We start from the raw sequence: 57,671 nt of genomic DNA, 5'->3' as shown, positions 1-57,671 counted from the left end.
GCCTACGGCATGTCCATGGACCAGTTCCGGTCAGGTTCGCGCGGCCTACATCTGGGAACTGGGTGTGCGTCCGGCGCCGCCACCATCTGATCGCGGTGTCTCATGAGACACCGCCAAGTCTGGAGAACGACGGCACAGGCTGCTCGCGCATCCTGGACCGCGTTACGCGGCCCGTGAGGGGGGGGCTCAGCCCCCAGGGCAGCGCAGTTCCCAGCGACGAGACGTGCAGGGCGTCGCGGCCACGTGCCGCAGCGGCCGCTCTGAGGCGGCCGTGTCCCCCTCGTAGCTCGACCGGATACCGGGCGGGAGGATGAAGATCATGTCGAGGTCGGACACTCCCCTGCCCTGCTGCTCGTCCTGGGCGCGTTGGCGAGGCGTCGCGCACGGCCTGCTGCAGCTCGTCCCGCCGCTCTCGGCCCTCCGCGTTGGAGACGGTGCCGGACATCACGTCGGTGATGAGGGAGATGTACGACTCCCGGATGTCCCACAGCCGGGAGTCGATGCCGCGGTGGGCCTCGGACTCCTCCTCGAACTTGAAGGTCTTCGTCCCAAGGCTCATCCAGCTGACCAGGAGCGCGATAGAAGAGGTCGCGAGGCTCGTCAGCACTGCGCTGCCGAGAAGGCCGACCACCGCGGCCAGGAAGGTGCCCGAGCTGATCGCGGTGAGAACAATGAGGACGCCCTGCTGCCACCGGTGCTCAGTGAAGCAAATGTCCGCCTGCTTCTCATGGGTCTTGTGACTGTAGACCACGCGCCCGAAGGCCTCTCGCATCTGCGCCAGCAGGTACAGGTCGCGGTCGGGCACCGTGTCGCTCTCGGGTGTCAATTCGTTCCTACTCGGTCGAGGACTCCTGGACATGCGCCTGAAAGTCAGTTGCACATCTTCCGAGTATCGCCATGACCACTGGCACTCCGACCGACTTGAGCTAGCTCCCGTTCAGACCTCGCTCGATCCGGCACGCCCTGCGGCCCTCTCCTGCTTCGTACAGGTAGCGGAGAGCGCGGTGGACACAATGCCGCGGAGCCACTCGCACTGCAGTCGCAGCACGAACCGAGCCGACACCACCAGACCAAGATCCGGACCATGTCCGGACCAGCCCCTCACCTAAGGCTGCGCCAACTACCGTTTCGCCTTCCAGACCGCCAAAGAGAACTCCTAGAGGTTGTCCCGTATGGGGCTGGGGTTATCCCGTGAGGGCCATGTTGTGGAGTCGGGCGATGCCGAGGATGGCTCGGTGAACTCCGTTGCCCTTGAGTCGGCAGTCCCGAAGGATCTTCCAGTTCTAGCAGGCGGCCGGTGCCTTGGTAGCCGCCGTCAGCGATCACGGAACACCTGGGCAGGCGACATCGACGTCGGACTCGGTGAACGCCCGGCAGTCATTGCGGCTGCCAGGCAACGGGTCACCGATGGCCACCACCAGGCGGCTGTTCGCGTCGATGACGACCTGCAGGTTCGTCGAGTACCGGTAGTTCTTGCTCGAGGATGCGACGGTGCGGTCCCGGGTGGGGACCAGCGTCCCGTCGACGATGTAGACAGTATCCTCGCGTTTACGTCGGGCCGGCGAGATCGCCAACAGCGGTCCCAGATGATCCAGGGCCCGGTCCGCGGCCGACTTCGAGATCCCGAACAGCGGCAAACGACGCCGACATGGTGACAGCGGCGCAGCGATATGAGTGGTCCGCCCCCCTCCTGAAAGGGAGGCGTTCCGGATGGCCGAGTTGCCCATCAAGGCCCTTGAGCCCGCGTCGTGCACGAGTGCGGGGCCGCGCTACACATTGGCAAGTTGCGGCCCGAGAGCACCCGCTGGACTCGTCTGCATCAAGCCCAGAACAACACGGTTGTTGGTCGGTACCGTAGGCGCCATGTCTGATCAGATGCACGTAGAGCCGGTTGTTACGGCCTGGCGCCGGGTCGAGACGTGGTTGCGAGAGAATGCGCCGACCTCGGCGGAATCGATGCTCCCGCCGGCCGCACATAAGGACGTCACAAAGGCTGAAGAACCGCTCCGACACTACGCCGGCTACGGATTCCCTCAGGAGCTGACCGCGCTGTGGCGGGTCTGCGGTGGCGTGGAGAACCTAGAGATCGAGGAGGATCAAGATGAAGGCGAGGTCGCGTCTGGTGACTTTCTGCCGGACGGCGTCCTTCTCGGCCCGGCGCTGAGCACACAGCCCCGAATCAGTTTTCCGGAGTCCGACCCGTGGGGTGCCGAGCAGTGGGTGGCCTGGTTGAGTACGGATGAGGAGGTCATCCCTGGCCTTTACATCTCTGATGACCCCGCGATGCGCGGAGTGGGCCGCTGGTCGACGCTGGACGGGAATTACGAACTCGGCGAACCACAGTTCCCATCGATCGCTTCGTACTTCGAGAAAGTACTTGAGACGCTACAACAGGGGCCCGCCACCCTGATGGGGCCGACCAACGTTCCAGGCATCATCTACGGATGTCTGCACTCGGATTCTCCAGAGTAACCATCGCTGCTGGCCCCGGAGAACTGGGTGCGGCTTCACTGAGATCCTGCTCTCAGGACCGGTGCCTCGGGGGCCGCACTGTACGGCGGGCAGCTTCACGACGAGGGGGCCTCCCACCGCGCGGACGCCACCCAGCTTGCTGAGCGCTACACCACTGCCGCAGAGCAGCTGGGTCACGACCAGGCTGCGGTTCGCCTCGCCCGGGGTCTACGCCATGGCACGCCTGGCCGACGACTGGCCCGAACAACGCCAGGTCTGCATCGACGTCCTCTGCGCCTACCTGCGCATGCCCTACGAACCCGCCCCCAACGCGGCAGGGTTTAGGACCGGCGAGCGGGAAGTCCACCTCACCATCATCAGAACCATCCGCGACCATCTCCTCCAGCCCGTTCCGCCCACCACCTGGTGTGGATACGACCTCGATTTCACCGGAGCTACCTTCGACGGCGGCGACTTCACTGCAGCGGTGTTCTCCGGTGGCACGGTTACCTTCGACTTCGCGAAGTTCTCCGGCAGTGTGTGCAGCTTCCTTGGGGCTACCTTTTCCGATGGCAACGTCACTTTCCGCAACGCGACGTTCTCCGGCGGCGGCATATCCTTCAAGGCTGCGGCCTTCTCCGGCGGCACAGTTTCGTCCACCCTCGGTTCGGGGCCAGGAATGCGCATGCCGTGCTCCCTCTGTGCGCGATGCGGCAGATGCCTACGACGCGGCTCCCTTGGCGTCCACCACGCCGCCGATGACCAGCAGGACGACGGGGAAGACGATCAGCAGGAACGCCATGGTCCAGCCCATCTTCGCCGTTGTCTTGATCGCGACCTTCCTGCAGAGCAGGGCCACGGGCACCAGGTAGAGGAACGCGGCGAAGAAGGCCAAGTACAGAAAGCCCATGAGGATTTCTCCCTAGACGTGCGGAGGGGGGACGGGCCGGCCGGTGCGGGCCGGTCCGTCCCCTCTCTTCGTGCATCGGATCAGTCGGCGGTCATACGCTCACTCACCCACTCCGGGTCACCGGGTGAGGTTCTCGGTGAACTTGTTCGCCGGCTCGTCACAGTGCACCACACTGCCGGGACGGTTCCCCGGCCCGTCCCCAAGGAGCGGAACGGGGGCGTCCACGCCCCACGGATTGCCGCCGCTGCCCCGGTGGTAGGCGGAGCAGGAGGCGAAGGCGTTGCCGTTCGGCGCGGTGGCGGGGAAGTTGGAGAAGTTCCGCCAGTCGCCGCCGCTGATGCGGTGGTTCGACTTCCGGCCGAGGTTGTCGGTCAGCCGGTCGTCCACGTACAGATAGAGGTCCGGCATGTACGACTGGAAGACGATGCCGTCGGACGGGTTGGCGTCCTTGTTCTTCTGCAGGTGAGTCGGCTTCACGGAGCCGTCGGCGCAGAAGGCCGCGGCGATGTCCTGCCAGATCGGCGGAGCGTTGCCGATCATGGAGCCGAACATGTTGTTGTTCCACTTCCCGGTGTTCTTGAAGAACATCGAGTAGACGTCCCCGGCGAACCGCCGCACGGTGTGGTTGGTCTCCAGGTCGTTGTTGACCTGGTCCACCCACGCCTTGACGTTGTCGTTGACGGACTTGTGGCCGATCATCGCCCGGTAGCCGTGCACACCGCCGCCGACCCCGCGGAAGTCGACGCACTGCTTGGCGTCGTCCAGACGTGCGCCGCGGAAGTGCGGGAAGTACGCCTGACCAGGGGTGTCACCGTCCTTGTAGGGGTGGGACGTGTGGACGTTGCCGTACTCGAGCGCGTCCTGCGTGGTGTAGTCGATGTCCGGCGCCGGGATGCCGTAGTCCGCCTCGATCGCCTGCATGATGTCCGTGACGAAGTGCGGCAGGTGGGCGTTGCCGACGCGGGCGCGGTAGTCGGACCCCACGCTGCCGTCGACGATCTTCCCGTCCTCACCGACCACGAACGTCACGTTCACATCAGACTTGATCTTGTAGCTGTTCGGGTCCGCGTACGCCTTGGACGCGGGCGCGGCCGGGTCGGGCCGCTCGTTGGACATGGCCATCCAGCGCGGGATGGAGTGCGCGGGGGCGGAGCCGTCGGCGCGCGGCTTCCAGCCGCCCGCCTTGATCTCCTTGGCCCACTTGTCGGCCGCGTCCCACGTCTTCTGGCCCGTGCACTCGCCGACGGCCTTCGCCGAAGGGCAGCGCGCCTTGGAGGACATGCCGACGGCGTCGGCGCCCTCCGGGTTGTTCCACAGCGGACCGTGGTCGGCGAGGCCGAGACCCCAGTCGTAGAGCGCCTTCATCGACTGCACGGGCGAGTTGATCTCGGTCGACACCGGCCAGTTGGAGTTCAGCTCCTGGTTCGGGTCGAAGATCGCCGCGGCGGTCAGCGAGCGGTGCACGAACTTGCCCTTGATCGGCTTGAACGCCACGGAGTTCCAGGCGATGTCGCGGTCGGCGGTGCCTGTCTTCGTGTAGTTCGTGAGCTTCACCTTCGGCGTGCCCGTGAACTTGTAGGCGCCCAGCGGCACCCACTTGCCGTTGTTCGCGTTCTGGTCGACGACCCGCTCGTAGGGGCCGCCGGACGCGCCGCTGACGACGTACGTCGCGTGCCTGGTCTGCGCCCCGGTGTCGGGGACGTAGGCGTAGACGGCGGCGAGGTCGTACTTCTTGCCCGCCGTCCACTCGCCCTCGATCGTCATCCGGTTGCCGTCGCCGCCGAGGTGGTCCTCGTTACGGGTGTGGGTGTACCAGAAGTGGCCGCCGTGGCCGCCGCCGATGGAGTGCAGATCGGCCTTCGCCTCGTAATGCTTGTCCCAGTCAGGATGGAAGGTGAACCGGAACGAGCCCGTCGAGGACGCCTTGCCGCACGTGGACCAGGTCGGCGTTCCGTTGGGTACGGAGGCGACGACGTCGGAACCCGCGGGGGCGCCCCCGCACACCGGATCGCCGTTCTTCAGCCGGTAGCCGCGGCCCGGCTCGGAGCGCAGCGTGGCGTACTTGATGCTCTCGTGCCCGCACGTCTGGTCGCAGTCGGGCTTCCATTCCGCCTTCTCCTGCGTCCACCAGAACTGCCGGTAGCAGGCCTCGTCCGGGCAGTCGACCGGGTTGGCCGGGTCGCAGTTGTTCTTCTTGTTGCAGAACGTGTCCAGCGGCGGGCTGACACGGGACCGGTCGGCGATGCTCGCCCACCACGCGGGACGGAACCCGGCGGTGTTGAAGCCGGACTCGCCCTTCCAGTCCTGCTTGCCGTCCGTGCCGTAGGAGAAGCCGGTGTCGATGGACCAGGCGGACCAGCCCATCACCTTCTCCTCGTACGGCCAGTCCTGCGGGTGCGCCGCGTCACGGATGTTGTTCGCGTTGAGGCTGACATCCATGAACGGGTGGTCCCAGGCACCCTTCTTGTACATGGGGTTGGCCGGGTTGTTGTACCAGCCGAGGCCCCAGTGTCCGCCGTTCTTGCCCGACTCCGACTTGGGGTTGAAGCCGAGGTTGTAGTTCCAGGCGGCGGTGAACCAGTTCTCCATGCGGGACGGATCGTCGTTGTTGACCGTGATCTTCTGCCCGTCCTTGTGCACCTCGTTCCACTTGTCGGCGAGGATCTTCATGGAGGCGGCGATGTTGGTCGCGTAGTCGACCGCGATGACCTTCTGCAGCTTCGGGTCGAGGCTCGTCTCGTCCTTCTTCTCGTGCCCCTTCAGGCGCATGCCGTCGGTGACCTGGCCGACGCCGTAACCGCAGTCGGACTTGTCCCAGTTGATGCGCCAGTAGCCGAGGAGCGTGTCCTTCGCCTTGTGGCCGTAGTAGCCGTCCACGGCGGCCAGCGGATTGCCCATCTGGCCGGGGATCGCGCCGGACTCGGCCTGCCACAGGTTGGACTCCTGCGCCAGGATGCCGAGGAGCACGCTCGCCGGGATCCGGCCGCCCCCGTTCAGCTTCGGCAGCGGGAACAGGCCCTGCGGGTCGATCGTACCGAGCCCCGCCTGGCCCCGGTAGTCGCCCTGACGGATCCACTTGGCGCGCAGCTCACCGCGTACGGCCATGTCCACCGCCCACTCCACCTGGTTCGGCGTCGGCTGCAACGCCTGGGCACTCATGTCGTTGCGCGAGACGGAGCACCAGCGGTCGGTGTCGACGGGATCGTGCGAGACGGGCGCGGACGCGGCCGCGGTCTTGACGGCCGAGGCGCGGGTCAGCGTGCGCGGCTTGTTGTCGCCGGTCAGGGCGGGAGAGAGACCCGCGGTGGTGCGCGGCCGCGCCGACTCGACCCGCTGCTCGACCTCCTCGCCGGTGGTCGTCGCGGTCGACGTCACGGTGATGGTGGTCTCGTCGTCCGCGGTGCCCGGGGCCTGGCCGGAGCGCGAACGCACGCCCGCCTCGGGCTCGTTCGCCTTGTCGAAGCCCTTGCCCGCCCCCTTGATGCGGGTCAGTCCGGCGCGGACGCCGGGGGTGAGGACGGGCGCGACGGCGAGCCGGCCGTGCGAGGAGAGGTCGGTGTCGGCGGGCGCGTCGACCCGAGTGACCCCGCTGTCCCGCAGCCGTACGTCCTTGGCCTCGCCGGTCAGGAACGTGCGGCCCCGCGCGCCGGTTTCGAGGCCCAGTTCGCCGAGGCGTCCGGTGGCGATCGTGCGGGGCTCGCCGTGCCCGTCGTACACCTTCGCCTGCGCCGTCTTCGTGCCCTTGCGGTCCACGAAGCCGACGCGGTCGCCGCCCATGGGGCGGATGTCGAAGGGAACGCTGTCGCCCTCGGCGACCTTGCGGATCCTGCCCTTGCCGTCGACGTGGACGAGGTCGCGGCCGAGACCGGCGACCACACCGTCCTTCACAGGCGCCGCCGACGACACCTGGCCGCGCAGCTCACCGGTCTTGGCGACGGTCCTGCCCGCCGTGTCCACCGTGATCACCTGTGTCTTCACCTGCGACACGTCGTTCATGTCGCGGTACTGGGTGAAGGCCGCGGTGCGCGTGGTGGTGTTACAGGTCGGGTCGAAGTAGGCGAGGGTGCCGGTGAACGGCAGCTTCGTCACGTCCCCCGTCCTCGTGTTCACGATCGCGGTGAACGCGCCGCCCTGCATCAGGTCCGGCTTGTTGGTGAACGCGCGCGGCGCGTACACGGCGGCGACATGGGAGTCGTCCATGACGCACTGGTTGCCGATCCACGAATCGGCGGGCATTCCGGGCTCGTTGAGGACGGCGGCGGTCTTCCACGCGTACGCCTCGTCCGACGCGGCGGCGAGAATGCGCAGTCCCTCGGAGTCGGCGGCGGCGGTGACGGCCCGGTCCTTCGAGGTGTCCCAGTCCTTGCCGAGCTTCTCGTCGGGGTCGGCGACGGCACCCGAACCGGGTCCGTCAGCTGCCGACTTCGGCTGGGAGGCGACGGTCGTGCCGTCGGGTGCGGCGTGGGCCGTGCCGGTCTGGATCAGCCCGGCCAGGACCGCGGCGGCGGCGAGGCCCGCGATCCCGGCGCGTGCCGGTCTCCGTATGTGCGATGTCAACTCATGCTCTTCCTCTCACAGTTGGCGCATGGCAAAGCCGCACCAATGGCGTGATACGGGTTTTCTCCCGTGTTGTCGGTGCGTTGCCGGTCAAGCTGTGAGGTGTGGGGGAAATGGGATTGATCATCGTAAGGCGTGGATAAGGGCGGCTGTAAACCGGGCGCCACGAGGGACATATGAGGACTCGTCACCACGTGACGCCAGGTCACGAGGTGCTTGACCGCGCCGTGAGTCGATCTTGATGGGGCTGTTATCCCTCGCCGTACAACCATGCTTAACGCCACAGATGGGGTGGGTAGAACTTGTCGGCTTTAAGCGGATTCATCCGCTAGATCGGTGCACACTCCATGCAATACGTTCCTTGATCGGATCCGCGCTCCGGAGAACCCGGAACTCCGTGGGTCCGCTCGAACATGACGTCTTTCTGGGGAACACCCGTGCACATCAGCGCCCGCACCACCATGGCCGCCGCCACCCTCGCCCTCGCGACCGCAGGCATCACCGCCGCTCCGGCCTTCGCCGACAGCTCCCTCCCCGAGGTCCCCGGCGCCGTCTCCGGCACCGCGACCGCCGAAGAGGAGGCGCAGGTCCACCAGGAGGTGGAGAACGCGCCGAAGGTCGAGATGTACTACCACGGGGAGAAGATCGACTCCCGGTCCGACGACCTCGGCGGCGCGCAGGTCTGCGCCGAGGTGTCGCAGGACGGCACGATGGAGTGCTTCGACGACCAGGCCGAGGCCGACGCCTACCTCGCCGAGCACGCGCCGACCCCGCAGGCGCGCGAGGGCGCAGCCGCCCAGAGCGCCCCGAAAACGGCGCGGGCCGCCACCGCCCTGCGCAGCAGCTGGCTGGACTGCCCCAAGAGCTGGGTGTGCCTGTGGCAGGACGCGGACTTCAAGGGCCGTCGCCTGCAGTGGCCGACGTACGACACCGCAAAGACCCGCCACCTGGACCAGTACAGCCCGAGCTTCCGGGACAAGGCGTCCTCCGCGTACGTCAACCGCCCCCAGCGCGGTGTGGAGCTGTACGACTTCCGCTCCGGCATGCCCGACCCGCACCTCTTCCTCGGGGCCGGATACACCCGGTACCCGAACTTCAAGAAGATTTCCTACGCTTACGGTGGTAACTGGAACGACAAGGCCGACGCGATCAAGTTCTGAGAGGGAGGAGCGCATGATGCACCCCCGGCTGATCCGATCCGCGGCGCTCGCCCTTGGCGCGTGCGTCGCCATCGGCCTCACGAGTGGCTGCGAGTGGACCGACACGACGGCCCAGGGCACCGCCACCGAGCAGGAGACCCTGCCGCCCGACGCCGACAAGAAGCAGTCGAGGAAGAACGCCGACGACTTCCGCGCGTGGGTCGAGGCCAACGGCACCCAGGAGCAGAAGAAGGCGGCGTCCCGCGTACGGCGCGTCATCGGCGAGTGGGACGACAGAACCGGCAACGCCTACATCTCCACCGACATCAACGGTGGGACAACGCCGGTCAAGGAGCCCCTGGCCACCGCACGCGCGCTCACCGCGGCCTTCGACGACTGGAAGGACTCCAAGGAGGGCTACGTCTCGGTGTACGACGTCTTCGGCAACGCCCTCGTCACCAACGAGGAGTTCTGAGCCGCTGAGTTCCGAGCTGAAGAGTTCTGAGCTGATGCGGAGTCGGGGCACGGCGCGCCCAGTGCGACGTGCCCCGGTCCGTACAAGGTCGGCGAGTTGGGCGACGCGGTGGCGGGTGGCTTCCTCGGTCATGGTGACGTCGAAGACGAGTCCCTCTTGCCCCCCCCGGCACAGCGTACGGCGTCGTCCCGCCCTCCTGGATCGGCGCGGGCTTCCAGTGGCGCTCTCTCCATCCGCGCCGGGCCTGATGCTGACGGCACCCGTGACGAGGCATACGCGCGGAGGCGTCGGACCATCGGACACCCCAACCAAGCCGAAGAGCGTTCTCCTACCGACTTCTCTGCCACGGCCGACCAACCGTCGAAGAGGAGCAGCAGGTCTTCCTTGCCCCGCGACGGCCTACCCCTCAGACATCGCCCCCGTCCGGTGGCTGCCCCCGATGACTTCACCCTGCCTCTGCGCGCTGGCCTGTGGCAATGCCTGACCGCCCTGGCTCGCCGCCCGAGCCCGTCGACCCCCTCACGGTGCCGTGGGAAGCGCAGCAGTGTGAACTGCTGGATGATGGAGGTGTACTGGGCGAGGTCCTGCGCATGCCTGGCCCACCAGCCGGGACTGACTGCTATTCGACGGCGACTTCCAGCACCGACAGCGCATGCGCGGACAAGTATTGTGTCGACGGGCCTGCGCGGAGGGCCTGGTACTTCTCGCGGTCGAAACCAGGCGGACAGCTGGCTGTCGAGCACACCGCTGTTGACCGAGCTCAACCCCAGATCGAACCTCGATCCCAAGACCCCCTTCTCAGCACGCGTGTTCGACGTGAAGGATGGGGGCGATCGCGTGCCAGTTCGGCACGCCGCTCGTTATGCAGCGCAGTCGATGCGCCGGGCGGGACAAGCGCTGATGGCTCTTGTCCACCCGCTACGGGAGGGGACCCATGGGCGATCGCAGCACCATCGAGTGGACTGAGGCGACGTGGAATCCCACCACAGGATGCGACCGGATCTCTGCCGGGTGCGACAACTGCTACGCCCTGACGTTATCCAGGCGCCTGAAGGCGATGGGGGTCGCGAAGTACCAGGCGGACGGTGATCCCAGGACATCCGGCCCAGGTTTCGGTCTCACGCCGCATCCAGACGCGCTGGCCGTTCCCCGTCAGTGGAAAGCGCCGCGGATGGTCTTCGTCAACTCCATGAGCGATCTCTTCCACGCGAAGGTCCCCCTGGACTTCGTTCGACAGGTCTTCCAGGTGATCACCGAGACGCCTCAGCACACCTACCAGCTACTCACCAAACGGGCCCGCAGACTGCGACGCGTGGCCGGCGAACTCGACTGGCCGCCCAACCTGTGGATGGGCGTCTCCGTCGAAAGCGCGGAGCACCTCGATCGCGTCGCCGACCTGCGACACGTTCCCGCCGCCGTGCGCTTCCTGTCCTGTGAACCACTCCTCGGCCCACTGACCGGCCTGCGCCTGGACGGCATCGGCTGGGTGATCGCCGGAGGGGAGTCCGGGCCCCACCACCGCCCCGTCCAGGAAGAGTGGCTGGTAGACATCCGCGATGCCTGCAACAGCGCCGACGTGCCCTTCTTCTTCAAACAGTGGGGGGGCCGCACGCCGAAGTCCGGGGGTCGCGAACTCGATGGAGCGATCTGGGGCGAAATGCCTCCCCGCCTTCCTGTGGCAGCTCATTAACGGCCAACGTCCAGCAGCACGCCGTACGCACTCTGGTGGCATATATCAACGATGTGTGACCCTCTCCCCGGCGGGGCCGGCGGAAGCAAGGGGGAGCGGTCGTGGCCGTACCGAAGGAAGCCGTGTGGGAACGTGATCCGCACACGGCGGCTAAACACGACTTACTGCAGCAGTACTTGAAGGCATGGGCGCCGATTCTGCTGTCACGGCACGACGTGATCAGCTACGCGGAAGGGTTCGCGGGAGCCGGCGTCTACAAACGGGGCGAGCCCGGCTCCCCCGTCATCGCGTACGAGGTCTTCGCCGACGCTCTGCGCAGGTTCCCGAAACACATGCGTGTGATCCTCATGGAAGAAGACGCACGGCGCGTCAAGGAATTACAGCACCAGATGGAACTCGCCCGCTCCCGGCAGACGGACAGCATCGCCCAGCGAGTGGCAGTGGACATACGTCACGGAGACTTCCATCCAGCTCTCCTGCAGAAGCTGCGGAACACCGGAACGTTAGGGAAACCCCTGTTCGTCCTGATCGACAGTTTCGGCGGCCCCGACATCCCTTTCTCCCTCCTGCAGGAGTTGGGACGTCACCCCAGCACCGAAGTGATGGTGACCTTTGAACCCGCCTTTCTCACGCGATTCGCCGAGACCCACGACGGCCACCGCCAACTCGGGGACGCAGCCTTCGGCAGCCAGGAGTGGCAAGCCGTATACCACCAGCCTTCCGCGCACAATTTCACCTTCCTGCGCGAGCAGTACCGAGCCACACTCCGCCAGGCCGGCTTCACACACACGCTGTACTTCGAAATGATCGACGAGGGGAACAGGAAGCTATACCTGATCTTCGGTACCCGGCACGAACTGGGGCTGGAGAAGATGAAGGACGCCATGTGGAAGGTGGACCCTTCCTACGGCGTCCGCTACCGCGACCCCAGGGACACCCAACAACAGATGCTCGAGCTCGTCTTCGAGCCTGATACCGCTCCGCTCCGTCGGATCCTGCACGAATTCATCTCCGGATCTCCCGACGGACGCACAATCCCGGAACTCAAGCGATACGCCCTCTTGGAAACCGTCTACCGGCCCGCCCAAGTGATCGCCGCCGTCCGGCAGCTCCGCGACGCGGGCGCAGTGACGACAGAACCTCGTGCCATCAACGCCAAGACGCAAGTGCGCCCGGCCGCGGCACCTCAGCCTTCCAGTCCGTCAGCCGAGCAGGACGCCCTCTGGTAAGCAGACCCCGGCAGCCTTTTGGCCAACCACACGATGACCTCGCCAGAACACCCCGACGAGGCCCGTCGCCTCACGCTCCGCCTACGCAGAACCGCCGTCGAACCGGGGCCGCCAGAAGCGCCTCACGTGTCACGTTCCTGTCACGAACACCATCGGCACACCCGGACCACAATGAGCTCCACCTGCGTGAACAGCATCGATTCAGACTACGTGGATTTCAGAAGACGGTTCCGCCCACCTGTGCCGTGTGGTCCCGCGCGGCCCTCTCGTCTGCACAGCAAACCGCACACCAAGATCCGGACCAGGAGCGGACCAACTCGGCTCTGTAACAGGCAATCCCGCCTTTAGCTGCAGGTCAGAGGAGCGAGCGAGCGTGTACCACCAGCAGACCAAGAACCTCCTGGTGTCGTACTCACCGAAGAAGCTCGGCTTCTTCTAGAGGCACACGAGAAGGCGCCTGCACTGGGCTTTTACCCGTCAGGCGCCTTCCGTTCGGCCTATGCAGAACAGGGTCCGGTTCACGGCTTAACTCCCAGCTCCTCCCGCCGCTACCCCGCTCCTGACCAGCTGTTCCGGTCTATTTCCGGTCCAAGTCCTCCAGGCTCAGCCCGCAGACGCCCCGCCCTGGCTGACGCGGTCCCACTCCTCCATGGACTCCTCGATGAGCCGGTTGGCCTGCTCCCGGACGCCGTCCAGAAACTTGGCGTAGTGACGGAAGAGGACCTCGATGCTCTGGCCCGCCCGGCGCGCCGGAGGTCGTAGGGACGCTTGGCCAGCCCGGAGGCGAGTTCCGTGCGGGTCAGGACGTACTTCCGTGCGCGCGCCCATGTCGTGCCATAGGCGGCTGCGTCCACGTAGTTGCCCGCCTGGTTCCGGAACAGCCTGCCATCCGGCGCCACCCCGAACCGATCGACGTGAGCCAGGAGGATGCGCACGAACCGCGGCGGGATGGGCACCGGGCGGGTCGCTGTCGCCGCGCGACGCTTGAGCGAATGAATCTCGTGCACCGCGCCGTCATCCGTCCACTCCTTCCCCGCGATGACGACACCGCCCGACAGATTGAGCATCCCCCACCCCGTCTCGGGCAGATGGCCCTGGTCGAGCCGGAGGTGAATGACCTCCGCTGGCCGCATCGCCGCGAAGTACATGCAGCCGAAGAACGCCTCCAGGTGAGGGCCTCGCCGGGGCAACTGGGCAACCGCCGCGAGCAGCCGGGTGACCTGTGCCGGGTTGGGAACCGCAGCCGGGTCCGCCTCCTCGTTAACCGCCGGAGCCTTCCACCTGAGCCCGTTGAGCGGATTCGCTGCGAAGTGCCCCTTCTCGACTGCGGTGTTGAGTACCTCATCGAACGCGGCCCTCTTACGTCATGCCGTCTTGGCCGCGGCCGCCTTTCCGTCCACCTTGCGACACAGGGCGTCCAGCGCCCGTCGCAGCACATCGACTTCCGCGAGGGCACTGACCAGCAAGGAGTTTCGCTTGAGCCAGTCCAGGGCTTTCCGCCACTCCTCGGTCAGCTCCTCGGCCCATGCGTTCTTGTTCAATGCCCACGAGTACAAGGCGCGCCGCAGCACCCGCGGCTCCGAATACGTTGCGCCAGGGCGCACCAGCGCACGCGTGATGGTGGCGAAAGCGTCAGCCAGGGTGCGACGGGTGTTGCCCGGGGTACGGTCCCACCGTTGGTCGATGTATTCGTGGGCAAGGTCGTACCACGTCGTGCGCTGTTCGATGGCTCGCAGCTCGGACGCCGGCAGTCCCCTCTGCTCGTCGGGCCGTCTACACAGTGTCCGGGCTCTATGGCCGCCTGTTGCCGGTGGACCGTTTCACCCTCACCCTGACCTGCGGGCGGGGCCGGTCCTTCGGCTGGATTTCGAGCGCGCTCCACGTCTTAGTTTCAGAGGCATTCGTCAGCCCTCGAGGTACCGCCCGGTCCGCCGGGCAGGAGGAGTGTCCGCGCATGATCACCCGAACGAACCACGCTCGGCTCGCCCGGTCTCACCGTCAGCGCGATGGGCCTGGGGTGCATGGGGATGAGCGAGAGCTACGGCGCCGCCGACTGGGACGGCGGCCTGGCCACCATCGACCGGGCCCTGGAGCTGGGCATCACGTTCCTGGACACCGCCGACGCCTACGGCACCGGGCACAACGAGGTGCTGGTGGGCCGGGCCATCCACGGCCGCCGGGACCAGGTGCAGCTGGCCACCAAATTCGGCATCGACCGCAGCGCCGGCGACCGGGCACGCCGCATCCGCGGTGCCCGGCTTCAGGTACTTCCCCAACTGCCGCTGGTACGGCCCGGCACCGCGCCGGGGTCTGTGCGCTTGCCGCCTTCGCGGGAAGGAACGTCACGCCGACGGCGAGCGCCAGACCGACCGCGGCGGCGGCCCGCGTCGAACGCTGCTGAAGCGATGATGCGGCGCCGCCGCCTCGGGTGCAGCGGACCGTAGGCCGATCAGGAATGCGCGCTCACCCCGTCGGCCGACGCCGCGTCACGCCTTCGCGAGGACCACGACCGCGTTGTGTCCGCCGAAGCCGAAGGAGTTGCTGACCGCGAAGGCGATCTCCTGCTGGCGGGGCGCCCCGGTGACGAGGTCGATGGCGAAGGCCGGGTCGGGCTCACGCAGCCCGGCGACGGGCGGGACCATGTCCGTACGCAACGCGAGCACGGTCAGGACGGCTTCGATCGCGCCGGCCGCGCCCAAGGTATGGCCCAGGGCACCCTTGGCGGAGGTCACCGTGGGGGCGTGGGGAAAGAAGCGTGCCAGGAGGGCTGCTTCCACCGCGTCGCCGCGAGGCGTGGATGTGCCGTGTGCGTTGACGTGGTCGACTTCGCCCGGGCTGATGCCCGCCTCCACGAGCGCCTCCCGTAGAGCCCGTTCGGCCCCCTGCCCTTGGGGATGCGGCGCGACTAGGTGGTGGGCATCGGTGGTGGCTGCGAAACCGATGAAGCGTGCCAGGTGCGGAGCGGAGCGGGCGGCCGCGTGCTCGCCCCGTTCGAGGACGAGGGCCCCCGCGCCCTCGGCGATGACGAATCCGTCGCGGTCGGTGTCGAACGGGCGTGAGCTCCGGTCGGACAACGCGCCCAGCTGGGTGAAGCCCGTCACGACGGACGGGGTGACAGCGGCGTCGGCACCGCACACGACGGCGATGTCGCACTGGCCCGAGGTGAGCAGATCACGGGCCGTGCCGAGGGCGGTGGCACCGGAGGCACACGCGGTCGCGACGTTCAGAGTGGGGCCCAGCACGCCCAGGTGCAGGGCGATGGTGGCGGACACCATGTTGATGAGATAGCCGGTGAGGAAGTACGGCGACACACTCGTCGGGCCGCCGGCGGTGAACCTCTCGGCGGCGACGTTCGCGGTGTGCATGCCGCCCAGAGAGCAGCCCGTGACGACGGCCACGCGGGTGGGGTCCCAGTCGGCGGGATCGAGTTTGGCCCGTTCCAGCGCTTGGGTGACGGCGGTCAGGCCCATGCGTGCGCAAGGGTCGGGCCGCAGGGTGGGGCTGAGCTTCGGCGCCGAGTCCGCGAGGTCCGCGCGGCAGCTCAAGGAGACGGGGAGATCCCGCAGTTCCGGATCCCGGCGGGCCGTGGCGCGCCCCTCGCGCACGGCGTCCCAGGTGGATTCCACGTCGTTGCCCGCCGCCGTGACCAGGCCGATCCCGGTCACGACGACGTCGGTCCCTGGGCTCACCGTGCGCATCCCTGGTCGACGCGTGCGGTGAACTCGCCGAAGGTGAGTGTGCGCAGCTCGTCCTCGGTGGCAGCGATGCCCAGTTCGTCCTTGAGCGCGATGGCCATCTCCACGATCATCAGCGAATCGACGAGCAGGTCGGTCATCGGGGTCTCTGCTCTGATGGTGGCCGGGTCGGCCTGGAACTTGTCGACGATCAGGTCCGCGATGAGGTCCGTGGACCTGGCTGTCTTGATCGGAGGCGGTGTGGCGGACGAATTCATGGCGCCTTCCCTGAAGAGATGGACCCGGGCTCGGGCCGACACTCAAGGGGACCACCTGGTTGGCTTTCGCGATATTGCGGTAACCCATTTTCGGTAGAAAGTGGGATCTTATGGAGGAACCGAATCCCAGGTCGCTCGACACGATCGCCACCGACGCCTTGAGCAGCGTGCTCGAATGGCTGGCCAGCGACTATCTGCGGGTCGAGGTGTCCGGGTTGGACAACATTCCGGAGTGCAGTCCCGCCATGCTGATCGCCAATCATTCAGGGGCCTGGGGCCTGGACGCGTTCGTGCTGCACAATCTGCTGCACCGGGAATTGCGGCGCCCCGTGTACTTCCACGCCTCCCCCATCGTCTTCCGGCTGCCTCCGGTGGCCTCCTACGCGCGGCAGCACGGCGCTTTCGCCGATGACCCGACGCTGGGCAGTGACCGGCTGACCGAGGGCCACCTCGTGGGGGTCTTCCCTGAGGGACTCGACGGGGTCGGCAAGCCCTTCTCCCAGCGCTACCGTCTGCGTCCCTTCAGCCCCGGATTCGCGGTGACCGCCATGCGGACGCAGGTACCTGTCATCCCGGTGTCGATCGTGGGAGCCGAGGAGACGTATCCCAAGCTGGGCAGCATCGCGTCACTGGCCCGCCGCTTCGACCTGCCCTACTTCCCCGTCACCACGCTCCTGCCGCTCCCGGCGAAGTGGCGGATCACCGTCGGAGAACCAGTGCCCGCCCCTGCCTCCAGCGATACCTTCGCCGAACGCTCCGCCGCCACACGCCGGTTGTGCGACGAGGTCTGGTTCACCGTGCAGGGGATGGTCGACCGCGACGTGCGCCGACGGACGACCGCCTTCTGGTGACGGTCTCCGCCCGGCCTGGCCGAAGGACTACCTCTCCATCCACTGTGCGGCACGGCGTACATCTTCGGCAGCGCGGGCGCAGCGTTCCGCATGGGCCAGCAGCGTCATCCGGCACTGCTCGCCGAAGGCGTTGTGGTTCCATTCGGGCTGCCTCGCGCAGTCCGCCAGTTGCCGGGCCTGCTCGTCGAGACTGCGGGCACTGTCGTGGGCAAGTGCGGCGTGATGAGCGGACCTTCCGCCTCCCACGCTGGGTGTGAACGCGGCCGTTCCCGGTGCGAGGACTCCGCTGCCCGCGCGCGGGTCGGTGTCCGGGAGGGCGAGGTCGAGCGAGTCGGCGTGGAGATCGGCGGGCGGGGCGCCGGGGTCGATCCGCGGGGCGTGTACGACGGGTTCGGCGTGCCGGAGCACGGCGCGGGTGACCTCCGTCGCGGCCAGGACGGCGAGTTCGGCGGCGGCGCAGGGCACCGGTGCGGCACACAGCGAGGCCGAGGGTCCGTCATCTCCGTGCCCGTGCTCCTGGTCCAAGTCGCGCAGCCAGGCGGCCGCGTACAGGATGTCGGTGCCGGAATCGATGCCCATGCCGCGCCACCGGAAGGGAGCGCACACCTCGTGCACGGTGGCGGAGAGCGGCGGGTAGCGGCGCAGCGCCGAGGACACCGCCTGCTCGCCGCGGTCGGTGGCAGGAGCGACCGGGAGTACCGAGGCGAGCGCCAGAGCCTGGAACACCGTGTCGGTCAGTGCTCGGGTGACGGTCTCCAGGGCGTGCGCGACCACACCCTGCCTGGTGTCGTCGTCCGGCACTGCGGCCACGAGTGACCCCGGGTCCGGATCGTGGACGTAAAGGCCGAGGCGACGGCGCAACGCGGCCAGACGAGCGGCGTGCTCAGTGGAGTCCGCGGCATGCGCCGTCAGGTCCAGGATGTCGCTGACGAGCGTGTCGTCGGCGGCCTTGTCACCGAGCACGATCCGCCGCGCGACGCGTCGGGCGACGGCGCACCAGTCGGCGTGTTCCAGGCGGTCGCCCGGGCCGCGCGTTCCGAGGAGTTCCAGGGCGGCGTCGGCCGCGGTCGACCGTGCCCGCGCGTTCAGGGCGGCCAGCGCAATGGGCAACGGGACGTGCGGCGTCAGGCGCAGGCGGTGGCCGCGGGCGGTCACTCCGGTGACGGTGCCGCGGACCCCGGCCTCCTCCGCCTCGCCGATCAGGCTCCGGGCGTCCTCGGCGGTCAGCGGGGTCACGAATGTGCCGAACGCGGTGCGCAGCAACAGCGGACGGCTGCGCGCGGTGCGCCGCAGTTGGGCGAGGACCTGGCGCGTCAGATACCGCCGGGTGAACATCCGCAGGCCCAGTGCCCGCGCCGGGGCATCGATCCAGGAGATGCGCTCGGCGGCGATGGCCGCGCTGAACAAGGCGTTCTCCAAAGGCCACGCCGTGGCGGGCCGAAGCGGTGCGGTGGTGGTGTCGCCGGCCTTCATCGCCTGTCTCCTCGGTCGTGCGTACGGGGCATGGCGGGTCACTTGTCCAGGAGCAGATAGGGCTGGTTGCCGACGATCTCGCCGTCGTACGCGGTGATCAGTTCGTTCACCCGTGCGCGGTGTCGAGCTTGGCTGGTGCGCAGCGTGGCGGCGTACGCCTGGGGGGCGTGCGACAGCGGGTAGTCGTACGTCTCGTCCAGCCACGCGAGCTCCACCCACCCGCCGGGGAGGCGGGTGGCCGAGGCCGGTCCACGACCGTCGAGGCCGGGGATCACATCGTGTTTGTTGACGAGACTGACCACTTGGACGGCGGGATCGACCGGGCGCTTGGTGTCGATGGGTGACCCGACGCCGATCACATGGGTGAGCCGGTAGCGGGACACGAAGGAGACGTCGGAGGCCAGGTTCATGGCGGCGATGCCACCGAGACTGTGCCCGACGATCATGAGCTCGGCGCCTTCGGGCACCCCCGCGCGTACGAGGAGGGAGGTGATGGCTCGGGTGTACGTGGTGTCGATGCGCAGCAGGTTGTCGAAGGCCCCGGCAAGGTCCTGGGGGGTGCTGTTCCTGAGCCGTCCGAAGCTGGTGCCCGGCAGCAGCAGGACGTACCGTTCCGCTCCGTCGGCGCACTCGATCCGCCGCAGGAGTGCGAGGCCGTGGTTGCCGAGGGCGGAAATGTCGTCGATGTAGCTGACGATCTCGTTGCCGGAGCGGGCCAGCACCCGGGCGAGGAGGGCGTCGCCCTCGGCCCGTTCGGCCCGTCCCGGGCCTTGGCTGAAGCGCTCGATCAGTGCACGCGGCAGGCCCAGCAACGGTTCGGTGGTGGGCACGCCTCCGGCGAGCGTCACCCAGGCGAAGCTGTCGTTGGTCGGGTTCTCGTCCAGGAGCGCGAGGAGCGCGAGCAGCTCCATGATCACGGGGCTGATCGTGGTGAGCGTGCGCGTGACGCCGTGCAGCCGCACCAGCTCCCTGGCGGCACGCAGCATCGCCGTTCTGCGGCCGGCCACGGCCGCGTCGGTGAGCCGTTTGGCGGCAGGCGTGGCCAGGTTGGGATGCTCGGCGGCGGCCGCCTCTATGCGCAGGGCGAACGCGTCGGCCGCCATCGTCACGGCGGCGGCTCTGCGGCGCGTGACAGTGCCCATGGAACGGAGGACCTCGCCGACCGGGCCGCCGTTGACAGCGAATCCGAGGCCCGCGGAATTGGTCACGGCGCGCCCTGCGGCCAGGGCCGCGCCCATCCCCCACAGCGGTCGGCGCACCGCCTGCATCCCGAGCTTCCAGCTGGAGCAGGCCGCGGTCAGTTCCGCTCCGGCTCTCCGCGCCGCCAGCGCGGCATCCGCCAGGAGAACCGACGCCTCCACCAGCGCGTCGGTATCGAGGGGTCGGCGTGAGCCGGCGGGTATCCGGTCGGCCGCCTCGGCTGCTGTGTCGACTGTCATCTCGCCCGCCTCGCTCGAAGGTGTCCGGATGCCGGGCCCGGTCCGCCCGGTACCGCCACCCCTTCTCAGTACAACCGGCGCACCACCTGACAGCAGGGGGTCGAGAGCCGTTCGGGTGTATCGCGCAGCGGTCGCGGTGGCCCACAGCCCGCCCCCGGACCAACATCCTGGTGTGACGATCGGTCCGCGCAAGGGGCGGCACTGCCCTCACCGGCGGTCGTTGACGGAGCCGACGCAGCGGGGTCCGCGCTCCTCGGGCAGCAGCCTCCGGGAGGGGGCCGAGCCACTGCTCGTGCCCCCTCCGGCGCAGTCGATGCCTCCCTGCGATGTTCTTCAAGCGTACGTATGGCAGTCGTCCGCTGAAGCTGACAACGCTCGCTTCCTCGGCCACTTCGGGTCGTTGGGCGGGACATGGACGACGTGCACACCGCCCCGGCCACGGAGAGCTCAGGCTCCCTCCTGACCGGCGCCTACTGGCTCTCTTCGCCCCTGCATGAGGAAAAGGAGTGCATGTGGTGTGTACACATGCTGCGTGCCGCCGCCCAGAGGCGAAGGGCCGGGGCGGCGAGGTCGGTCCCCGGGACCCCGGCCAACCTCTCACCTACTGGCGGCTCGCGGAGCCTGTGACACGTTCTTCGTCGGGCACTGCCTAAAGCCAGCTGGCGCGGATACTGGTCACCGCTCCCGCCTCCGTGGCGCCCCTGGGGTGGCCGAAGTCGCCGGACCACACCCGCTCCAGCAGCCGGCGCAAGGTGTCCACCACCTCAGGTGCCGCCGCACAATGGCTTTCCGCATCCTCTGACGAGGTTTCTTCCGGAGAGGCGCCGGTACCGTCAACAGGGCGGAGGCATCGGTGAGCTTGCCGGTCAGCCACGACAGCGGATCATCGGACAGCTTCTGGGCGAAGGCTCGCGGGCCGGGTTCCCATCCGACGATGTCGGGATGATGGTGAGTGCGGTCGAAGGTGCCCGGCGTGGCATTCACGTCCTGGCGGAGATCCACCCGCCATAGCGGGCGGCCTATCGTGATGGGGCGTGCCGAGTAGAGGGAGCCGTGCCCACTTCGCGGCCAAGGGTAGCCCTCACGACCGGGGCAGCGGACAGCGCCGGGGTGAACGGCGGGCTGGGGCTCTCTTCCTGGTCCGTTGCGGGATCGACGGCAGTGCTGATGTCCATGGTGATCTCCTGGGATAGATGAAGGTGGACTGGCACGGAGCCGCGCTGGCAGGCGCGAGGGCGCCGCGCCCACGGTCGAAGGGAGATCAGCCTTCGAAGTAGTTGTCCTTGTCGGAGTCGTTGAACGTCTGGCGGCCGCGGATGGCCTCGGTCACCCAGTGGGTGCTGAGCTGCGGCGCGAAGCTGCCCGTGACCGGTTTTGCGAGCTTGTCCTCAACCGGCTTGATGGTGGCGATGGTCTGCTCGGCCATGACTGGCCTCCCTTGTCATCAGTGGATGCGGAGTGGTGCTGACTCCATGTCACCGCGAGACAAGGTCCGTTCCCAGAGACGGAGTTGGGGACTTGCTGGGAGTGGATCTGGGAGAAACCTGGGACGCGCCTGGGAACCAGCGGCTATTGCAAGCGATGCAACATAGCCTCACGCAGGAGGACGTGGTTCTCCCAGGTCCAGAGGCCGAGTAGCGAATCGAAGCCCATAGCCCCGGAGCACCCGATCAGGGCATTCCCCGACAACCCGATCTGGCGCAACGATGATGCGTCGGATGCAACACGGGAGGTGGGCGGTGTCCATCGGTAAGCCTCCGGGGTCTGCGGTCGTCGAACTCGCTGGCAATGTCCGCCCGTTGGACCCTGAAGCGGCCGTGTTCCAGGCGATGTTGGATGGCTGGGCACGGCAGCAGCAGGCTCGCTTTCTACGCGAGAGCAGCACGATCGTTCCGCGTTTGGCGCTGGTTCGTCGGCTGGCGGAGTTCTCCGGGCTGTATCCCTGGCAGTGGACGCCGGGCTGAGGCAGAGGCTTTCCAGCCATCTGCGGTCCGGAACCCGGCCGATCATGGTGTCCACGGCCCGGGGCTACGAGGTCTCGATCCAGATGTTCTGCGCCTATATCAGCGATCCACGCTATGACTGGCCCAAGGAGTGCGAACGGCGCTTTGGGACAGTGCCGCAGCAGGTGTTCCACGAGTGGAACACGGTCTTGCACGTCACCGAGTACGAGGGCGACCCACGACGTCGCCCCTTGCACTATGACGAGGTGCAGGCTCTGTTCGACGCTGCCGACAGCCGGGTGGAACAGATCCGAGCGCGCCGGGTGAAGGGGGCACTGCCTGCGATGCGCGATGCCGCGCTCCTCAAGACGGTCTACGCCTTTGGCCTGCGGCGGCAGGAGTCAGCGGGGCTGGACCTGGTCGACTTTCGACGGGTGCCGCGCACAGCTCGGTTCGGGCATTTTGGTGCCGTGTACGTCCGGTTCGGCAAGGCGTCGCGGGGCAGTGCGCCGAAGCGGCGAACGATCTTGCTGGTGCCCGAGATCGACTGGATCGTGCCGGTCCTTGAGCAGTGGGTCGGCGAGGTCCGCCCACTTCTGCGGCCTGGCGCCCACCCTGCGCTGTGGGTTACTGAGCGGGGCGGGCGCCTGGACCGCCGGTCGGTCAACGATGCCTTCGTCACGGTGCGGGACCTGGCCGGTCTGCCGACGGAGCTGGATCCGCACCGCCTTCGGCATTCCTAAGTGACCCACCTGATCGAGTTCGACTATCCCGAGCGGTTCGTGCAAGAGCAGGTCGGACACCTGCACGCGTCGACCACGGCGTTGTACACGGGGGTGTCCGATGAGTACCGCACACGGCTGCTGCGCCGAGCCCTGTCCGAGCACCGAGACGACCTGTGGGGTGAGCCGGAGTGATCCGAAAGATGGGCTGTTCCTGGAAGCTGCGGCACAAGATGGCCGAGCAAGGCATGTTCCAGACCTCCGAGTTGGTGCCGCTGCTCGCGGAACGCGGCGTGCAGTTGTCCCGCAGCAGGTCTACCGGTTGGTGACGCAGGCGCCACAGCGACTGTCGATGGACACGCTGGCGGCGCTGTGCGACATCCTCGACTGCACCCCGAACGACCTGATCGAGGTGCAGGTGGTCGATCGGCAGATCCCCAAGGCCGCTGGTGAAACGGCGGCTCCGCCGCCGGTACGACACACGGTTATCCGCCGTCCCGGACAGTCGTGACCATCCACGACGGCGCTACACGTCCGGGTCACATCCCGGAGCAAGGGAGTCGGGACGACGTCCGGCGCCGCCTGGTCGCGTGCCTTGAGCGGGCGCTTCCGGGGATCAGGGAACACGAGGCTGAGAACGCCTCGCGCGACGCCCGAGCCTGGACCGGGCGTGCGGCCCGCGAGCTGGACGCCTACCGGCAACTGCGGCCGAGCGCACTCGCCGATCCGGGACGCGCCTTCCCTCTTGCTCACCACCGGGTTGCGAAAGTCCTGCATGATGCCGGACACGAGGTTCCCGTCCCGGGCTGCACTGCCTGCGGGGCCCTGCCCGATCGGCTCTTCCTCGACAGGGAGGGCCGACGGGTGTGCAGCAGATGCAAACCGGCTCGGGCACCGCAGACCTGTGCACGCTGCGGACGGCAGGCCCTGATCGCCGCGCGGCGTCCCGAAGGCGGCATCTGCTACCGCTGTTACAGCCATGATCCACAGGTCAGAAAGCCCTGCGGGCAGTGCGGCCGCATCCGGGCCCCCGCCGCCCGGAGCGAAGACGACACCCCCTTGTGCGAACGCTGCTGGCCCCGTCCGCAACGGCAGTGCGCCGGCTGCGGCACTCGGGACCGGGTCAAGCTGGTGACCGACGACGGCCCCTGGTGCCCGCAGTGCTACCAGCAGCACCGGCCCCAGGGCGAGTGCGGGCAATGCGGCGAAATCGCCCCGCTCGCTGCGCGTGCCTCCGACGAGCACCCCGCCCGCTGCTATCGCTGCTACCGGCGCCCCACCCAGCACACCCGCTGCACTATCTGCGGACGGCAGCGCGAATGCATGCGCAGGGGCGGGCAGGAATGGACCTGTCGGGAGTGCACGCCACCGCCGCGTCGCGCATGCGGGCATTGCGGGCAGCTGCGCATCGTGGCCGCCAACTGGCCGCTGGGCCCGGTATGCCAGTCGTGCTACGGCACCCTGCGCTACACCGGACGTCGCTGCCGGCACTGCAACCAAGTACGTCCGCTGACATGCCGGGACAGCGTCGGCACCGGAATCTGCGGACCTTGCGCCGGACACCCGCCGCCACCGCCCTGCGGCAACTGCCAAGACGGCGAGGTCTACGCCCACGGCCGGTGCATCCGCTGCACTCTGACCCAGCAGCTCCGCGAGCGTCTCGCAGGCCCCAGGGGGCAGGTGCCGCAAGAACTCCAACCACTCATCGCCCTGTTGACGAAATCCGGCCGTCCGATCCGTCTCCTCGCCTGGCTCCAGGGCAGCAACAGCGCCCGACTGCTCGGTCACCTGGCCGCCACCGGACGTCCCCTCACCCACGAGATCCTCGACGAACTACCGCCCAGCCACGCGGAGTGCTACGTGCGATCCCTGCTCGTTCGCACCCACGTCCTTCCTAAGCCCGAAGAGTCCCTCGAGCGCATCACCCCCTGGCTGGCCCGGGTCTTGACCGACCGCCCAGCCGGCCACGCGCGTCTGGTCCAGCCCTACACCCAGTGGGTACTGCTGCGAAAAGCCCGTCACCGCGCCGCTCGGGGCCGCGCCGTCCACCGGGCCGGAAACAGGATCCGCGCAGAGGTCTTGTTGATCCCCTCCTTCCTGGCCTGGCTCGATGAGCGCAAGCTGAGCCTCACCACCGTGCGCCAAGGGCACCTGGAGGACTGGCTTGCCGCAGGGCCGGGACGGCGCCATGACATCTGCACCTTCCTCACCTGGGCCTTCCGCCGCGGGCTGACCGGCAAGCAAGACATCACCCACGCCCCCGCCGGAAACGGTCCGCCCCCGCTGACGGACGAACAGCGCTGGTCAGAACTGCGTACATGTCGCAACTCCGGTGCCCTGACGCTACGCGTGCGCGTTGCCCGCGCCCTCACCCTCCTCTATGGCCTGTCCAGCGAGCGCATCCGACGCCTCGCCGTGGACGACATCAAGAAGCGCGGCGATGAGATCCACCTTCGCCTGCACCGGCAGGAGCTGTTCATCCCGCCTCGACTCGCCCGCCTCCTCCGCCAACTCGCCGAGGTGGCCGCCGAGGAGACCCTGCTCCCCGCCGACGATGGCGCCAAACTGTGGCTGTTCCCTGGCATTGTCCCTGGTCAGCCGCTCTCCGCCGCGGGCTTCAGCCTGCTCATGCGCCAATCCGGCTTCCACGCCGTCCCCGGACGCAGCGCCGCTCTGGTCTCCCTGGCCGAACAGCTGCCCGCCGCCGTCCTCGCCCACCTACTGGAGATCAACATCCAGACCGCTCACAAGCGGGCCTCCTACTCGCAACCCAACTGGTCGGCCTACCTCGCAGTACGGGACCAAGAGGACGCCCGTCCATCGAGGAATACCGCACCCTCCGAATAGGGGCACTCCGCCACTTGGAAACTCGACTCTTGGAAACACTGCAACAGAATTTGTTCCAGGGCGGATTTGCCGTCATGCTCTAAGTGCTATGGGTCAATATGCGCCCTTATCGTCGACTACCCGCCTTCCAGGTGAGAAGTGGTCGAACCGGAAAGGTTGAACCCCGACCAATACGGCATCGTGGTCATCACTGCGATGCCGATCTGGGGGCTCCTGAAGTCGGGGTTACGCGAAGTCTTCTGGGCAGTCAGGTTCTGCTGCAGAGGTTGGAGTTCCATCTCGGCCATAGATTCTTCGGCCCATCTTTCGGTCCATGCATAACGTGGGGCAGTCTGTTTATGGGAGCGGGGGGCGGGCGAGTCGCCTAGTGGTAGACGTCCCCCCATCCAGGCCGCGAACCGCTCGGCGTCGTACCAGGAGACATGGGTCACCGGGTCGTTGTCCGCTGCACCGAGCGGCGGACCGCCTTCTGCGCTCAGGGAACCTGTCATGTCTCCTGGCGGCCGCCATCGATCGCGGATGCGTTCTCCTGCAGGGTGGACTCCCCAGCCGATCCCGCCACGCCACTTCGTGTCCGCCAGGAATTCCTTGAAATCCCCGACCGTGACAACCCTAAGTTGCTGGCTAGTCGTTATGGCTCTATAGCGGCGACCGCGGAGGAGTTGCGGCACGAGGAAGCGGTTGATGTTTGAATCGAACAGCAGGTTGAGTCGTGACAAGAGAGCGGCCCTATTGGACAAGATTTCGGCGGCAAGGTACCTGGCGAGGAAGAACTCCTGCCACGAGAAATGTGTGAACCTCAAGCTGCCTAGCTGATCGGAGCTGAGGAACCCCGCCAGTTCGGCGAGTCTGTCCAGCTCCGGAGACACCCGCATGGGACGCATGAAGGAGGCCGAGCGCTGCTCCAGGTATGTGAGGAGTGCGGACCAGTCTCGACGTTCGGCTCGCTCAAGGATCGGCACACTCCGTTTCCAAGCGAATGCCACCTGCTCATAGATCTGATCCAGGGAGAGCTCGTGGGCCTTCCCCCGGGAGGTCCGGCCTAGAGTGACTAGTAGCTGGATCAACTGGGGAGTGAGTTCTATGGGCAGCGGCCAACCGACACTGGCGAACCACTCATCTGAAACCCCCCGCTGGCGTAGAAACGCCTCGGCTTCGTCCTGCTCCACAGCATCGATCCCTAACAGAGTGGACCCCGTGACATCAGGGTCGATCACCTGCCGCACCGCGAACTCTGTTTCCTCCATAAGGGCACGCTGTTCGGTTGCATGGCTGGGATCTGAATAGTTGAGCGCGACGGCTCGGCAGCAAACCACGATGCGGATGTTCGACCCAAGGGAGGTGAATGCCTGGTGGAGCACACGCCGTGATGAGTCGAAGCCGGTAGCAGTCAGTGCACCGACTTCATCCAGGTCATCGAGGATGACCACAGCGTCGGTGTCCCCGCCGCCGATGCTTTCCCTCAGTCGCTTAGGGAGCGGTGGATGGGCAAAGCGGAGCAGGGACATGTCCGTGTCGCTGACCGCGCTCGTGTCCTGTCCTGTGTTGCCCAGCACTCGTCGCGCGGACACGCGTACCGGTACGGGGCCGTTCGGTTCCTGGGCCAGTTCATCTGCCAGCCACATGGCAAGCATCGACTTCCCGTACCCGACGCCGCCAACGACCGTGCTCAGACGCTGTGTCGAGGCAAGCCATGTCCGCAGGGCCTCACGGGCGTCAGCCGTGCCATGGGAAGGCTGCCAGATCGTGAGCGGTAACAAGGGCCCTCGCAGCAGGCTGCCGCAGGCGAGATGGATGTCGCGCCGGTATACGACCGCCTCACGGTCATCGGCAACGGCCTCGCCGCCTCGTTCAGCGTCATATCGTGCATTCCACAAGCGTCGTAAGGCTTCCACCTGGGCCTGCGGCGGGCGCTGTTGCGAATCACCCAACGCCCACAAGGTTGTGTAGACCTGGGCCCATTGCGTGATGAGCTCGCCCTTGAAGAGGCGGCTGAGGGTGACCAGGGGCACTCGCGTCGGCTGCACGTGTGGCCCAGTCAGTCGTGACGCGCCTTGCGCCTGGTGACGTTGCATCAAGTTGTTTGTTCGGGCAGCGATTTCGCGGAGCGACGGTGTCCCTGCTGTCTTGCGCAGTTGACTCAGTAAGTCCGCCACGGAGCTCGCTTCGTGACTCTCGTCTTCAGTGCGTTCCGGTCCCGTCACTACCGACTTCCTTACTCACAGCGCATCCCCGGTCACTGCGTGTTCCACGCTAGCGGACCGCGAACCAGCATGTGCCGATCCGTTCCAGCTTGATGCAGAAACGGCCGGCACGGCCGGAACGGAGGCATGGTCGATTTGCGACCAGGTTGCTGGTCCGAACCAACGGCGAAGGGAGGCAGATGTGATGGCCAGGAAGAAGCGAGCGGGGTGGGCCACCGCAGCGTTGGGTGTCACAGCAGTGGTGTGTGGACTTGTGCTCGGTGACGTGTTGGACCCCGACCGCGCAACCGCAGCAGCGACAGTGGCTGGGGCCGGGATTGCCGTAGCAGTCCGCCTTCGTGAGCGTCGGCCCCACGCTGGGCGAGACGGGTCCGCCTCGTCGTCACCCCCCGACGGAGGAGGTCCGGATCTATCCTCTGCGGAGCGTTCATGACCTGCGACCCCTTGGCGTCTTCTCTCCTTATGCCGACAGGAATACCGCCGAGGAGGAATAGCCGCGCTCCGCCAGTGACCTCAGCCCTCCAGAAGGTTGAGGACGGCACGCTGGTAGACGGCGTACACCATGGGAAGTTCGGCGAGGTGGGCGCGCTCGTCGATGCCGTGCAGCCCCTCGCACGGCACGCCGAAGCCGGCGGTCGCCGGGATGCCTTCCCCGGCGAGCAGGTTGCCGATGTTGGAGGGTCCTGCGGTCTTTGACTTCACTGCGAGCCCTGCCTCAGCGGCGGCGTTCAGCAGGACGGCGGCGGGCTGTTCGTCCTCGGCGAGGCGGAAGGGGGGCCACGCGGCGATCGGAATGATCTCGGTGGGCGTCGGAGCGGGCAGCTCCGCATCGAGCTCGGCAACGGCCTTGCGGACCAGCGTCTCGGCATCGTGGCCGTCGAAGGACGGCGTGGTGCGGATGTCGATGTTCAGGTCGCACCGGTCGGGGGTGACGGAGAAGCCCTCGCCGCCGTGGAACGACGTGACCGATAGCTTCGGCGGCAGCGGGAAACCCGAGCTTGAGGTCCCTGCCGTGCCGGGGAGTTCGGCGTCGTCCAGGAGCTTGACGAGGCGGGCGGCGCGGGAGATTGCTCCGACCACGCTCTTGCTGGAGCCGGAGTGCCCGGAGGGGGTATGCACGGCGATCGAGGCCCGCCACAGGCCCCGGCCGCCGACCACGAGGTGGTCCATGCCGGGGTAGCCGATCATCACCCCGGCGGGGCGGGGCGCCTGCGGGTCGGCGAGGTAGGCGCGGGCACCGCCGAAGCCACCGGTGTGCTCATCCACGTCCAACAGAACGGCGAGTCCGCCGTGCAGGCTCTCAGCGCGGGGCACGAGGTCGGCGGCGATGTGGCAGAACATCGCCGCGGCGAGCTTGGAGTCGGCCGCGCCCCGCCCTCGCAGCCAGCCGTCCACAACATCCCCACAGGCGGGCGGGAAAGACCACGCCTGCTCGTCCCCGTACGAGGCGGTGTCCAGGCACGCGTCCAGCGTCCACCAGGCCCCCGGACGCCGCCCGGGAATCTCCACCAGGAGACCCACCAACTCATCGTCATCATCGCGCAGATGGCGGTGTGGCAGGCCGCGCAGGGCGAGCCAATCCTCCAGCACACCCAGGACTGGCCCATAGCCGTCGACCTCACCCCTGCTTGGTCGCTTGACCAGCTCCCGGGCGAGCTCCACCACAGATGCCGTACGTTCCTCGGCCTGCTGCTGAAGGTCCTCGCTCACGGTTCTCCCCACCACGTCAGTTGTGCCGAACCGGCAGCGCACGGACCGCCTCGATCGTCTCCACCGGCCGAGCGGACGCGCACGCCTCCCGCCCATGGTGGACCAGACCCACCACTGCCTCGCGACTGAGTGAAACGCCGCAGTCGAATCCCTCCGCCCCGTGGAACGACGGCAGCGGTACCACTGCGGCCGTCTCCGAGGCGACGAAGAAACGTTCCAGAGCCTCGGTGGGCGCCACCATCCCGAGGTGCAGCGTCTTGATGCCGTTGCGGCGCGCGGCCGGATCACGCAGCTCCAGCAGCCTCGCCAGGTGGTCGGCGAGCGCCCGATGCCGCGGAGAGCCGTAGAGGACGCGGTAGTGGACGAGGTCGGGGTGCTGGGCCACGGCGGTCTCGATCGCCGCGAGGTACGCCTTCTCCCGCGACCGGCTGCCGGTGACCACGAGTTGCTCACGCACTCCCGCGACAACGTCGACCATCGACTCGACCAAGTCCGTCCAGCGGGTGAGGACTTTGACGACCACCGCGGTGCCGGAGGTCTCCAGCACGCTGGTCGCCGCCCCGTCCTGATGCGCGAACAGGACCTCCGGGCGTTCGCGGTACAGCTGGCACAGTCCCGCGCGGTTCCGCTTTCCCTTACGGCGTCGCCCCGACTCCCACGCACTCATCAAACTGGCGTCCGTCGTCTCAGTCACCGTCGCGGCGCCGACGGCCCCAAGGGAACGGCGCGGCGCTGCCAGGGGCGCGCGTGTCCGGTTCGCGCTCAGGGCGGTGGGTGAGTGTGGGCCGTCCTCGCGGGCAAGGGGTGCGCGGCGGCCGGGCGGAGAATCTGTCCGGCCGCCAGTTCTCGGTAGAGGGGGCTGGCGATGAGCAGTTCCTCGTGGCGTCCGTGGGCGGTCGTGCGGCCGTCGTCCAGTACGACGATGCGGTCGGCGTGCTGGACGGTGGAGAGCCGGTGTGCGATCACCAGCAGGGCGCATTCCTGTGCGACGTCCTTCATCACCGTGGTGAGCGCCGTTTCGTTGATGGCGTCGAGGTGGGAGGTGGGCTCGTCGAGCAGGAGCAGTGCGGGGCGGGCGAGCAGGGCGCGGGCCAGGGCGACGCGCTGGCGCTCACCTCCCGAGAGGGTGTTGCCGCGGTCGCCGAGCATGCCGGTCAGGCCGCCGCTCAACCGCCTTACAACATGGTCGAGTTGGGCCAGCTCGATGACGCGCCGCACCTCGGTATCGCTGGCGTCTGGCACAGCGTAGGTGATGTTGTCGCGCAGGGTCCCGTGGACGACATGGGTGTTCTGATCGACGACGGCGATCCGTGCGCGGCAGTCCGCACGGGTCAGTTCGGTGGTAGGCCGCCCGTCGAAGAGCAGGGTTCCGGAGTCCGGTTCGTAGAACCTGGCCACCAGCGCGAAGATCGTGCTCTTTCCGGCACCCGACCGGCCGACGAGGGCCGTCTGGCGCCGGTGGGGCACGGAGAAGGTGACACCGCGCAGGACCGATCGGCCGGGGTCGTAGCCAAAGGTGAGATCCCGCAGTTCGAGTGCGGGTGCCTCGTCCGGCGCGGCCTCGCTCGTACGGTGTTGTACGGACAGCCGTCCGGCCGGTGCGGGCTCCGCGGGCAGGCGCAGGGCTTCTTCGATGCGCTGGTAGGCGCCCATGCCGCGCTGGATCAGGCCGACCGCGCGGAAGACCGAGGACAGGGGCAGGACGAGGTAGGAGGCGTAGAGCAGGAAGGCCACGAGGTCGCCGAGGGAGTTGGCGTGGCCGGTGACACGCAGGCCGCCGATGACCAGGACGAGCAGGAAAGAGCCCTGGACGGCGAGTTCGACGGCCGGGCTCATCACGGACGCGAGTTTCGCGGTCCGCACGCCCGCGTCGTAAGCCGACTCGACGCGCTCACCGATGCGCCGGGCTTCGCGGTCCTCGGCCCGGTGGACGCGGACCATGGGCAGGGCGCCGAGCGCGCGCTCGAGATCGGCGGCGACGGCGCCGACGGAGGTCTGCATGTGCTCCGACGCGGCACGGATGCCCTTCAGGAGCGACGCCACGACTGCGGCCGCGGTGGCCACGGTGAGGGCGACCAGGGCCAGCAGCAGCGGGTCGATCCACATCATGAGGGCGATCGCGCCGGCCGCGACGAGGGCTCCCGTGACGAGGTCGACGAGGGCCTGGGAGACCACCTCCCGCAGCAGGGTGGTGTCGGTGGTCACGCGGGAGATCAGGTCGCCGGTGCGGTGCCGGTCGTACTCCCGCATCTCCAGCCGCAGCAGTCGTGCGACCAGGCCGTGGCGGAGCTGTCGTACGACTCTTTCGCCCATGCGTTCCAGGACGAAGCGGCCGATGGCACCGGTGGCCGCCTCGCTGACGAACAGCACGGCCAGGACCAGTAACAGTGGCCAGTACGCCCGCCCGTGCCCGCTCGCGTCCACGATCTGTTTGGCGACGAGGGGCTGGGCGAGCCCGAGGGCGGAGCCGACGAGTGTGAGCACGGTGGCCACGACGACGGAGGTCCGGTGCCCGGTGGTGAGCCGGTACATGGTGGCCACCGCGGCCCGCGTCGAACGGTTCGGCGCCTTCGCGGGGGACTCCGCCTCCCGTGTGTGGCGGTCCGTCTGCGCCCGGGAGTCCGTCATCGGCGGGGCGACCGGTTCGCCGCCCGCGGCTCCACAGCGAGCAGCCGCGCGAAGTAGTCGTCGGGCACGTCTTCACCGACGGGGCGGCCCTCCGCCTCGATCCACGCGTGCGCGTTGAAGGGCGGCACCACGCTCGCCCCGGTGCACCACGTGGCCCAGCCGCCCGTCAGCCGGCACAGCAGGGCGGCGCCCAGCGAGCGGGGCAGGCAGCCTTTCGGACCGGCGCATAGCAGGCTTACCGCGCACATCGCGTCCCGGGCACTCCTGGCCTGTGCGGCGGTGGCCGGCGCGGCGCCGCGACGTAAGACATCCAGGACGGCACGGATCCGGCGCGGGGGCAGGAACGAGAGGGCGACAGCCGGCAGCAGTACGAGGCGGGCGGCCAGCCGCCGGGTGAAGGGGACGCCGGTGGGCCGTTCCAGGGCGCTCGGCGTCGTCATGAGGCCAGCCCCGACTCCCTGAGTTCCCGCACGAGTGCCGTGACGTCCTGCTCCGCGCGGGCCCTGCCGATGGCGAATTCCGTGACGAGCGCGTCGACCGCGGCCGTTTCGTCGCCGCCCTTGAGGAGGGTCTTCACGACCAGGGTGCCGGTGGGGTTGAGCTCCCAGTAGCTTCCGCTGCGCTGGTCCAGGAGGACGGTGCCGTAGTCGGTCTCCGTGGTGGAGACATCGGGGCCGAACCGCAATGCCATGGTGGGTGACTGCCTTTCTCCGGTGGCGGGCCTGGCGGGTAGGGGCTCAACGGGCACGTGTGGGGGACAAACCGCGCAGCCATACCTCGGCGGCGATGGTGGAGTAGAGGATGGCGTCGCGCAGTCCGGGGGCGGAGGGCCGCTGCGCGAGGTGACGCAGCGCGTCGCCGTCGACGAGGCCGAGCCGTTCCAGCCGGGAGTCCTCCCACAGGGCCAGCAGGTCGGCGCGGTGCCGTCGCAAGCCATCGGCCGCGTCCATGGCTGCGGCGGCCTTAGTGGTGCGCCGCAGACAGGTCTCGGGCACGATGCCGCGCATCGCGGCGGTGAGGACGGGCTTGTACGCCCAGGGCGTGACGCGTTCGTCCGGCCGGATCGCGAGGCACGCCTCGATGACCCTGTCGTCGAGGAACGGTGATGCCATGGGTACGCCGGCGCGGGCCGCCATCCGGTCCCACTGGCGGATGATGCGTGTGCAGGAGCGGATCTGTTCCAGGTCGGTGTGCAGGCCGCGGTCCGGGTGCAGCGGCGTGACCGTCGAGGCGGCTTCTCGCAAGGCCCGCCGGACCATGTGTTCGGCGTCGGGGGTGACCCAGTCGAAGAGGCGTGGGGGCATGCCCCAGCCGAGGCTGGTGGTGGCGGTGGCGGGGAGCGGTTCGCGAAGGTGTCCTGCGGCGTCGGCGAGGCACCTGCCGTAGGGGCGGGAGTCGGCGAGGGCACGCGCCGTGGCGCCGAGCGGCCACTGCCACAGGGCCCGGAATCCGCGCAGCTGCCGGAGCGCGAACAGCGGTCGGGTGCGCGCCAGTCGGTGGTAGTACGCCTCGGAGCACCAGGCCACGTGGTCGCCGCCGATGCCCGTGAGATGCAGTCGGCTGCCGCGTTCCGCCATTCCCGGCAGGTGGTGCAGGACCCGCGAACGGTCCATGACGCCGATGGTCGGTTCGTCCAGCAGGTCGTCGATGCCCAGCAGGTCGTCGTAGACCAGCGGTGAGGCGTGTGCGTCCCACACCACGTGCTCGACGTCCGGCAGATGCTTCGTCGCCTGCTCCGCCCAGTGCAGGTCGGTGTCGGCGGGATCGCGCCCGGGCCACGTGCTGGCCACCACTTGGGCGGGCGACCGGTCGGCCAGGAAGCAGATGGAGGTGGAGTCGAGGCCGCCGGACAGGTCGCAGCTGACCACACCGCCTTGCCGGGTGCGGGCGTCGACGGCCGCGACGAGGGCCTCGCGGACCATCGGGGCGCCGTCGGCGAGCGTACGGACCGGCTCCGGCGGGGTCCACCACCGCGTGTGGCGTACGGTTCGCCCGTCCGCGGCAATGATCAGGGCGTCCTGCGGCGGGACGGCGGTGACGCCACGCCACAGGGACGTCTCGGAGAGCGGATAGGGCACCGGCCACAGCAGCCGGACGGCGAGCTGCTCCTCGTCGGGGTCGTGGCCCAGCGCGTCGGCGAGGACATCGGCGCGGGTGGCGGCCACCCGCACGCCGTCCACGGCGGCGTGGAAGACCAGCCGGAGCCCGGACGCGGTGCCCTGCACCCTGAGCCGACCGTCCATGGCGGCGACGAGGTGGAAGCTGCCGGGCAGGGAGCGGGCCAGCGCGTCCAGCTCCGCCAGGTCGCGCAACCTCCCTGCCCTGGAGTCCAGTTCGGCGGCGTCGACGGGGCAGCAGCCGACAACGGCCAGTGCGGTGCGTCCAGCGCGTGCCGTGACGATCTCCTCGTCGTCCCACTGCCCCACGAGCCATGGCCGGCCCGACGGGTGTTCGAGGACACGGATTTCGCGCGTTCCGGAGTGGGTGAAGGACCGGGCCACGGCGGCCGCGTCCTCGCGGTCGGTGAAGACCGCGAAATGCGCGTCGCCGGGGCCCGTCCCCGCACTCTCGTGCGATTCAGTCATGACGTCGGGTCAAGGACCGCCGGTCGTCAGTTCTTACTCAGGATGAGCCGGTCGTTTCCGGACCGCTGCAGCAGCCCGGTCTTCTTCCGGAATGTCCCGAGCCGGACGAGCGCCGGCGCTTCGTAGGCCTTCTTCATGACTTCTCCTCTGGTTGAGGATGGGCGCCGCCTCCCCCGGTCGACGGCGCGCGGGGCTCCGTCGACCTGCCCAGGACTCATCGGGAACCCCGGGGCGAGGAAGTGGTCGCAGCACCTAGCTATGTGTACAACCAGAGCTCATGACAAGGCCGCACGCATAAATGCGACAATATGGAGAATTAAGAGAAACGTTTCAACCTGTATCTCCGCAAATTGCGGATTATCGTGGAACCTTCTGCAATGCCGCTGGAGTCAACGCCCGAACGGAACGACGTCGGCCGGAACGGCGCGCCAGTTGATGCTCAGCGGCTTGTCGATCAGGGACGCACTGAACAGGCGGACGGAGAAGGCGCCCTCACGGTCAGCGGCTCACACTTCGCAGAACCCCGGCTTCGGCCCAAGACGAACGCTCGCAGCATAGACATGCTCGCCGAGTTCGCCCGCATCCTCAAGCCCGGAGGACGCTACGTCCTAGTGACCTGGTGCAACAACGACGCCCTCAACCCGCACCCGCCCGAGGCCGCAGCCATCGACGAGCACTACCACTGCCACACCCACCGCCGCACCACGTACCTGCGCGCTCTCATCGACGCCGGTCTGACCCCTCTACCGGGTCGACGGCCTCACCGAGCCCGCCATCCCGTACTGGGAGCTGTGCTCGAAGTCCCATCTCGCCACAGGGATCGAGCAGCCGTACCTGGACAGCTACCGCAGCGACCACGTCAACTACATCCGCATCGCCTCCCGCCGCAAGCCCGCCTAGACGAATGGCACATAAGCTGCCGGAGGCCGCCCACTGAACCGATTCCGCAGCGCGACAAGTCGACTCAGACAACCACTCACCGGCCTGTCTGCGCCGCTCAACTCATCGCATACCGAAACCCGTTTACACGGGGAAACCTCTTTGTGCCGTCCCGTTCCACCTTCACGCTCATGCACCTCGGTGGCCACGGTCTAGGCAAGATGCGGTACGGCGGGGTCGTCGAATCCTGTGAACCATTCCCGCCGGGCGCCTTCAGGCTTAATCACCCCGGTCCTTTCCGTCGGCAAGTGCCCTGCTCTGCGGGCATCAGGGCGGCGGCCTCATTTTCTGTGAGAACCGACCTCAATAACGTACGAGGGAGCTCTGATCAACTCACTGTTGAAACAGCGCGTTCACCGTGTGGGAGATGCTTCAGAAAGATCCGGCGTACGCCCTCAGGGCGCGGGAGCCAACCGGAAATTCGGCTGCAAGGCCGATGCACCTGTCAAGGGAATCGATGTTTGACTAGCGTGGAATTATGCGGCCCGCCGAAGCGGTTGCAAGCCTGACAGGCCGAACTGCTGGCAACGGGCACTCGATCGAAAGGCCGTTGATCACAGCAGTCGGCGTCACTGAGACCGCCCTCAAGCGTTCCTCGATCCAGCCGGGCGATTCACCAGATGGCACCACCACCCTGGGCCTGTTGTGGCAGTGACCGAGTTCCTTTTTCCTCACCCGGGAGTTCTCCGACGGGTCGAGCGAAGCGTTGGGCGCCGGCGACATCATCGTCGAAGCGGCCCGGGCCGGAACACGTGCACGCGGGCTCAACCGTGGCCATGCGCCGGCCATGCCGCGCATGCCCTACGTCAACGCATATCGAGCAGACACATCATGGCCGCCAAGACCCCGACGACATTACGCGAGGGTTGCTGCTGTGCCAGGGAACAGGAGGTAGCAGTGACAGTGCTGACGATGGTTGATCTGCGCTCGCACGTGTTCTGAGGGATGAGGGTCACTGCGGCCGCGTGCAGACGATGTGTGTGCAGGCCCGCGGCCGGGCGCGGACAAGTTCCGCCAATCCCACCCCAAGGCTAAACACACACTTCGTTTAGCGTGGGGCGGGTGAGCCTACGCCGCTGCCGTACGACCGGCGCTTACCTATTGCGGCTGCGGGGTTGGCTGGAAGCGTCTGAGGGTACGCAGGGCCGCGTTGCCCATCATGGCACCCGTGACCACGCCGACGCCGATGGCGCTGGTGGATACCAGGCCGAGCAGTGCGTACTGCACTGCTTCGTCGCGGCCGACGGAGAGTTGAGTGATGCTCTCATATACCTGAAGGCTCGGCAGCAAGGAGCCCGCGGCTCCTGGTACGACGATGACTGCCGCAGGTACGCGCAGCAGCGGGCTGCAGAGCGCCGCGCTGGCCCCAAGGGCCGTGGCCGCGCACAGCACGGCCACGGCCTGTGCGTCCGGGACGGCGTGTGTCACGGCGGTATGGATACTTCCGGCGAGCAGTCCCGCGGTCACGGCGAAGGGGAGCTGACGGCGGGAGCCGCCCATGGCGCAGCAGTTGCCGAGTGCGCCGACGGCGGACATCACCAGGATTCCCCACACGGGCAGCACAGTGTGATCGATGTGGGGCGCGTACAGGTCGGCTGCCGCTTGGTCGGCGAGCACAGCCACCAAGACAACTCCGGTGGCCATCCCGGCCAGCGCGAGCGCTACGTTCACGGCGCGGGTCGCGGCCATGAGTGAGAAACCGGTAATGCCATCCTGCGGTAGCGCGATCAGTGGGCCGAGCGGCAACAGCACGACCAGGTTGGCCGTCACGACGGCGGTACTGTACGGGTCGATCAGCGCGATGTTCAGCAGGGCGATGCCCAGGACTACTGTCAGGGCGGCCTGAGCAGCGATGACCAGGAAGAACGGCATCGCGCTGCGCTGCAGAAGCCAACCCGCGCGATCACAGATCAGCACGACTGCCACCGACATGAGCGCGGCCCACGCCGAACCGCCCACCTGCACGGTCAGTGCGGCTGCGAGGATCCCGCTGCCGGCGGTGCGCGACCACCAGGGCCACGGCGGTGGGGCCGACTGGATCCGGCGCAGCGCCTCGGCAGCCTGCCGCACATCGAGCCCGTCCTCGACCACGTGCCCGACCAGGCGGTGCAGCGCCGCCATGCGCCGCAGGTCCCTGGGATCCTCGACCGTTCGTGTGACTCGCATCATCGACATCGGGGCGGCATTCGGGGGCGCGTACTGGAGATGCAAGGTGCGTGCGGTGATGTCAATGTCCAGGTGGTTGAGGCCCAACGCGACAGAGGCCGCGATCACGGAGGACTCGATGTCCTGAGTGTCGAACCCGGACAGAAACAGCTCCTGACCGAGCCGCAGTGCGAAGTCCATCACCCGTAGGGCATCGCGCTGCGACAGTGGTTTGGCGCTGGTCTTCACTGTCCCGTCGTAGGCGGTGTGTTTGAGCCGATCCAGGACTTCGGCACCCTCCTGCTTGCCCTTGCCCCGTTTGGGCTTGCCTCCCTCACCCATGCCTTCTCCTCGTCGCGCGCTCCATGCCGCCCTGCTCCATCTACAGCGTTGGCCACGCTCCTGCTTCGGGGAGGGCAAGCAACTGCGTGGCGTGCGAGAACCACTGTTCTGGAGCAGTGGGAGCAGGAGGGGGCGCGAGGCTGGCTCTATTCACGGGTTGTGGTTCTGGCACGACTTCCGTGAGGCGGTCACAACTAGTGATCAGCGGGTGTTTCGAGTGATGGGAGGACCTGTCGCACACTCCGGCGCCGCCGGTCGGCGTCGGCGCTGTCCACCCAGCCGGTTGCCATCTCTGATCCGTCCTGGAGAACCCGGCCCAGTGCGAGTCTCGCAGACGCGCAAAGCGAAATCGGCAGTTCGGGCAGGGACTGGCGGGGGCCGTTATCGGGGTCGATCACGATGGGGCTGTCCGGGAGGGTGCTGGCGACGAGGGCACCGGCGGCAACGGCTTCGGCCCCGCCTTCGACCCGTTCTGGTTCCAGGAGCCACTGACATCGGTCACGGGGCGAGGAGGACCCGCTTGCGGAGCAGAGTGAAGCCGACGCGTCCGTACATCTGGCGCTTGAGCATCTTGATCCGGTTGACGTGTCCTTCGACGACGCCGGAGCCCCAGGGCAGCGTCAGGCGATGCCGGCCGCGAGAGTGTGGAGGCTGGGAAGGCCCTCCTGGCGGACGGCGTAGAGCCACTGCGGGAGGCGTTCGCCCAAGCGCTCGGCGAGCATCTGGGCGAAGAACCGGACGTGACCGGTCAGGACCTCGAGTTCAGGGCAGTTAGGGACCTGCCGAGTCGGGATGGCGTAGGGCGAGGACTGGTTCGTTGATCGAGGAGCCGCAACAGCAGGGGGGCGATGCCCGCCCGGGTGGCGGAGTACAACTCCGTCATGCCCAAGATCCGGACCATGCATGGACCAACTGGGGCGCTACGTTGCGGCGCCCTCAGTGGTGCGAAGCATGCCACCCCGGTGACCTGCCGACCGCGTCGGCGAACTACGACCGCGTGCTGCGGCCCTTCGTCAACGTGATCCAGGGCGAACTCCGCGTCCCCGACCTCGCCGCGCGCCTTGCGAAGGAAGACCGCGGCGGCGACTGGCAACTCATCGAGGCCCCGGCACGGACCAGCACCGTCTGAAGAGGATCGTGCAGTTCGCACAGAGGGCCACCATGACCACCCCCGATCAGCGGTGCGATCCGCGGCAGGACCAATCCCCCCCGCCTGCCAGCTGATCAGCGGCCGTCCCTCGGCGTTCCTCATGCCCGCCGTCGCCATCCTCCCCCGTCTGCGGGTAGGCGGGTCCGGGACGAAGCGCCGCCGCGGGCACCCTTGACCGGGCGGCCCGTCCCCCACGCACCACGATCAGGCGGCCGCGGCCGGAGTGTCGCTCGACAGAACGGCTTGCGACGCCCCGAACTGTGCAGGTCGTGTGGAGGCGTCGGCCGATCGCCGTCTTCACGCCGTTCGGATTCCGGCGCTCGCCCTCCCAGCCGGGCGCGTCCGGCTCCTTGGCGGTTTCCGCCTACAACCAGGCGAACGCACCCCGTGATCTGAGCCGGAGATTCGTCGGCAGCAGGCAGTCACTGTGTCGAGGATTTCGTCGGCGGTCTTCGTCCGGACGAACGTTCCCGGGTAGCTCGTTCCAGTCGGCCGGCCGGGACCGGATGTCGTGTTCGAGGGCCTGGACCCGGCGGTTGACGCCGAGCTTGAAGTTCTTCTGTGTGAGCTCGGCGAACCACCGTTCCACCCGGTTCAGCCAAGGCGAGTCGGGCGGCGTGAAGTGTAGGTGGATAGAGAGGCGAGCACGGGCGGCCGGTGTTCACGGCTTGTGACGCACATGCGCATAGATGTGCGTGTTCGTGTGGGTGCCTCCTCACTCGGTGACCACCGTCGCCTGCCATGCGCCCGGGCGTTTGCCTGTTGCCTTGTGGAAGAACACCGAGAAGGCGGATGCGTCGGGGAAGCCGAGCAGGTCGGCGCAGCGGGCGGCGGTGAGGCGGTCGTGTGCGAGGAGCCGTTTGGCCTCCAGGGTGATCCGTTCGACGATGTACGCCTTCGCGGTGCGGCCCGTGGCCTGCTGCACCGCTCGTGAGAGGGTGCGGGGCGCGTATCCCAGCGCACGGGCGTAGTAGCCGGCGTCGTGGTGCTGCCGGAAGTGCGCTTCGACGCTGGAGCGGAACAACCGGAACACCTGAGGGGCGAGCCGCGCTTCGGCATGCGGCGGTTGCAGCCGGGTGATGAGCGCGGAGAGCAGGATTTCGGGAAGCTCGGTCCGGGAGTCACCGGGCGGGGCGGATGCTTCGAGGAGGAGATGGCTGCGCGCCGTGTCGACGAAGGGCCAGTCGGCGTCGGGGATGATCCAGTGCCCGGCCGGGTCAGAGGAGGCGGCCAGTTCTCGGGTGGCGTGGGTGACCGGCGCGGTCGGCACGAACAGCACGAGGTGCCCTGCCACGTCGGCGATGTCATCCCACCGGTGCACCGCGCCGGGTGGAATCCACACCGCGGACCGGTCTTCGAGCGGGTGGCGGTGGAAATCGACGGCGACTGCGCCGGGTCCGGCGTCGATGACGGCAAGGACGTGGAAGTCGGCGCGCTGCGTGCCGCCGTCGTTCAGCTCGCGAAGGCGGCCGAACGTCATCGTCTCGACCGAGGCGGCGGGACGCCCCGCGGGCTGGTAGGTCATCTGCCGGATCACGCTCATGTGTCCAGTTTTCATCATCGGGCGACCAGTCACGCCAATGCCCCGTCCGGGTGCAGAAGTTTCAATGAATGCACGGGGAAAACAACCCAGAGCATCGACCGGAAGAGCCATCATGGACACGACGCAGCAGACGCTACTGCCCACTTACGACCATCGGACGGGGACCGGACCGACTCTGGTGTTCCTGCACTATTGGGGCGGTTCCGCCCGCACCTGGGACCTCGTCGTCGACCGCCTTGCGGGCCGTGACGTGCTCACGATGGACTTCCGCGGGTGGAGCCGGTCGAGCGCTCTGCCCGGTCCCTACACACTCGGTCAGCTCGCCGACGACACGCTCGCCGTGCTCGCGGACGCGGGCGTCACCGACTACGTCCTGGTGGGGCATTCGATGGGCGGAAAGGTCGCACAGCTGGTCGCGGCCACCCGGCCCGCCGGGCTGCGCGGCATCGTTCTCGTCGGCTCCGGCCCGGCGAAGCCTGCCGCACAGGTCACTCCCGAGTACCAGGAGGCCCTGGCGCACGCCTACGACTCCGCCGAGTCCGTGGCCGGGGCACGGGATCACGTCCTCACCGCGACCGAGCTGCCCGAGCCGGTCAAGGCGCAGATCGTGGCCGACTCGCGGACCATCACCGATGCCGCCCGGACCGAGTGGCCGCTGCACGGCATCGCGCAGGACATCACCGAACACACGCGCATGGTCGGCGTGCCCGCTCTCGTCGTCGCCGGAGAACACGACCAGGTGGAGCCCGTCGGCGTGCTCCGCGACAACCTCGTGCCCTATCTCTCCCACTCCGACTTCGTGGTCGTCCCCCGCACCGGTCACCTGATTCCGCTGGAAGCCCCGGCCGAACTCGTCGACGTCATCACCGCATTCGCGCCGACGGTCTGACCGTCCCCGCGGCCCGACGACGGGCTGCGCCCCTGATCATCCCCTCCACGGGGCCGGGACAGGTCCTCGAACCCGGCCGGCTCGGCCTGGCTGCGGTCGGTTTCCTCCCGCAGCTCATCCAACGACGGCGAGCACCCACCTCACCCTGTTCCAACAGCCCAACCACCGACGGCAGCCACGAAAGGCGAAGTCGCAGGGATCCAGGGTCCGGGTCATGTTCTCGGCCCAGTGGTGGGGGGGCAGCCAGATCCAGTCGGCCTGCGACCACCAGTGCCAACGGCGCGGCTCGCCCAGCGGCACGGACGACACGTTGAACGGTGATGCGGACAGACCGTGGGTCGGGTACCGCCGGTGGTCACGAGAGACGTCCCGGACCCGGTCGGCCCGGGGTGGGACGAGCCCGGCTACGCCGCCTTCGCCTCGATGAGGCCGAATCCGTAGGCCTCGTCGATCGGGCGTACCGACACGATCGTGAGTCCCGCCCGGCCGCACAGTTCCTCGAAGTCCTTGCGCGTGCGTTCCCGGCCACCCGCGCCCACGAGCATGTGGAGATCGCTCAGGTAGGTGAGGCCTGCGGTCCGCGGGTCGACGACCTCGGGCAGCACGGGATCCACGATCAGCACCCGCCCGTCGGGAGGCAGCACTTCGCGGCAGTTGCTCAGGATGGTCGCCGCCAGGTCGTCGGACCAGTCGTGCAGCACGCTCTTGATCAGATAGACGTCGGACCCCTTGGGCACCGACTTGAAGAAGTCCCCGGCCACCAGGGTGCACCGACTCGTGAGGTCGTGCTCCCGCAGCTTCTCGGGGGCCTGGGCGAGTCCCTCCTCCGAGTCGTAGACGACTCCGCTCAGGGCGGGATGCGCGCGGAGCACCGCGGTCAGCAGTGTGCCGTCGCCACCGCCGACGTCGGTGACCTTCGTGAACCGACCGAAGTCGAAGGCGTGCGGCAGCGCGGCGGCGGTCGCCGCGGTGCCCTGGCTCATCGCGGCGTTGAACTGCGCGGACAGCTCCGGGCGTTCCTTGATGTAGGAGAAGAAGTCCTTGCCGAAGACCGTCTCGAACGTACTGGCACCGGTCCGTATGCCCTGCTCCAGGAGTTCCCAGGGGCGCAGGATCTCGGGGTCGGTGAGCATGCCCACCAGGGCCGCCATGGAGTCGGGGCGGCCCGTGTCGAGCAGGATGCCCGCGGGCGTGGCCGCGAAGGAACCCGGGGCCCGCTCGGTGAGGAGGCCGAGGCCGGCCAGGGCCCGCAGCAGCCGGTTCATGGCCTGCGGCTGGGCCCCGGCCGCCCCGGCCACCTCGGCGGACGTACGTTCCTCGTCGCCGATCAGGTCGAAGACCTTCAGCCGCGTCGCGGCGCGCAGGGTCTGGACCACCATGTTCCCGAAGGCCAGCTGGGCCACGTGCCCTCGGGCCGCCTGCTCGGCTTTCCTGGTTTCCTCGTTCGCCACAGGTGCTCCCCTTCCGCTCCCCGGTCGGCGCGCGCCCCGTTCTCACCGGCCGGCCGCGCGAGTGGAGTCAGGCTAACCGTCCGACTCACTGGCCACAGTGGGATATTCGGGCACAAACGGCTGCCGGACATGGGCCCGTCAGCCCGGCCGAGGCCGGTTGTGGCGAGCTCCTGCGCGGCGTCCAGCCAAGTGCGTCATGCCCCCGCCGCGGCGCGCCACGGCCGGGCCCTCCCGAGCCGGGTGTGGTCCTGGGCAGGCAGGGCAGTTCTCGTGGGCGGTCATACACACGGGAACGACCGCACCATCGGTGGCTTCGCTCGGGGAGAGCGAGATCTTAGAAATGACGTCGGCCCGGCGGGGGCCTTGGCCGAGAGTCGACTGACCAACCGCTCCAGCTCCACAGGTGCATCCGGGCGCAAGGTGCGCAGAAGGGCCGGCGGTTCCTCGTGGTGCTGGTTGACCAGGTGCTAGTGAAGGGCGGGGGGCCGATCACGACGCCGGTGGTCGTGATGTCGTGCCAGGCCCTTCGCCGTCTCGTACAACCTCCGGGCCGGGTCGCTGGTCTCCTCGGCGAGTCACAGAAGCAACAGCAGAATCCACCGTGGGAGAAGATCGTGCGTCAGCGCACCCTGTACACCGCCATCGCCGTGGTTTCCACATGCCTGGTGGGCGGCCTCGCGCCCGGCGCAGTCGCCGCACCGGCGCAGGCCGTCAAGGCAACCAAGGCCGCGCCGGCCGTCCCCGACTTCAACGGCGATGGCTATCGGGACCTCGTCGTCAACGAGCACGGCAGCTCCGGGGAGAAGGCGGAGGGCGGCGCCGTGGCGGTGCTGTACGGCTCCAAGAAGGGTGTGAACGCGGCCAAGCGCCAGGTCATCACGCAGAACACCCCGGGCGTCCCCGGCATCACCGAGGGCTATGACCGCTTCGGCTCCCAGTCCGTCGCGGGCGACTACGACGGCGACGGTTTCACCGACCTCGCGATCTCGGCGAGCGGTGAGGACATCACCTTCGGCACCACCTACCGCCGCAACGCCGGTCAGACCTTCATCGTCTGGGGCGGGAAGAACGGGCTGACGAAGCACGGGGCCGTGACCGTGAAGCAGACCCCGCCCACGGAACCCGATGTCCGCCGGGGCTCCTCACTGGCGGCCGGTGACTTCAACGGCGACGGCAAGACCGACCTGGCGACCGGCGACTACAGCACCGGGCGGGGCGGCGAGGTGCTGTACGGGCCGATCAGCCGCACCACCGGCAAGGCCAAGTCCGTGATCAACCTCGGCCTCAAGGACGGTCAGACGTACGTTCACACCGCCCTCGACTCTGGCGATGTGACAGGCGACGGCATCACCGATCTCGTCATCCAGGTCTTCGCAGGGCGCACGGGCCCCGTCGACCGGATCGAACTCCATCGGGGCACGAACAATGGCCTGCTCCGCACCGGCAACCTGACCGGTGCCGACGGCAAGCTCCTGGTGAACCGGTCCGCCACCGACGGCCATGTCGCCGTCGGCGACCTCGACAAGGACGGTCACGCGGACATCGTCGTCGGCAAGGAGTGGACCTACGACGAGCCGATCTACTCCGGTCAGGTCAGCGTCGTCTATGGCGGCAAGACCGGTCAGTCGACCCGTCCCGTCCAGGTGATCACCCAGGAGACCGACGGCGTCCCGGACTCCAGCGAGAAGGACGACTACTTCGGCGTCTCGGTCTCCGTCGGGGACATCAGCGGCGACGGCTACGCGGACCTCGCCGTCGGCTCCTCCGTCGAGAGCCTCGGCGAGCTGGAGCACACCGGCCAGGTGACCACCCTCCTCGGCGGCAAGGGCGGTGTCTCCGGCAAGGGCGCGACGTCGTACTTCAAGGGCACCGACGGCATGCCGGGCAAGCCCTCCTCATACGACTTCTTCGGCTCCGCCGTGAAGCTGACCGACCTGAACGGCGACAACCGCGCCGACCTCGTCGTGGGCTCCGGCGGCGACGACGAGTCCCACAACGGCCGCATCGACATCCTGCCCGCCGCGAAAGGCGCGATCACCGCCATCGGCGCGACGGAGTACACCGCCTCGGCGATCGGCCTCACCGATGGCGCTCGCCAGGGCTTCGGCCAATCCTTCGGCGAGTGACCTGGGGCCACCACGCGTGACCGGCCGTTCGCTCTCCTGCCGCGGGATGCGACTCGTCGCCGACGGCGCCGGCTCGCCGTACCGGTCGATGTGATCGAAAACCGGTTGGTGATCGGCGTCGGCTCGGTTGCGCCCGTCCAGGACCTACCTGTGCCAGGTGGCACCACGGCAAAGCCCCCTCCACGTGTACCACCAGCAGATGAAAAACCTTCTCGTGTCGTACTCACCGAAGAAGCCCGGCTTCTTCTAGAGGCACAAAAAGGCGCCTGAGCTCGGCTTCTGCCGGTCAGGCGCCTTCCTGTCGGCCCGCTCGGAGCAGGTCCCGGCGAACTGCGGCGGGATGGGCACAGGGAAGGGCCCGCCGAGCATCAGGACCGGCAGGCCCAGAAGGAGCACGTCCGCACGTCCGGCGCACTCATCGTGGAGTCGGCCGGTGTCCGGTGCCGACGCGGTCGTTTGGTGCTCACTCGCGGGAGCACCGAGATTTACTTGAAAGTTCAAGACGGGTAGGGTGCCCGGCATGAACCAGAGCGGCCCGCGCCGTCCGCGCAGCGGCCGGAGCACGACGACGCGACTGATGCGGCCACAGGATGACCGCACGGTCCGCACGGCGCTGCTCGCACTGATCTTCCTCTTCCTCGTCCCGCTGTTCGGCATCCAGGTGACGACGGATTCGGCGTCCGACGGACCGGCGACCGTCCGCACCGCGACCGCCTCCTACGCCATGCCCTCGGCGGACTTCCCCGACGACGACCGGGGCTGTCACGACGGGCAGCCGACGGATCCGCACGGTGCGATGGTGCCGCGCCCCGAACAGCCGGGCTCGCCCGTCCCCAAGTCGACGTCCACACCCCCGGCTCCGCCGTGCGCCCCTCTGGCCCCTTCCGGCACGTCGCAATCGGACACGACGTCGGTCGACCTGTACAGAATCCAGATCATCAGAACGTAGACGGGTCTCTCCACCCGCAAGCCGACAGGGCCGGACAAGGCCGGTCGGTGCGACTTCGCCATGCCTTCGGCGGCAGCCGAACGTACGGCCTTCACTCACAGGAGAGACGCATGTCCATTTTCACCAGCACGCGCACCACATCCCTGAACGACGCCGCCTCCCTCACCACGACCTCCCGGTCCGGCAGTAGCGCCGGGCTCCTGCTGCTGCGCTGGGCGGTCGGCCTGACCATGGCCGCGCACGGAGCCCAGAAGCTCTTCGGCTGGTTCGGCGGGGGCGGCCTCGACGGCACCGCGGACTTCTTCGCGAGCAACGGCTACTCGGCCGCACAGACCATGGCGGTGGTCGCCGGGCTCACCGAGACCCTGTGCGGCCTGGGCCTCGTGACCGGTCTGCTCACCCCGCTCGCCGGGGCGGGCATCGTGGGCATCATGCTCAACGTGATCGCCGTGAAGTGGGGTGGCGGTTTCTTCAGCCCCACCGGCATCGAGTTCGAGCTGCTGCTCCTCGTCGCCGCCGCGAGCCTGGCACTGACCGGACCCGGCAAGCTCGCGGCCGATCGGTTCCTTCCCGTACTGCGCGCACACCGCCTCGTGCACGGCGTCGCCGCCGTGGCGCTCGGCGCCGTAGCGGCGGGCATCACCCTGGTGGTTCTCCGGAGCTGACGCCTCTGGTGGTTCCTCTGCCCTGAGGCCACCGGCGGGGGTCCTACTGGTGGAGGCCGGTGGGGCCCCCTGGAGGTCGTCAGATGGTGAGGCCCCAGCGGCCGACGTCGGCCCGCTCCTGCTCTCGGATCCGACCCCGAACCACGCAACTTGCCCTCCACCTGAACGCTTGCGCGATTCGTCTCGTACCTCCGTGTGTACTGAACCAACAGGGGAAGGCCGCGAGCGTCTCTCAAGGCCCATGGCGGGCAGCGTGGACGTCGCGGCCCGGGGAGTGCACGGGATCGGAGTGGGGAGATGCCTCCAGAGATTGTCGGCCGCCGGGGAGCATTGGCCGGGCAGAGGTTCGCGATCGGGAGCAAGCCGCTCACCTTCGGCCGGAGGAGCGGGAACAGCGTGGTGATCTCCGACGCGAGCATCTCGCGGCTGCACGCGGAGGTTCGCCGGGAGGGGCACGGGTTCGTCCTCTACGACAGGGGAAGCGCCAACGGGACGGTGGTGAACGGGGAGCGCGCGACCTCGCACGTGCTGCGACCCGGTGATCTGTTCACCATCGGCGAGGAGACCTTCGGCTTCGAAGCGGCCGACCCCATGGAGACCATCCTTGACCTGTCCGTCCTGGAGGCACTCGCACCGCCGTCGACACAGGAACCGGGCCCGGTCCTCGAGGTCACCGTCTCGGGTGGTGGGCCGGTCGGCCTCGCCTTCGCTCTGCAGCTCGAATCGCTGCTCGGGCAGCGGGTGTGCGTCACGGTGTACGAGGGGCGCTGGACCCGCGACGGGGGCCGGGTGGTGTGGAAGGACGAGAAGCAGGGCAACGTCCGCCGCCAACAGGTCGTCACGGTCCAGAGCCGCCAGTACCTGGCGCTGCCCGGGGAAGTGCGGGAACGGCTCTTCCAGGAAGGTTCGTTCAGCGAGATGTGGCCGGCGGGACCGGACTCGGTGGACGGCCACGCGCCGCGCAACATCCGCATCGCCCGGGTCGAGGACGTCCTCCTGGACCTGGCGGGCCAGAAGCCGGACCGGATCCGCCTGGTCCCCGAGCGGTTCGACCCCGGCGAGCACCGGGCGGTGGCGTCGGCCGGACACGTCCTGGCCATCTGCGAGGGGGGCCGGTCGCGGACCCGGGAGCACTTCACGGCGAAGTTCGGCCGGGCCGATTCCTCCATTTACTCCCTCGACGGCGAGCACTTGCAGGACGTCGTCCTCGGACTGAAGGTCACCTCCGAACTCACCGACCCCATGTCCGTGCTCCTCACCGTGGCACAGAACCGGTTCCTGCTGAACTCGCTCCGCGGCGAGGGCTTCCTCAACATGCGCCTCACCGACAGCGAGGCGCGGGAGGTGGTGGGGATCGACCCCGTCCGACAGGTCTTCGAGGAGTGCATCGCCTCCCGCCCCTGCGTGATGAACCGCGGCCCGGACGGCGATTTCCTGTGCGACACCCACAGCACCCTGTTCCTGCCCGCGCTGATCAAGGGCTCGGCCTTGTGGAAGCGGGTGCGGGAGGGTCTCACGCTGTTCGGCGTGGCCGAGGAGGACCTGACCGCGGTCACCGCGTTCCGCCTGGACATGGTGCAGCGCCCCAGGTTCACCGCCCGCCTGCACCCCGCGACCGCCACCACACCGGGAACGTACGGCTTCCTGCTCGGCGACGCCGCCAACGCCATCCACTTCTGGCCGGGCCGCGGCCTCAACAGCGGCCTGGCATCGGCGATCTCGCTCGCCCGTACGCTCGCAGGCACCTGGCGCGGACGCCCCTTCCGGGACGCGGACTTCGTCCGCCACGAGGCAGCCATGTCGATGCTCCAGTACCGGCACAAGAGCCGCGCCTGGAACGCCATGGTCGCCACGGAAGGGGACGGGGAGACCGTCGCCATCAAGGACGTCATCGAGCAGAGCATCACCGAGGCCGCGGAGCAGCCGCTCGACCGGGAAGCCGACCTCGAAGCACTGTTGGATCAACTGCGGGCCATCCGCGAGCGGTTGGCACCACGCATCGCGGGGATGCCGGACGACGACCGGCTGCGCACACATCTGGAGACGTTGCGCAGCGAGACCCTGTACACACTGCTCCGGAGCAGGCCGTGGGACACCCAGACCGTCGGCGGCGAGGAGGTCGACATCGACATCTTCTACGCGCAGCAGGAGGCCGCGGTGGCGGCCTGAGACGAAGAACATCTCTGTTCGTACAGCCCCGAGAAGCTGGGGTTCTGCCGCCGCTGATGCGGTGAACGCGGCGGGGGCGGCGTCCGTTTCGGACGCCGCCCCTTCAAGTGACCGACCGGATGGGGCTACTTGACGTTGACGCCGGTCCAGGCGGCGGCCACGCGCTTGTACTCGGTGGAATTCGCGCCGTACAGGTCCTTCGCAGCGCTCAACGTGCCCTTACGGGCGGCCTTGTAGTTGGTGGTCGACGTGAAGTACGTCGTCAGGGCCTTGTACCAGATCTTCTCGGCCTTGCCGCGTCCGATGCCCAGCACCTTGGAACCGTCGGCGGTCGGCGAGTTGTAGTCGACGCCGTTGATCCGCTTCTTCCCGCTGCCCTCGGACAGCAGGTAGAAGAAGTGGTTGGCGATGCCCGAGGAGTAGTGGACGTCGACGTTGCCGGCGTTGGAGCTCCACTTGTCCAGGGAGGCGCCGTCCTTGCTCGGCTTGTCCATGTAACGCAGCGGGGTGCCGTCGCCGTTGATGTCGATCTTCTCGCCGACGAGGTAGTCGCCGACGTCCTTGGGGTTCTTGGCCTTGAACTCCACGGCGGCGGCGAAGATGTCCGAGGTGGCCTCGTTGAGACCGCCGGACTCGCCGTTGTACTCCATGTTGCCGGTGGCCGAGGTGACGCCGTGCGTCATCTCGTGGGCGGCCACGTCGATCGAGGTGAGGGGCTTCTTGTTGCCCTCGCCGTCGCCGTACGTCATGCAGAAGCAGCTGTCGTCCCAGAAGGCGTTGACGTAGTTGTTGCTGAAGTGGACCCGCGAGGTCGCACCCTTGCCGTCACCGTTGATGCCGCTGCGGCCGTGCACCGACTTGTAGTAGTCCCAGGTGAGCTGGGCGCCGTAGGCGGCGTCGACGGCGGCGGTCTGCGCGCTCGTGGGCTTGCCGTTGCCCCAGACGTCGTTGGCGTCCTTGAAGAGCTTGCCCGCGCCGCTCTCCGCGTGCTTCAGGTCGAAGGTGCGGTGACCGCCCCGGGCCTTGTCCGTCAGCTCGTAGCCGCTCGTGCCCTTCTTGGAGCCGACCGTGACCTTGCCGCTGTACTGGCTGTTGCCGGTGCCGTTCTCGATGGCCTGGTACTGGTACAGCTTCTTCCCGGTCGCGGCGTCCGTGATGACGTGGAGCCTGCTGGGCGTACCGTCCTTCTGCACGCCGGTGACAACCGTCTCGTACGCGAGGACGGGCTTGCCGGAGGCGGCCCAGATCACCTTGCGCGGAGCCTGCGCGTCCGCCTGCGCGGTCTTCGCCTTCGCGGCGGTCGACTCGGCGGACTTCGCGACGGAGGACTTGCCGAGCTTCGCGTCGGTGGAGGCGACCTTGACCGTGGCCTCGGTCGCCTTGGTGACGCCCTTCAGTTCGCCGCTCTTGGCGGTGTGCACGACGAGGTCGCCGCCGAGGACGGGCAGGCCGTCGTAGGTGCGCTCGTAGCGGGTGTGCGTGGTGCCGTCGGCGTCCTTGACGACGTCACGGACGACGAGCTTCTCCTTGGCACCGAGGCCGATCCGCTCGGCGGTCGCCGATCTCTCGGCGCTCGCGTCCTGGAGGAGGTCCGCGCGGGCCGACGCCGAGAGGGCGACGGGAGAGCCGGACGGCGCGTTGTCCTTGCCCGGCTGGGCGGAGGCGCCGGTGGTCAGTCCGGCGGTGAGCAGCGCTCCGGCTGCGACGGCGGTGGCGATCACGAGCGTCGAACGCTTGCGGGATATAGCAGAAGTCACGCGAGCTCCATCTGTGGGGGCCCGGGAGGCATGGAGGGCCGCCCGGAGCAGAAAAAGACGCGATGCGGGCGTGCAGCGTGTTGCTGTACGTGCAGCGTGTTGCGGGGGAGCGTGTCACTTCAACCAGGTACATGTCAGCAATTGGCTGGATGTTGGCCGGAAATGGTCCGTTGAGCGATGGTCGACATACACAATGCGAACAAATCACGACCGCGATCGGAATCGGCAACGTGGCGGCCGCGTCGAAGAGTTGATTGCCGCAGCGGCGATGCGCCTCGGTGAGGCGGAGCCTCTTGGCAGCTCGGACCGGGCGTTGTGCGCCGCACCAGGACGGCGGGCCGCTTGCCACGGGGCTCGGCGCCGGTCTGCGTCTGCGTCTGCGGGATACCCGGTCCGGAGTACCGACGGTCGCACGAGCAGGACCCGGCACAGCGCGGCGCGGCACGGCGGTCAGGCCGCAGCCCCACGAACGCATCAGGTAAGAAGACGTCCGTGACCGAACTGCCCCAGACTTCCACCCAGCATGCGTTCATCGCCCTCGCGCCGCCCGACGATGCGAAGAACGAGCTGGCGCACGCCCTGAGTCCGGCCTACGCCGCCTATCCCGACCTGCGCTGGAACCGCATCGAGGACTGGCACATCACCCTGACCTTCCTGGGCGAGCTGCCGGTGCACACCGTCCACCGGCTTCGTTCGCCCCTCGCCGACCTTGCGGCTGCCCGCCACCCTCTCGAACTGGCGCTCGTCGGCGGCGGGCACTTCGACGAGCGAGTGCTGTGGAGTGGCATCGAGGGTGATCTCGAAGGACTGCACGAGCTGGCCGAAGCAGTGCGTGCGCGGGTCAGGGACTGCGGCATCGCCTTCGCCGAGCGTCCACTGCGCCCCCACCTCACGCTGGCCCGCGCTCGGCGCTACGACAACGCGTCCGTGACGGCTGCGGCCGCCCGCCTCGACGGATTCACCGGAAGCCCTTGGCGGACCGAACGCCTCCACCTTGTCGGCAGCACAGTACGAGGCCACTCAGGCCCGCGGCGCTATCAGGACATCGACGCATGGAGCCTTGTCACTGGCCAAAGACGCTCCGAACCGGAACCGCCACAGACTGCCGTGCACGACCACCAGGACAGTTCGGATACCGCGATGATGCCGACGCGGCCCCACACCCCCTGAAGCAGTCGGACGGTGACCCCGCCGGTCGAGAAGCCGGACAGCGCTCGGGTCGACCTCATTCAGCCGTCCGGGACATTGCCCGAGAGGCATCGAACAGGGCGTGTACGGACGCGTGGACCTGGGTGGCGACCGCCTCGGGAGTGGAGTTGTCCAGCTTGCCGTCGAGGTGGAGGAACGCCAGTCCGTGGACGAGGGCCCACACCGTGGTCGACAAGGCGTCCGCGTTCACGTCGGGGAAGGTGGCGCGAACGATGCCGCGGACGTAATCCGAGATGGCCTCGGTGGCGGCGACCCGTTCTTCGCTGGTCGGATCGCAGGGTTCGGCGAACATCACGCGGAACAGGGCCGGGTGTTCGAGCGCGAACCTGACGTAGGCGACGGCAACCGCGGCGAGTTCGTCGGGTGTTGAGGGTGCGGGGTGGGCCTCGGCCAGATGGCCGGCCAGCTCGCGGTACCCCTCGGCGGCCACCCCGGAGACGAGAGCGTCACGGTCGGCGAAGTGGCGGTAGGGAGCCGTCGCCGACACCCCCGCGCGCCGGGCGACCGCACGCAGGGACAGGGCAGCGCTGCCGTCTTCCTCCAGGAGCTCGCGCGCGGCACGCAGGCAGGCGGCGCGCAGATCGCCGTGGTGGTACGTGCTGGCCTGCGGCACAGGTCACACTCCCTCAATGTTTGCAGTGCTTACATTCTCGTCTAATGTGAACGCTGCATACATCGTAAGTCGTAGAGACGAAGGAGAGGGATCGGGATGTCCAGCGAACTGTTCTCGCCGCTGCCCCTGCGGTCCGGGCAGGTGTTGACCAACCGGATCGCGAAGGCGGCGATGGAGGAGAACATGGCGGGCGACGGCCAGCTGCCCGATCAGAGGTTGCTGACGCTCTACCGGCGCTGGGCCGACGGCGGCAGCGGACTGCTGATCACCGGAAACGTCATGGTGCACGCCGAGGCGCTGACGGGCCCCGGGGGCGTCGTGCTCGACGAGAACGCGCCGTTGCAGCCGTTCGTCGAGTGGGCCGAGGCCGCCAAAACCGGCAGGTCCGGCAGCAGCGCGATATGGATGCAGATCAATCACCCGGGTCGGCAGGTCTCCTCCGACATGCCCGGCGTCGTGTGGGGCCCCTCCGACACCGGCGTCGACCTGGGCCGGCACAGCCGCCGCTTCGGCCGTCCGACCGCCATGACCCCGGCCCAGATCGAGGCCACCGTCACCCGGTTCGCCGTCACGGCCCGGCGTGCCGAGGAGGCGGGCTTCGACGGCGTGGAGGTCCACGCCGCCCACGGCTATCTGCTGTCGCAGTTCCTGTCTCCCCTGGTCAACAAACGCACCGATCAGTGGGGCGGTTCGCTGGAGAACCGCGCCCGGATGCTGCTCGACGTGGTCCGCGCCGTCCGTGCCGCCGTCTCGCCGTCCTTCGCGGTCGCGGTGAAGCTCAACTCCGCCGACTTCCAGCGCGGCGGATTCGATGCCGATGACGCCCGCCAGGTCATCGCGATGCTCGAGCCTCTCGGCGTCGACCTGGTCGAACTGTCCGGCGGGAGCTACGAGAGCCCGGCGATGACCGGTCGCCCCGCCGACGCACGCACCCAGGCGCGCGAGGCCTACTTCCTGGACCTGGCGAAGGACCTGGTCAGGACCAGCCCCCTGCCGCTGATGCTCACCGGTGGCATCACGCGCCGCGCCACTGCGGAGCAGGTCCTCGACAGCGGCGTGGCCCTCGTCGGCATGGGCACCGCCCTCGCCGTCACTCCGGATCTGCCCGACCGCTGGCGGAACCACCGTGAGGCCGACCGCCACATGGCGCCCGTGGCCTGGTCCGACAAGGCCCTCGCTTCGGCTGCGGGAATGGCTCGGGTCCGCCACCAGATGGGCCGTCTCGCGCGCGGTAGCGACGCGAGGCCCCGGATCCATCCGGCGTACACCCTGCTCTCCGAGCAGTGGAAGCAGCGCGGAGCGCTGCGCCGCTACCGTGCCTGGCTGTCGGCCTCGCGGGGCATCGAGGCAGTGAACCACCCCGCGTAGGCTGCCGCACCGCAGGGAGGCAGACGGCCTGGTCGGCGGAAGGAAGGGTAAGCGTCGCGGCGACGACCGGCAGCGACCCGGCGGCTCGATCGAGCCAAGCCGATGCGGCCCTGACCGAATCCTGGGACGGGACCTTCCGCTCCGGGACCTGATCGAGCGTCGACAGGGCGGCGGCCCCGTACCGGTCCTGTTCTCCCTCGCCTCCTGGGACCCCACGACGATTCGATCCGAGCCTGGCTGGCCGAGCAGTTGCGGCGCAGTTACCCCGACCTGCGCATCCCGGCGCCCGCCGGAACCGCCCCGCACGGCGCGCGACCGGCCGACCGGGCACAGGCTCTGCTGGCCAGCGGACGCATCGTCCCGCTGCTCGACGGATTCGACGCACTGCCTCCCGCCCTGCACGCCGCGGCCTTGGACACCCCGCCCCTAGAAAAACCGAGAACGGCGCCCGACCGGTGTTTCACCGGCCGGGCGCCGTTCTGTCGTCCTGTCCCCCGTCGGACCGGCCGCCTCACGGTCGGCCGGTCCGGTTTCCTCGCTGGGCTATCGCCTCGTGACGGAACGGATCCAGTTGAGCTGCTGCGAGATCTTTCCGGCCTGGGCGACCTGCTCGCGGTCGGAGCCGTTGAAGACACCGACGAGCGTTTCGGCGCCGTGCGGGGCGACGCTCATCACCGGGCCGCCGGAGTCGCCGCCGGCGGGAATCCCGGACACCTTCTTCATGCAGAAGTCCGGGCCGTTCGGCGTGACGTACCCCTTGCACCGGGGCGTGTCCGCCTTCACGACCTTCAGTTTCGACTGCTTGAGCACCTGGGACTGGCAGGCGTTCTCGTCCCGGGTGCAGGTGGCGCCCCACCCGTACTGCCGTACGTTCTGACCGATGCGCACCGGGGCCGTGGCCAGGCGCGCGGGCTTGACGTTCATGCGCGCCACCTTGATGAGCATCATGTCGGCGTGCGCGCTGCCCACCCGCTTGCCGGGCACCGGACGGACCTTGGTGCCCTTGCGCACATCGAGGTTGCCGACCCGGAACGAGATCCGCTTGTCGGCGACCGGCTGCGCCTGCTCGTAGAAGCAGTGCGACGCGGTGAGGATCCATCGGGTCGTGACCGCGGTCCCGGTGCACGTCGGCTTGCCGTCGACGAGCATGCGCACCGCCCACGGACCATAGGTGCTCTTCGATCCCCCGATGACCGCGGAGGCGGGCGCACTCGACATCACCGAGCCCGCCACCAATAGCAGGGCGGCCAACAGCAGCACCTGGACTCGACGCACCATGCGGAACAGCTCCTCTCATCGGAGGCACGGTGCCTCCACGTGATGAGATACCTGGCCGGGCCAGAAGGTTCCGTCACAAGCCCGCGCGAGTTGTGGAGGGTTCTGCGGCGTCCGGCGAGTCCTCCGGGTCCCGCGGGTGGGATTCCGCTCGCATCCCCATCACCACCACCGTGATCACGCAGAACGCGACCACCGTCTCCGCCCAGAGGAACGCGACGTAGTCGAGGAGGGAGCCGATAGGTGGGGTGCCCGGGGCCGTGTTGCGGAAGGCCGCGAGGGCGAAGAGCGTGGCGGCCATCCAGCCGAGGGCAGGCCAGGTCAGCCCCTTTCGGCGGGTGAGCAGGAACCACGCACCGATCAGGACCGCGATGGCCAGCGCCCACATCGCGGCCATCATGAACACCACGAAGATCAGCACGCTGGTGGAGCGCGCAAGGCCGACCTCGAACACCGCGGCGCCGGATGCCTCGGACGCGTCGACGTCCGCCGCGAACAGCGCGTCGTTGTTGGTGAGCGTCATCCGGACGGGCACCGTCTCGTCGTCCCGCACCGCGGCGCCGAACTCCAGCGTCGTCTCGTACGCGTCGAACGGATAGTCCGTGATCGAGCCCGCCGACAGTGTGACCGGCACGTCCACGGTCGAGATCCTGCGGTGCGCGGGGAAGGTGAGGTCTCCCCGTACGGAGGCGGACGTCTGGAGCGTCAGGGCTTCCGCGGGAGAGACACCGCCCGGCTCCGCGAGGCTTCCGCGCGGGGTCACGAGGATACGGAGCACCAGTTCGCGGCCCGCCGCGTCGACCCGTTGGACCGATGCCGTGATGTCCACCCGGTCGGGAGCCGAACCGCCCGCCCGGTACCGGGTGTCCAGCGCCTGGCGTTCGCCGAACTGGAGCCGGACCCCGACGGCGGCCGCCACGGCCACGGCGCAGAGCACCAGGCCCGCGGCGAGCAGTCTGCCGCGGGACCGGGAAAGGCGTCGCATCGTGACCACGGCCGCTCCGGGGCGCGTCAGTCGACCGGCTTGCCGGGCTCGTCGTGCGTGGAGCAGTGGATGCCGCCGCCACCGGAGGCGATGGTGTCGATCTCCACCTGCACGACGTCCCGCTTGGGGAAGTGCTCCTGGAGGATGCTCTTGGCCCGCTTGTCGGCCTTCCGGTCGCCGAAGCGGGGCATGAAGACGGAGTCGTTGGCCACGTAGAAGTTCGCGTACGTCGACACGAAGTCGTCGCCCTCGCCGGTGATCTCGTACAGGTCCGGCTGCGGCAGGTCCACGATCTCGAAGGGACGGCCCTTCGCGTCGGTCGCCTTGCTGAGCACCGCCTTGGCCTGGTCCGCCGCGCGCGACCACGAGTCGGCCGGGGTGTCGGGGTGCGCCCTGTCCAGGAGCACCACGCCCGGCTCGGTGAAGCGCACCAGGCTGTCCACGTGCGCGTCGGTGATGTCCTTGCCGCGCACACCGGCCAGCCAGATCACCTTCTTGATGCCCAGAGTCTGCTTGAGCTCGGCCTCGATCTGGTCCCGGCTCTTTCCGCGGTTGCGGTTGTCGTTGACGATCGAGCTCTCGGTGATCAGGAGCGTTCCCTCGCCGTCGGTCTCGAACGAGCCGCCCTCGGCGACCAGCGGAGCCTTCTCGCGGGGGATGTCGTACTTGGTGAGCAGCGTCCGGCCCACCCGGCCGTCGTTCGTGTGCTCCTGCTTGTTGCCCCATCCGTTGAAGTTGAAGTCGATGCCGGTGACCTTGCCGTCGTCCTCCACGAACACGGGCACGGTGTCGCGGGCCCACAGGTCGTCGACGGGCAGCGGGATGACCTCGACGTCGCGCCCGCACGCCTTCTGGGCCGCCTTCACCTGGTCGGGCCTCGCCATCATCACGACGTACTCGTACTCCGCGATGGCGCGGGCGACGCGGGCGATGTCCTCGCGTACGTAGCGCAGGTCGTCCTCCCACACCGACTCCAGGGCGGGCCACGACATGAACGTGCGCGCGTGGCTCTCCCACTCGGCGCCCATGCGGCGTCCCTTCGCGTCCGTGTCCTGGTCGGCGGCGGCGCTCGCGACATCTGTGTCGCCGGGGCCGCAGGCCGAAGCGCCGAGCACGACGGCGCCGACTCCGGCGATCGTGCGCAGGGCCGAGCGGCGGGAGGGGAGGAACGTCGACAAGGGAGACAAGGGAGACGAGGAAGACACGGTGAACTCCGATCATCGTGATGGGGACAAGCTAGTCACCGGTGCGGCGGGCCGCGCGCCGAGCAGTTGCGCGGGCGGTGGGGCAG

The 57,671-nt window shown here is 68.4% G+C and carries 44 protein-coding genes and 3 pseudogenes; 20 read left to right on the top strand and 27 right to left on the bottom strand.

What is annotated here, in order from left to right; all coding sequences use genetic code 11:
- Positions 1–100: 100 nt before the first annotated feature.
- Together AOK03_RS44005 and AOK03_RS14805 are read right to left on the bottom strand one after the other, a co-directional pair.
- Positions 101–805: an SLATT domain-containing protein gene (locus AOK03_RS44005; protein ID WP_244177618.1), complete on the bottom strand. Its 705-nt coding sequence runs from the start codon at positions 803–805 to the stop codon at positions 101–103.
- A gap of 379 nt (positions 806–1,184) precedes the next feature.
- Positions 1,185–1,646 (bottom strand): annotated as a pseudogene (locus AOK03_RS14805) (transposase); the annotation flags it as partial.
- 217 nt (positions 1,647–1,863) lie between these two features.
- Between AOK03_RS14805 and AOK03_RS14800 the strand changes: the two are divergent.
- Positions 1,864–2,472 (top strand): SMI1/KNR4 family protein, encoded by a 609-nt coding sequence (locus tag AOK03_RS14800; protein WP_055565717.1) that lies wholly within the window; start codon positions 1,864–1,866, stop codon positions 2,470–2,472.
- A 291-nt stretch (positions 2,473–2,763) separates the two neighbouring features.
- Here the strand turns inward: AOK03_RS14800 and AOK03_RS42550 are convergent, their stop codons facing one another.
- From AOK03_RS42550 to AOK03_RS14790, 3 genes are all read right to left on the bottom strand, one after another.
- On the bottom strand, positions 2,764–3,138 hold the full coding sequence (locus tag AOK03_RS42550; protein ID WP_157868950.1) for a hypothetical protein: 375 nt from the start codon (positions 3,136–3,138) through the stop codon (positions 2,764–2,766).
- Positions 3,139–3,172: 34 nt separating this feature from the next.
- Positions 3,173–3,361 (bottom strand): hypothetical protein, encoded by a 189-nt coding sequence (locus AOK03_RS14795; protein ID WP_055565705.1) that lies wholly within the window; start codon positions 3,359–3,361, stop codon positions 3,173–3,175.
- A gap of 117 nt (positions 3,362–3,478) precedes the next feature.
- Entirely contained in the window at positions 3,479–7,918 is a 4,440-nt protein-coding gene (locus tag AOK03_RS14790) for a golvesin C-terminal-like domain-containing protein (RefSeq protein WP_055565704.1), read from the bottom strand.
- A 437-nt stretch (positions 7,919–8,355) separates the two neighbouring features.
- On the opposite strand from AOK03_RS14790, the gene AOK03_RS14785 reads away from it, so the two are divergent.
- The 4 genes from AOK03_RS14785 (at position 8,356) to AOK03_RS14770 (ending at position 12,451) form a co-directional block, all read left to right on the top strand.
- The gene (locus tag AOK03_RS14785) at positions 8,356–9,078 is read left to right on the top strand and encodes a peptidase inhibitor family I36 protein (RefSeq protein WP_055565703.1); all 723 of its coding nucleotides are present in this window, start codon (positions 8,356–8,358) and stop codon (positions 9,076–9,078) included.
- Between the two features lie 13 nt (positions 9,079–9,091).
- Positions 9,092–9,532, top strand: a complete 441-nt coding sequence (locus tag AOK03_RS14780; RefSeq protein WP_244177617.1) for a hypothetical protein — start codon at positions 9,092–9,094, stop codon at positions 9,530–9,532.
- A 934-nt stretch (positions 9,533–10,466) separates the two neighbouring features.
- Complete coding sequence (locus tag AOK03_RS14775) at positions 10,467–11,222, top strand: DUF5131 family protein (protein ID WP_055565702.1); 756 nt, start codon at positions 10,467–10,469, stop codon at positions 11,220–11,222.
- Between the two features lie 101 nt (positions 11,223–11,323).
- The gene (locus AOK03_RS14770; protein ID WP_055565701.1) at positions 11,324–12,451 is read left to right on the top strand and encodes a three-Cys-motif partner protein TcmP; all 1,128 of its coding nucleotides are present in this window, start codon (positions 11,324–11,326) and stop codon (positions 12,449–12,451) included.
- 1,364 nt (positions 12,452–13,815) lie between these two features.
- Here the strand turns inward: AOK03_RS14770 and AOK03_RS41880 are convergent.
- Positions 13,816–13,992 (bottom strand): hypothetical protein, encoded by a 177-nt coding sequence (locus AOK03_RS41880; RefSeq protein ID WP_157868949.1) that lies wholly within the window; start codon positions 13,990–13,992, stop codon positions 13,816–13,818.
- Between the two features lie 465 nt (positions 13,993–14,457).
- Between AOK03_RS41880 and AOK03_RS40840 the strand changes: the two are divergent.
- Positions 14,458–14,721: pseudogene (locus tag AOK03_RS40840) on the top strand (aldo/keto reductase); the annotation flags it as partial.
- 216 nt (positions 14,722–14,937) lie between these two features.
- Here AOK03_RS40840 and AOK03_RS14750 read toward each other — a convergent pair.
- Positions 14,938–16,149 carry a beta-ketoacyl-[acyl-carrier-protein] synthase family protein gene (locus AOK03_RS14750; protein ID WP_055565698.1) on the bottom strand — a complete coding sequence of 404 codons (1,212 nt, stop codon included), beginning with the start codon at positions 16,147–16,149 and terminating at the stop codon, positions 14,938–14,940.
- The gene (locus AOK03_RS14745) at positions 16,137–16,403 is read right to left on the bottom strand and encodes an acyl carrier protein (RefSeq protein WP_055565697.1); all 267 of its coding nucleotides are present in this window, start codon (positions 16,401–16,403) and stop codon (positions 16,137–16,139) included. The genes AOK03_RS14750 and AOK03_RS14745 overlap by 13 nt, the downstream gene beginning before the upstream one ends.
- A 110-nt stretch (positions 16,404–16,513) precedes the next feature.
- On the opposite strand from AOK03_RS14745, the gene AOK03_RS14740 reads away from it, so the two are divergent.
- A complete protein-coding gene (locus tag AOK03_RS14740) occupies positions 16,514–17,254 on the top strand; it encodes a 1-acyl-sn-glycerol-3-phosphate acyltransferase (RefSeq protein WP_055565696.1) in 741 nt (246 codons plus the stop codon).
- 27 nt (positions 17,255–17,281) lie between these two features.
- On the opposite strand, the gene AOK03_RS14735 is transcribed toward AOK03_RS14740, so the two are convergent.
- From AOK03_RS14735 to AOK03_RS42545, 3 genes are all read right to left on the bottom strand, one after another.
- Entirely contained in the window at positions 17,282–18,727 is a 1,446-nt protein-coding gene (locus AOK03_RS14735) for a cytochrome P450 family protein (RefSeq protein ID WP_055565695.1), read from the bottom strand.
- A 38-nt stretch (positions 18,728–18,765) separates the two neighbouring features.
- Positions 18,766–20,166, bottom strand: a complete 1,401-nt coding sequence (locus tag AOK03_RS14730; RefSeq protein WP_055565694.1) for an alpha/beta hydrolase family protein — start codon at positions 20,164–20,166, stop codon at positions 18,766–18,768.
- Between the two features lie 1,261 nt (positions 20,167–21,427).
- On the bottom strand, positions 21,428–21,592 hold the full coding sequence (locus AOK03_RS42545; protein ID WP_157868948.1) for a hypothetical protein: 165 nt from the start codon (positions 21,590–21,592) through the stop codon (positions 21,428–21,430).
- A gap of 313 nt (positions 21,593–21,905) precedes the next feature.
- Between AOK03_RS42545 and AOK03_RS43995 the strand changes: the two genes are divergently transcribed.
- The 5 genes and pseudogenes from AOK03_RS43995 to AOK03_RS14715 all read left to right on the top strand — a co-directional run bounded on the left by AOK03_RS43995 (position 21,906) and on the right by AOK03_RS14715 (position 25,678).
- Positions 21,906–22,130, top strand: a complete 225-nt coding sequence (locus tag AOK03_RS43995; protein WP_244177615.1) for a hypothetical protein — start codon at positions 21,906–21,908, stop codon at positions 22,128–22,130.
- Between the two features lie 44 nt (positions 22,131–22,174).
- Positions 22,175–22,852 carry a tyrosine-type recombinase/integrase gene (locus tag AOK03_RS14725; protein ID WP_244177614.1) on the top strand — a complete coding sequence of 226 codons (678 nt, stop codon included), beginning with the start codon at positions 22,175–22,177 and terminating at the stop codon, positions 22,850–22,852.
- On the top strand, positions 22,853–23,026 hold the full coding sequence (locus tag AOK03_RS43990) for a hypothetical protein (RefSeq protein WP_244177613.1): 174 nt from the start codon (positions 22,853–22,855) through the stop codon (positions 23,024–23,026).
- A pseudogene (locus AOK03_RS14720) lies at positions 23,023–23,342 on the top strand (helix-turn-helix domain-containing protein). The gene AOK03_RS43990 and the pseudogene AOK03_RS14720 overlap by 4 nt, the downstream one beginning before the upstream one ends.
- Before the next feature lie 1,169 nt (positions 23,343–24,511).
- Positions 24,512–25,678 (top strand): hypothetical protein, encoded by a 1,167-nt coding sequence (locus AOK03_RS14715; RefSeq protein ID WP_055565693.1) that lies wholly within the window; start codon positions 24,512–24,514, stop codon positions 25,676–25,678.
- 116 nt (positions 25,679–25,794) lie between these two features.
- On the opposite strand, the gene AOK03_RS42540 is transcribed toward AOK03_RS14715, so the two are convergent.
- The 9 genes from AOK03_RS42540 to AOK03_RS14675 form a co-directional block, all read right to left on the bottom strand.
- Complete coding sequence (locus tag AOK03_RS42540) at positions 25,795–27,834, bottom strand: SUMF1/EgtB/PvdO family nonheme iron enzyme (RefSeq protein WP_157868947.1); 2,040 nt, start codon at positions 27,832–27,834, stop codon at positions 25,795–25,797.
- Between the two features lie 561 nt (positions 27,835–28,395).
- On the bottom strand, positions 28,396–29,592 hold the full coding sequence (locus AOK03_RS14705; protein ID WP_055565691.1) for a M20 family metallopeptidase: 1,197 nt from the start codon (positions 29,590–29,592) through the stop codon (positions 28,396–28,398).
- Between the two features lie 16 nt (positions 29,593–29,608).
- Positions 29,609–30,259 carry an XRE family transcriptional regulator gene (locus AOK03_RS14700; protein ID WP_244177612.1) on the bottom strand — a complete coding sequence of 217 codons (651 nt, stop codon included), beginning with the start codon at positions 30,257–30,259 and terminating at the stop codon, positions 29,609–29,611.
- Positions 30,260–30,354: 95 nt separating this feature from the next.
- Positions 30,355–32,124 (bottom strand): ABC transporter ATP-binding protein, encoded by a 1,770-nt coding sequence (locus AOK03_RS14695; RefSeq protein WP_055565714.1) that lies wholly within the window; start codon positions 32,122–32,124, stop codon positions 30,355–30,357.
- A gap of 92 nt (positions 32,125–32,216) precedes the next feature.
- Positions 32,217–32,660, bottom strand: a complete 444-nt coding sequence (locus tag AOK03_RS14690) for a lasso peptide biosynthesis B2 protein (RefSeq protein WP_055565690.1) — start codon at positions 32,658–32,660, stop codon at positions 32,217–32,219.
- Entirely contained in the window at positions 32,657–32,911 is a 255-nt protein-coding gene (locus AOK03_RS14685) for a lasso peptide biosynthesis PqqD family chaperone (protein WP_055565689.1), read from the bottom strand. The genes AOK03_RS14690 and AOK03_RS14685 overlap by 4 nt, the downstream gene beginning before the upstream one ends.
- Positions 32,912–32,957: 46 nt before the next feature.
- Positions 32,958–34,805 carry a lasso peptide isopeptide bond-forming cyclase gene (locus tag AOK03_RS14680; protein WP_055565688.1) on the bottom strand — a complete coding sequence of 616 codons (1,848 nt, stop codon included), beginning with the start codon at positions 34,803–34,805 and terminating at the stop codon, positions 32,958–32,960.
- 26 nt (positions 34,806–34,831) lie between these two features.
- Entirely contained in the window at positions 34,832–34,942 is a 111-nt protein-coding gene (locus AOK03_RS41875) for a keywimysin-related RiPP (RefSeq protein ID WP_107098009.1), read from the bottom strand.
- A 1,900-nt stretch (positions 34,943–36,842) separates the two neighbouring features.
- Positions 36,843–38,231, bottom strand: a complete 1,389-nt coding sequence (locus AOK03_RS14675; RefSeq protein WP_055565687.1) for a threonine/serine exporter family protein — start codon at positions 38,229–38,231, stop codon at positions 36,843–36,845.
- Positions 38,232–39,156: 925 nt separating this feature from the next.
- Here AOK03_RS14675 and AOK03_RS40825 point away from each other — a divergent pair.
- Positions 39,157–39,360 carry a hypothetical protein gene (locus AOK03_RS40825; RefSeq protein ID WP_079074715.1) on the top strand — a complete coding sequence of 68 codons (204 nt, stop codon included), beginning with the start codon at positions 39,157–39,159 and terminating at the stop codon, positions 39,358–39,360.
- Positions 39,361–40,096: 736 nt separating this feature from the next.
- Here the strand turns inward: AOK03_RS40825 and AOK03_RS14665 are convergent.
- On the bottom strand, positions 40,097–40,924 hold the full coding sequence (locus AOK03_RS14665) for a helix-turn-helix domain-containing protein (protein WP_055565686.1): 828 nt from the start codon (positions 40,922–40,924) through the stop codon (positions 40,097–40,099).
- Positions 40,925–41,036: 112 nt separating this feature from the next.
- Here AOK03_RS14665 and AOK03_RS14660 point away from each other — a divergent pair, with 112 nt between their 5' ends.
- Positions 41,037–41,813, top strand: a complete 777-nt coding sequence (locus AOK03_RS14660) for an alpha/beta fold hydrolase (protein WP_055565685.1) — start codon at positions 41,037–41,039, stop codon at positions 41,811–41,813.
- A 404-nt stretch (positions 41,814–42,217) separates the two neighbouring features.
- Here the strand turns inward: AOK03_RS14660 and AOK03_RS14655 are convergent, their stop codons facing one another.
- Positions 42,218–43,264: a methyltransferase gene (locus tag AOK03_RS14655; protein WP_055565684.1), complete on the bottom strand. Its 1,047-nt coding sequence runs from the start codon at positions 43,262–43,264 to the stop codon at positions 42,218–42,220.
- 614 nt (positions 43,265–43,878) lie between these two features.
- Here AOK03_RS14655 and AOK03_RS14650 point away from each other — a divergent pair.
- The 4 genes from AOK03_RS14650 to AOK03_RS14635 all read left to right on the top strand — a co-directional run bounded on the left by AOK03_RS14650 (position 43,879) and on the right by AOK03_RS14635 (position 49,173).
- A complete protein-coding gene (locus tag AOK03_RS14650; protein ID WP_055565683.1) occupies positions 43,879–45,390 on the top strand; it encodes an FG-GAP and VCBS repeat-containing protein in 1,512 nt (503 codons plus the stop codon).
- Positions 45,391–45,910: 520 nt separating this feature from the next.
- Positions 45,911–46,339 carry a hypothetical protein gene (locus AOK03_RS14645; protein WP_157868945.1) on the top strand — a complete coding sequence of 143 codons (429 nt, stop codon included), beginning with the start codon at positions 45,911–45,913 and terminating at the stop codon, positions 46,337–46,339.
- A gap of 110 nt (positions 46,340–46,449) precedes the next feature.
- Positions 46,450–47,004 (top strand): DoxX family protein, encoded by a 555-nt coding sequence (locus tag AOK03_RS14640; protein WP_055565681.1) that lies wholly within the window; start codon positions 46,450–46,452, stop codon positions 47,002–47,004.
- A 297-nt stretch (positions 47,005–47,301) separates the two neighbouring features.
- Complete coding sequence (locus AOK03_RS14635; protein WP_055565680.1) at positions 47,302–49,173, top strand: FHA domain-containing protein; 1,872 nt, start codon at positions 47,302–47,304, stop codon at positions 49,171–49,173.
- Positions 49,174–49,298: 125 nt separating this feature from the next.
- Here AOK03_RS14635 and AOK03_RS14630 read toward each other — a convergent pair whose 3' ends face one another.
- Positions 49,299–50,930: a M4 family metallopeptidase gene (locus tag AOK03_RS14630; protein ID WP_055565679.1), complete on the bottom strand. Its 1,632-nt coding sequence runs from the start codon at positions 50,928–50,930 to the stop codon at positions 49,299–49,301.
- Between the two features lie 492 nt (positions 50,931–51,422).
- Here AOK03_RS14630 and thpR point away from each other — a divergent pair, with 492 nt between their 5' ends.
- A complete protein-coding gene (gene thpR, locus AOK03_RS14625) occupies positions 51,423–52,100 on the top strand; it encodes an RNA 2',3'-cyclic phosphodiesterase (protein ID WP_063792502.1) in 678 nt (225 codons plus the stop codon).
- A gap of 55 nt (positions 52,101–52,155) precedes the next feature.
- Here the strand turns inward: thpR and AOK03_RS14620 are convergent, their stop codons facing one another.
- Positions 52,156–52,752 (bottom strand): TetR/AcrR family transcriptional regulator, encoded by a 597-nt coding sequence (locus AOK03_RS14620; RefSeq protein ID WP_055565678.1) that lies wholly within the window; start codon positions 52,750–52,752, stop codon positions 52,156–52,158.
- Positions 52,753–52,848: 96 nt separating this feature from the next.
- Between AOK03_RS14620 and AOK03_RS14615 the strand changes: the two genes are divergently transcribed.
- Positions 52,849–54,120, top strand: a complete 1,272-nt coding sequence (locus AOK03_RS14615) for an NADH:flavin oxidoreductase/NADH oxidase family protein (protein ID WP_055565677.1) — start codon at positions 52,849–52,851, stop codon at positions 54,118–54,120.
- A 543-nt stretch (positions 54,121–54,663) separates the two neighbouring features.
- Here AOK03_RS14615 and AOK03_RS14610 read toward each other — a convergent pair.
- The 3 genes from AOK03_RS14610 to AOK03_RS14600 form a co-directional block, all read right to left on the bottom strand.
- On the bottom strand, positions 54,664–55,398 hold the full coding sequence (locus AOK03_RS14610; RefSeq protein WP_055565676.1) for a S1 family peptidase: 735 nt from the start codon (positions 55,396–55,398) through the stop codon (positions 54,664–54,666).
- A gap of 73 nt (positions 55,399–55,471) precedes the next feature.
- Positions 55,472–56,380, bottom strand: coding sequence for a DUF4436 family protein (locus AOK03_RS14605; protein ID WP_055565713.1), 909 nt, complete (start codon positions 56,378–56,380; stop codon positions 55,472–55,474).
- Positions 56,381–56,406: 26 nt separating this feature from the next.
- Positions 56,407–57,558: an agmatine deiminase family protein gene (locus AOK03_RS14600; protein ID WP_055565675.1), complete on the bottom strand. Its 1,152-nt coding sequence runs from the start codon at positions 57,556–57,558 to the stop codon at positions 56,407–56,409.
- Between the last annotated feature and the right edge of the window lie 113 nt (positions 57,559–57,671).

It is taken from the genome of Streptomyces atriruber (genome assembly GCF_001418325.1).
Taxonomy (GTDB): domain Bacteria; phylum Actinomycetota; class Actinomycetes; order Streptomycetales; family Streptomycetaceae; genus Streptomyces; species Streptomyces atriruber.
This window is presented reverse-complemented; position numbering and strand designations above follow the sequence as displayed.

What these genes read in the sequence shown, in the direction of transcription:
- AOK03_RS14730 (WP_055565694.1), bottom strand. Translation starts at nt 20,166, where the DNA reads ATGACAGTCGACACAGCAGCCGAGGCGGCCGACCGGATACCCGCCGGC.
- AOK03_RS14695 (WP_055565714.1), bottom strand. Translation starts at nt 32,124, where the DNA reads ATGTACCGGCTCACCACCGGGCACCGGACCTCCGTCGTCGTGGCCACC.
- AOK03_RS14750 (WP_055565698.1), bottom strand. Translation starts at nt 16,149, where the DNA reads ATGCGCACGGTGAGCCCAGGGACCGACGTCGTCGTGACCGGGATCGGC.
- AOK03_RS14685 (WP_055565689.1), bottom strand. Translation starts at nt 32,911, where the DNA reads ATGGCATTGCGGTTCGGCCCCGATGTCTCCACCACGGAGACCGACTAC.
- AOK03_RS14700 (WP_244177612.1), bottom strand. Translation starts at nt 30,259, where the DNA reads ATGAGTGCGTGGGAGTCGGGGCGACGCCGTAAGGGAAAGCGGAACCGC.
- AOK03_RS42545 (WP_157868948.1), bottom strand. Translation starts at nt 21,592, where the DNA reads ATGGCCGAGCAGACCATCGCCACCATCAAGCCGGTTGAGGACAAGCTC.
- AOK03_RS14740 (WP_055565696.1), top strand. Translation starts at nt 16,514, where the DNA reads ATGGAGGAACCGAATCCCAGGTCGCTCGACACGATCGCCACCGACGCC.
- AOK03_RS14680 (WP_055565688.1), bottom strand. Translation starts at nt 34,805, where the DNA reads ATGACTGAATCGCACGAGAGTGCGGGGACGGGCCCCGGCGACGCGCAT.
- AOK03_RS14665 (WP_055565686.1), bottom strand. Translation starts at nt 40,924, where the DNA reads ATGAGCGTGATCCGGCAGATGACCTACCAGCCCGCGGGGCGTCCCGCC.
- AOK03_RS14645 (WP_157868945.1), top strand. Translation starts at nt 45,911, where the DNA reads ATGAACCAGAGCGGCCCGCGCCGTCCGCGCAGCGGCCGGAGCACGACG.
- AOK03_RS42550 (WP_157868950.1), bottom strand. Translation starts at nt 3,138, where the DNA reads ATGCGCATTCCTGGCCCCGAACCGAGGGTGGACGAAACTGTGCCGCCG.
- AOK03_RS14640 (WP_055565681.1), top strand. Translation starts at nt 46,450, where the DNA reads ATGTCCATTTTCACCAGCACGCGCACCACATCCCTGAACGACGCCGCC.
- AOK03_RS14675 (WP_055565687.1), bottom strand. Translation starts at nt 38,231, where the DNA reads ATGGGTGAGGGAGGCAAGCCCAAACGGGGCAAGGGCAAGCAGGAGGGT.
- AOK03_RS14800 (WP_055565717.1), top strand. Translation starts at nt 1,864, where the DNA reads ATGTCTGATCAGATGCACGTAGAGCCGGTTGTTACGGCCTGGCGCCGG.
- AOK03_RS14735 (WP_055565695.1), bottom strand. Translation starts at nt 18,727, where the DNA reads ATGAAGGCCGGCGACACCACCACCGCACCGCTTCGGCCCGCCACGGCG.
- AOK03_RS14795 (WP_055565705.1), bottom strand. Translation starts at nt 3,361, where the DNA reads ATGGGCTTTCTGTACTTGGCCTTCTTCGCCGCGTTCCTCTACCTGGTG.
- AOK03_RS14775 (WP_055565702.1), top strand. Translation starts at nt 10,467, where the DNA reads ATGGGCGATCGCAGCACCATCGAGTGGACTGAGGCGACGTGGAATCCC.
- AOK03_RS14605 (WP_055565713.1), bottom strand. Translation starts at nt 56,380, where the DNA reads ATGCGACGCCTTTCCCGGTCCCGCGGCAGACTGCTCGCCGCGGGCCTG.
- AOK03_RS41875 (WP_107098009.1), bottom strand. Translation starts at nt 34,942, where the DNA reads ATGAAGAAGGCCTACGAAGCGCCGGCGCTCGTCCGGCTCGGGACATTC.
- AOK03_RS14635 (WP_055565680.1), top strand. Translation starts at nt 47,302, where the DNA reads ATGCCTCCAGAGATTGTCGGCCGCCGGGGAGCATTGGCCGGGCAGAGG.
- AOK03_RS14610 (WP_055565676.1), bottom strand. Translation starts at nt 55,398, where the DNA reads ATGGTGCGTCGAGTCCAGGTGCTGCTGTTGGCCGCCCTGCTATTGGTG.
- AOK03_RS14660 (WP_055565685.1), top strand. Translation starts at nt 41,037, where the DNA reads ATGGACACGACGCAGCAGACGCTACTGCCCACTTACGACCATCGGACG.
- AOK03_RS14690 (WP_055565690.1), bottom strand. Translation starts at nt 32,660, where the DNA reads ATGACGACGCCGAGCGCCCTGGAACGGCCCACCGGCGTCCCCTTCACC.
- AOK03_RS14615 (WP_055565677.1), top strand. Translation starts at nt 52,849, where the DNA reads ATGTCCAGCGAACTGTTCTCGCCGCTGCCCCTGCGGTCCGGGCAGGTG.
- AOK03_RS14780 (WP_244177617.1), top strand. Translation starts at nt 9,092, where the DNA reads ATGATGCACCCCCGGCTGATCCGATCCGCGGCGCTCGCCCTTGGCGCG.
- AOK03_RS14745 (WP_055565697.1), bottom strand. Translation starts at nt 16,403, where the DNA reads ATGAATTCGTCCGCCACACCGCCTCCGATCAAGACAGCCAGGTCCACG.
- AOK03_RS14725 (WP_244177614.1), top strand. Translation starts at nt 22,175, where the DNA reads ATGGTGTCCACGGCCCGGGGCTACGAGGTCTCGATCCAGATGTTCTGC.